This is a genomic window from Ensifer sp. EB106-05-01-XG146 (assembly GCF_058791875.1).
Genome location: NZ_JBYTDX010000001.1, coordinates 1,007,758 through 1,064,564 on the forward strand (window position 1 = coordinate 1,007,758; position 56,807 = coordinate 1,064,564).

General features: G+C 61.9%; 51 protein-coding genes, 3 tRNA genes and 1 riboswitch (2 of these 55 only partly in view). Of the genes, 42 read left to right on the forward strand and 12 right to left on the reverse strand.

What is annotated here, in order from left to right:
* Positions 1-462 carry the final stretch of a COX15/CtaA family protein gene (locus AC3WVQ_RS04835; RefSeq protein WP_110818454.1) on the forward strand. 642 nt of this gene lie to the left of the window's left edge, so 462 of the gene's 1,104 nt are visible here — the last part of the coding sequence; the start codon falls outside the window, past its left edge; the stop codon is at positions 460-462.
* Between the two features lie 76 nt (positions 463-538).
* Here AC3WVQ_RS04835 and argC read toward each other — a convergent pair whose 3' ends face one another.
* From argC to AC3WVQ_RS04850, 3 genes are all read right to left on the reverse strand, one after another.
* Positions 539-1,471, reverse strand: coding sequence for an N-acetyl-gamma-glutamyl-phosphate reductase (argC, locus tag AC3WVQ_RS04840; RefSeq protein ID WP_060522178.1), 933 nt, complete (start codon positions 1,469-1,471; stop codon positions 539-541).
* A 145-nt stretch (positions 1,472-1,616) separates the two neighbouring features.
* Positions 1,617-2,579, reverse strand: coding sequence for an agmatinase (speB, locus tag AC3WVQ_RS04845; RefSeq protein WP_110818453.1), 963 nt, complete (start codon positions 2,577-2,579; stop codon positions 1,617-1,619).
* Between the two features lie 127 nt (positions 2,580-2,706).
* On the reverse strand, positions 2,707-3,498 hold the full coding sequence (locus AC3WVQ_RS04850) for a phenylalanine 4-monooxygenase (RefSeq protein WP_090294540.1): 792 nt from the start codon (positions 3,496-3,498) through the stop codon (positions 2,707-2,709).
* 113 nt (positions 3,499-3,611) lie between these two features.
* On the opposite strand from AC3WVQ_RS04850, the gene AC3WVQ_RS04855 reads away from it, so the two are divergent.
* Complete coding sequence (locus AC3WVQ_RS04855; protein ID WP_060522181.1) at positions 3,612-4,085, forward strand: Lrp/AsnC family transcriptional regulator; 474 nt, start codon at positions 3,612-3,614, stop codon at positions 4,083-4,085.
* Positions 4,086-4,121: 36 nt separating this feature from the next.
* Here AC3WVQ_RS04855 and AC3WVQ_RS04860 read toward each other — a convergent pair whose 3' ends face one another.
* From AC3WVQ_RS04860 to AC3WVQ_RS04875, 4 genes are all read right to left on the reverse strand, one after another.
* Positions 4,122-4,460, reverse strand: a complete 339-nt coding sequence (locus AC3WVQ_RS04860; RefSeq protein WP_060580878.1) for an antibiotic biosynthesis monooxygenase family protein — start codon at positions 4,458-4,460, stop codon at positions 4,122-4,124.
* 102 nt (positions 4,461-4,562) lie between these two features.
* Positions 4,563-5,030, reverse strand: coding sequence for a 30S ribosomal protein S9 (rpsI, locus tag AC3WVQ_RS04865; protein WP_034803667.1), 468 nt, complete (start codon positions 5,028-5,030; stop codon positions 4,563-4,565).
* Positions 5,031-5,032: 2 nt separating this feature from the next.
* The gene (rplM, locus tag AC3WVQ_RS04870) at positions 5,033-5,497 is read right to left on the reverse strand and encodes a 50S ribosomal protein L13 (protein WP_057252379.1); all 465 of its coding nucleotides are present in this window, start codon (positions 5,495-5,497) and stop codon (positions 5,033-5,035) included.
* A gap of 225 nt (positions 5,498-5,722) precedes the next feature.
* Positions 5,723-6,154, reverse strand: a complete 432-nt coding sequence (locus AC3WVQ_RS04875; protein ID WP_034803663.1) for a PaaI family thioesterase — start codon at positions 6,152-6,154, stop codon at positions 5,723-5,725.
* Positions 6,155-6,321: 167 nt separating this feature from the next.
* Here AC3WVQ_RS04875 and AC3WVQ_RS04880 point away from each other — a divergent pair, with 167 nt between their 5' ends.
* Positions 6,322-7,143, forward strand: a complete 822-nt coding sequence (locus AC3WVQ_RS04880; RefSeq protein WP_090294797.1) for an enoyl-CoA hydratase — start codon at positions 6,322-6,324, stop codon at positions 7,141-7,143.
* 3 nt (positions 7,144-7,146) lie between these two features.
* Here AC3WVQ_RS04880 and AC3WVQ_RS04885 read toward each other — a convergent pair whose 3' ends face one another.
* Entirely contained in the window at positions 7,147-7,983 is an 837-nt protein-coding gene (locus tag AC3WVQ_RS04885; RefSeq protein WP_492382918.1) for an EamA family transporter, read from the reverse strand.
* 186 nt (positions 7,984-8,169) lie between these two features.
* Here AC3WVQ_RS04885 and AC3WVQ_RS04890 point away from each other — a divergent pair, with 186 nt between their 5' ends.
* The 3 genes from AC3WVQ_RS04890 to AC3WVQ_RS04900 all read left to right on the forward strand — a co-directional run bounded on the left by AC3WVQ_RS04890 (position 8,170) and on the right by AC3WVQ_RS04900 (position 10,481).
* Positions 8,170-8,598 (forward strand): CoA-binding protein, encoded by a 429-nt coding sequence (locus AC3WVQ_RS04890; RefSeq protein ID WP_090294539.1) that lies wholly within the window; start codon positions 8,170-8,172, stop codon positions 8,596-8,598.
* Between the two features lie 204 nt (positions 8,599-8,802).
* Positions 8,803-10,086: an O-acetylhomoserine aminocarboxypropyltransferase gene (locus AC3WVQ_RS04895; protein WP_060580876.1), complete on the forward strand. Its 1,284-nt coding sequence runs from the start codon at positions 8,803-8,805 to the stop codon at positions 10,084-10,086.
* A 50-nt stretch (positions 10,087-10,136) separates the two neighbouring features.
* The gene (locus AC3WVQ_RS04900; RefSeq protein ID WP_090294538.1) at positions 10,137-10,481 is read left to right on the forward strand and encodes a cupin domain-containing protein; all 345 of its coding nucleotides are present in this window, start codon (positions 10,137-10,139) and stop codon (positions 10,479-10,481) included.
* Between the two features lie 35 nt (positions 10,482-10,516).
* Here the strand turns inward: AC3WVQ_RS04900 and AC3WVQ_RS04905 are convergent, their stop codons facing one another.
* Positions 10,517-11,755 (reverse strand): cytochrome P450, encoded by a 1,239-nt coding sequence (locus tag AC3WVQ_RS04905; RefSeq protein ID WP_110818452.1) that lies wholly within the window; start codon positions 11,753-11,755, stop codon positions 10,517-10,519.
* 205 nt (positions 11,756-11,960) lie between these two features.
* On the opposite strand from AC3WVQ_RS04905, the gene AC3WVQ_RS04910 reads away from it, so the two are divergent.
* From AC3WVQ_RS04910 to AC3WVQ_RS04950, 9 genes are all read left to right on the forward strand, one after another.
* On the forward strand, positions 11,961-12,608 hold the full coding sequence (locus AC3WVQ_RS04910; RefSeq protein WP_090294535.1) for a VOC family protein: 648 nt from the start codon (positions 11,961-11,963) through the stop codon (positions 12,606-12,608).
* A 159-nt stretch (positions 12,609-12,767) separates the two neighbouring features.
* Positions 12,768-13,625, forward strand: a complete 858-nt coding sequence (locus AC3WVQ_RS04915) for an endonuclease/exonuclease/phosphatase family protein (protein ID WP_034803635.1) — start codon at positions 12,768-12,770, stop codon at positions 13,623-13,625.
* A 19-nt stretch (positions 13,626-13,644) separates the two neighbouring features.
* A complete protein-coding gene (locus AC3WVQ_RS04920) occupies positions 13,645-15,204 on the forward strand; it encodes a phospholipase D family protein (RefSeq protein WP_110818451.1) in 1,560 nt (519 codons plus the stop codon).
* Between the two features lie 287 nt (positions 15,205-15,491).
* On the forward strand, positions 15,492-16,124 hold the full coding sequence (locus AC3WVQ_RS04925) for an ATP-dependent Clp protease proteolytic subunit (protein ID WP_034803630.1): 633 nt from the start codon (positions 15,492-15,494) through the stop codon (positions 16,122-16,124).
* 284 nt (positions 16,125-16,408) lie between these two features.
* Positions 16,409-17,686, forward strand: coding sequence for an ATP-dependent Clp protease ATP-binding subunit ClpX (gene clpX / locus AC3WVQ_RS04930; protein ID WP_034803621.1), 1,278 nt, complete (start codon positions 16,409-16,411; stop codon positions 17,684-17,686).
* 384 nt (positions 17,687-18,070) lie between these two features.
* Positions 18,071-20,491 carry an endopeptidase La gene (gene lon, locus AC3WVQ_RS04935; RefSeq protein WP_060522188.1) on the forward strand — a complete coding sequence of 807 codons (2,421 nt, stop codon included), beginning with the start codon at positions 18,071-18,073 and terminating at the stop codon, positions 20,489-20,491.
* 220 nt (positions 20,492-20,711) lie between these two features.
* Positions 20,712-20,987: a DNA-binding protein HupB gene (gene hupB, locus AC3WVQ_RS04940; RefSeq protein ID WP_034803616.1), complete on the forward strand. Its 276-nt coding sequence runs from the start codon at positions 20,712-20,714 to the stop codon at positions 20,985-20,987.
* A 124-nt stretch (positions 20,988-21,111) separates the two neighbouring features.
* Positions 21,112-21,294, forward strand: a riboswitch (FMN riboswitch).
* 87 nt (positions 21,295-21,381) lie between these two features.
* On the forward strand, positions 21,382-22,296 hold the full coding sequence (locus AC3WVQ_RS04945; protein WP_060606660.1) for a DMT family transporter: 915 nt from the start codon (positions 21,382-21,384) through the stop codon (positions 22,294-22,296).
* Positions 22,297-22,363: 67 nt separating this feature from the next.
* Positions 22,364-24,571 (forward strand): esterase-like activity of phytase family protein, encoded by a 2,208-nt coding sequence (locus AC3WVQ_RS04950; protein ID WP_176960268.1) that lies wholly within the window; start codon positions 22,364-22,366, stop codon positions 24,569-24,571.
* A 95-nt stretch (positions 24,572-24,666) separates the two neighbouring features.
* Here AC3WVQ_RS04950 and AC3WVQ_RS04955 read toward each other — a convergent pair whose 3' ends face one another.
* Together AC3WVQ_RS04955 and AC3WVQ_RS04960 are read right to left on the reverse strand one after the other, a co-directional pair.
* Positions 24,667-25,143 carry a MarR family winged helix-turn-helix transcriptional regulator gene (locus AC3WVQ_RS04955; RefSeq protein WP_034803611.1) on the reverse strand — a complete coding sequence of 159 codons (477 nt, stop codon included), beginning with the start codon at positions 25,141-25,143 and terminating at the stop codon, positions 24,667-24,669.
* A gap of 228 nt (positions 25,144-25,371) precedes the next feature.
* A complete protein-coding gene (locus AC3WVQ_RS04960) occupies positions 25,372-27,210 on the reverse strand; it encodes a HAMP domain-containing methyl-accepting chemotaxis protein (protein WP_492382611.1) in 1,839 nt (612 codons plus the stop codon).
* A 379-nt stretch (positions 27,211-27,589) separates the two neighbouring features.
* Between AC3WVQ_RS04960 and AC3WVQ_RS04965 the strand changes: the two genes are divergently transcribed.
* The 3 genes from AC3WVQ_RS04965 to AC3WVQ_RS04975 all read left to right on the forward strand — a co-directional run bounded on the left by AC3WVQ_RS04965 (position 27,590) and on the right by AC3WVQ_RS04975 (position 32,811).
* Positions 27,590-28,870: a metallophosphoesterase family protein gene (locus AC3WVQ_RS04965; RefSeq protein WP_090294527.1), complete on the forward strand. Its 1,281-nt coding sequence runs from the start codon at positions 27,590-27,592 to the stop codon at positions 28,868-28,870.
* A complete protein-coding gene (locus tag AC3WVQ_RS04970) occupies positions 28,870-32,325 on the forward strand; it encodes an ATP-binding protein (RefSeq protein ID WP_090294526.1) in 3,456 nt (1,151 codons plus the stop codon). The genes AC3WVQ_RS04965 and AC3WVQ_RS04970 overlap by 1 nt, the downstream gene beginning before the upstream one ends.
* Positions 32,326-32,412: 87 nt before the next feature.
* Entirely contained in the window at positions 32,413-32,811 is a 399-nt protein-coding gene (locus tag AC3WVQ_RS04975) for a (R)-mandelonitrile lyase (protein ID WP_034803594.1), read from the forward strand.
* A gap of 211 nt (positions 32,812-33,022) precedes the next feature.
* On the opposite strand, the gene AC3WVQ_RS04980 is transcribed toward AC3WVQ_RS04975, so the two are convergent.
* Positions 33,023-33,098: transfer RNA gene (locus AC3WVQ_RS04980), tRNA-Val, on the reverse strand.
* A 458-nt stretch (positions 33,099-33,556) separates the two neighbouring features.
* Between AC3WVQ_RS04980 and AC3WVQ_RS04985 the strand changes: the two genes are divergently transcribed.
* From AC3WVQ_RS04985 to AC3WVQ_RS05100, 24 genes are all read left to right on the forward strand, one after another.
* Positions 33,557-33,633, forward strand: a tRNA-Asp gene (locus AC3WVQ_RS04985).
* 76 nt (positions 33,634-33,709) lie between these two features.
* A tRNA-Asp gene (locus tag AC3WVQ_RS04990) sits at positions 33,710-33,786 on the forward strand.
* A 299-nt stretch (positions 33,787-34,085) separates the two neighbouring features.
* On the forward strand, positions 34,086-34,451 hold the full coding sequence (locus tag AC3WVQ_RS04995) for an NADH-quinone oxidoreductase subunit A (protein ID WP_034803593.1): 366 nt from the start codon (positions 34,086-34,088) through the stop codon (positions 34,449-34,451).
* Positions 34,442-35,020: a NuoB/complex I 20 kDa subunit family protein gene (locus tag AC3WVQ_RS05000; protein WP_034803591.1), complete on the forward strand. Its 579-nt coding sequence runs from the start codon at positions 34,442-34,444 to the stop codon at positions 35,018-35,020. The genes AC3WVQ_RS04995 and AC3WVQ_RS05000 overlap by 10 nt, the downstream gene beginning before the upstream one ends.
* 18 nt (positions 35,021-35,038) lie before the next feature.
* A complete protein-coding gene (locus AC3WVQ_RS05005) occupies positions 35,039-35,644 on the forward strand; it encodes an NADH-quinone oxidoreductase subunit C (RefSeq protein WP_034803588.1) in 606 nt (201 codons plus the stop codon).
* A 57-nt stretch (positions 35,645-35,701) separates the two neighbouring features.
* Positions 35,702-36,892 carry an NADH-quinone oxidoreductase subunit D gene (locus AC3WVQ_RS05010; protein ID WP_060522193.1) on the forward strand — a complete coding sequence of 397 codons (1,191 nt, stop codon included), beginning with the start codon at positions 35,702-35,704 and terminating at the stop codon, positions 36,890-36,892.
* Positions 36,892-37,149, forward strand: a complete 258-nt coding sequence (locus AC3WVQ_RS05015) for a hypothetical protein (protein WP_034803583.1) — start codon at positions 36,892-36,894, stop codon at positions 37,147-37,149. Before AC3WVQ_RS05010 ends, AC3WVQ_RS05015 begins: the two co-directional genes overlap by 1 nt.
* Before the next feature lie 16 nt (positions 37,150-37,165).
* Positions 37,166-38,296, forward strand: a complete 1,131-nt coding sequence (locus AC3WVQ_RS05020) for an NADH-quinone oxidoreductase subunit E (protein WP_090294524.1) — start codon at positions 37,166-37,168, stop codon at positions 38,294-38,296.
* A gap of 11 nt (positions 38,297-38,307) precedes the next feature.
* A complete protein-coding gene (gene nuoF, locus AC3WVQ_RS05025) occupies positions 38,308-39,612 on the forward strand; it encodes an NADH-quinone oxidoreductase subunit NuoF (RefSeq protein ID WP_057252325.1) in 1,305 nt (434 codons plus the stop codon).
* 7 nt (positions 39,613-39,619) lie between these two features.
* A complete protein-coding gene (locus tag AC3WVQ_RS05030; protein WP_110818450.1) occupies positions 39,620-40,270 on the forward strand; it encodes a helix-hairpin-helix domain-containing protein in 651 nt (216 codons plus the stop codon).
* Between the two features lie 109 nt (positions 40,271-40,379).
* Positions 40,380-42,461, forward strand: coding sequence for an NADH-quinone oxidoreductase subunit NuoG (gene nuoG / locus AC3WVQ_RS05035; RefSeq protein ID WP_090294523.1), 2,082 nt, complete (start codon positions 40,380-40,382; stop codon positions 42,459-42,461).
* Between the two features lie 20 nt (positions 42,462-42,481).
* Positions 42,482-43,525: an NADH-quinone oxidoreductase subunit NuoH gene (nuoH, locus tag AC3WVQ_RS05040; protein WP_034803570.1), complete on the forward strand. Its 1,044-nt coding sequence runs from the start codon at positions 42,482-42,484 to the stop codon at positions 43,523-43,525.
* A gap of 64 nt (positions 43,526-43,589) precedes the next feature.
* Positions 43,590-44,081 (forward strand): NADH-quinone oxidoreductase subunit NuoI, encoded by a 492-nt coding sequence (nuoI, locus tag AC3WVQ_RS05045; protein WP_025426590.1) that lies wholly within the window; start codon positions 43,590-43,592, stop codon positions 44,079-44,081.
* Positions 44,082-44,219: 138 nt separating this feature from the next.
* Complete coding sequence (locus AC3WVQ_RS05050) at positions 44,220-44,834, forward strand: NADH-quinone oxidoreductase subunit J (RefSeq protein WP_034804235.1); 615 nt, start codon at positions 44,220-44,222, stop codon at positions 44,832-44,834.
* A gap of 28 nt (positions 44,835-44,862) precedes the next feature.
* Entirely contained in the window at positions 44,863-45,171 is a 309-nt protein-coding gene (nuoK, locus tag AC3WVQ_RS05055) for an NADH-quinone oxidoreductase subunit NuoK (protein WP_034803568.1), read from the forward strand.
* A 7-nt stretch (positions 45,172-45,178) separates the two neighbouring features.
* Positions 45,179-47,173: an NADH-quinone oxidoreductase subunit L gene (gene nuoL, locus AC3WVQ_RS05060; protein WP_034803566.1), complete on the forward strand. Its 1,995-nt coding sequence runs from the start codon at positions 45,179-45,181 to the stop codon at positions 47,171-47,173.
* Complete coding sequence (locus AC3WVQ_RS05065) at positions 47,173-48,684, forward strand: NADH-quinone oxidoreductase subunit M (RefSeq protein WP_034803564.1); 1,512 nt, start codon at positions 47,173-47,175, stop codon at positions 48,682-48,684. The genes nuoL and AC3WVQ_RS05065 overlap by 1 nt, the downstream gene beginning before the upstream one ends.
* Positions 48,685-48,703: 19 nt before the next feature.
* Positions 48,704-50,146, forward strand: coding sequence for an NADH-quinone oxidoreductase subunit NuoN (gene nuoN, locus AC3WVQ_RS05070; RefSeq protein ID WP_034803562.1), 1,443 nt, complete (start codon positions 48,704-48,706; stop codon positions 50,144-50,146).
* The gene (locus tag AC3WVQ_RS05075) at positions 50,146-50,910 is read left to right on the forward strand and encodes a biotin--[acetyl-CoA-carboxylase] ligase (RefSeq protein WP_176960272.1); all 765 of its coding nucleotides are present in this window, start codon (positions 50,146-50,148) and stop codon (positions 50,908-50,910) included. Before nuoN ends, AC3WVQ_RS05075 begins: the two co-directional genes overlap by 1 nt.
* A gap of 25 nt (positions 50,911-50,935) precedes the next feature.
* Positions 50,936-52,603 (forward strand): ribonuclease J, encoded by a 1,668-nt coding sequence (locus AC3WVQ_RS05080; protein WP_060580866.1) that lies wholly within the window; start codon positions 50,936-50,938, stop codon positions 52,601-52,603.
* Between the two features lie 57 nt (positions 52,604-52,660).
* Positions 52,661-53,065: a methylmalonyl-CoA epimerase gene (gene mce, locus AC3WVQ_RS05085; protein WP_090294521.1), complete on the forward strand. Its 405-nt coding sequence runs from the start codon at positions 52,661-52,663 to the stop codon at positions 53,063-53,065.
* Positions 53,066-53,195: 130 nt separating this feature from the next.
* Positions 53,196-53,465: a DUF1467 family protein gene (locus AC3WVQ_RS05090; RefSeq protein WP_034803557.1), complete on the forward strand. Its 270-nt coding sequence runs from the start codon at positions 53,196-53,198 to the stop codon at positions 53,463-53,465.
* Positions 53,466-54,213: 748 nt separating this feature from the next.
* A complete protein-coding gene (gene proS, locus AC3WVQ_RS05095; RefSeq protein ID WP_034803555.1) occupies positions 54,214-55,542 on the forward strand; it encodes a proline--tRNA ligase in 1,329 nt (442 codons plus the stop codon).
* Positions 55,543-55,561: 19 nt separating this feature from the next.
* A protein-coding gene (locus AC3WVQ_RS05100; RefSeq protein ID WP_060580865.1) for a lipoprotein-releasing ABC transporter permease subunit crosses the window boundary here: on the forward strand, positions 55,562-56,807 show its 5' portion. It continues 65 nt past the right edge of the window; only the first 1,246 of its 1,311 coding nucleotides appear in the window; it begins with the start codon at positions 55,562-55,564; the stop codon falls past the right edge of the window.

Below are 56,807 nucleotides of genomic sequence, written 5' to 3' on the forward strand. Positions count from 1 at the left end.
ATCGCCATCTTCAGTCTGTTCCAGATCTATCTCGGCGCGCTCGTCGCCGGTCTCGATGCGGGCTTCAGCTACAACACCTGGCCGCTGATGGATGGCGCGATCATCCCGCAGGACCTGTTCCTGCAGCAGCCCTGGTGGATCAACCTGTTCGAGAACCCGAAGACGGTCCAGTTCGTCCACCGCATTGGCGCCTATGTGCTCTTTGCCTTCGCAGTGATGCACATGATTGCCTCGCTGCGGGCCGCACCCGAAACCACCCATGCGCGCCGCGCCGTGCTCCTGTTCCTGCTCGTCTCGGTGCAGGCGGTGATCGGCATTACCACGCTGGTGCTGCAGGTGCCGGTCGGCTGGGGCGTGGCGCACCAGGGTGGCGCGCTTGTGGTGCTTGGCTTTGCCATCGCCCACTGGCGCGGTTTCTACGGCGAGTACCCGCGGCCGACGGCGATCGAACTACGCGACTGACGCCGGACGAGCTCCGGAAAAAGAAAGACCCCGGCGAGCGGCTCGCCGGGGTCTTTTGTTTTGAGCTCCGTGCTGATCAGGCCGACAGCATCAGGTCCATGTTCTGGACCGCCGCGCCCGAAGCGCCCTTGCCGAGATTGTCGAGCAGGGCGACGAGGTTCACATGGTTGCCGCCAGGGGTGCCGAAGACGAAAAGCTTCATCGTGTCCTTGCCGGCAAGCTCGGTGGCGTCGATGCGGCCGAGCTTTTCACTCTCCTGGAGCGGCACGACCTCGACGATCGACTGGCCGGCATAATGCGCGACGATTGCAGCATGGATCGTCTCCAGCGTCGTGCCGGCGGCGAGGTCTTCGAGATAGAGCGGCACCTGGACGATCATGCCCTGTGCGAACTTGCCGACCGAGGGCGCAAAGACCGGTGCGCGGTCGAGCAGCCCGTGCATCTTCATCTCGGGCACATGCTTGTGCTTGAGCGTCAGGCCGTAGAGGAAGTGCGGTGCGCTGATGTGATCCGCATTGGTCTCGTCTTCCATCTGCGCGATCATCTGCTTGCCGCCGCCCGTGTAGCCGGAGACCGCGTTGACCGTCACCGGATAGCCGTCCGGCAGGATGCCGGCCTGGCGCAGCGGCCGGATCACGCCGATCGCGCCGGTCGGATAGCAACCGGGATTGGCGACGCAACGGGCGCTGCGGATCTTCTCCGGTTGCGCCTTGTCCATTTCGGCAAAGCCATAGGCCCAGTCGGGCGCAATGCGATGCGCGGTCGACGTGTCGATGATGCGGACCTTGTTGTTGCCCGAGACCATCGAAACCGCCTCGCGCGAGGCGTCGTCCGGCAGGCAGAGGATGGCGATGTCTGCTTCGTTCAGAAGATCTTCTCGCATCGCGGCGTTGCGTCGTTCCGCTTCCGGAATGGAAAGCAGTTCGAGATCGCTACGGCCGGCCATGCGCGTGCGGATCTGCAGGCCCGTGGTGCCGTGTTCGCCATCGATGAAGATCTTCGGTTTCATGATTTTCCCGTTCTGCCAGACAGTTAGAAGCCGTTCCGGAATCATTCTGGCATAGAATTGAATCAATTTCTCAACGGGCCGGCGGAACGCCGCCAAACCCACCTGTTCCTATATAAGCAGCGGCCAATCCTCGCAACGGCAGCGCTCAGCGAAGCGGCGCACGCTCGGCAAGCTTCTCCGCATGCAGGCCCAGCATATACATCGCGACCGTCGCACCGGCGATTGCGGTGACGTCGGCATGGTCGTAGGCTGGCGCCACTTCGACGACGTCGCTGCCGACCACCGTCAGCGCCCCGAGCTTGCGCAGCACCGAAAGGATCTTGGCGCTCGACGGGCCGCCGGCGACCGGGGTGCCGGTGCCGGGCGCATAGGCCGGGTCGAGGCAGTCGATATCAAAGGTCAGATAGGCCTTGCGCTCGCCAACCTGCCTTATGATCGTCTCGGCGATCTCGGCAGCGCTCATCTCTTCGACGTCGTAGCCATAGAGAATGCGGATGCCGCAATCCTCAGGCGCGCGCGTGCGGATGCCGATCTGGATCGAGGCATCTGTATCGATCAGGCCCTCGCGCGCCGCACGGCCGACAAAGGAGCCATGGTCGATGCGACCGCGTTCATCCGGCCAGGTATCCTGGTGGGCGTCGAACTGTACGAGGGCGAGGGGGCCGTGCAGAGCCGCCTGCGCCTTCAGGATCGGGTAGGTGACGAAGTGGTCGCCGCCGAGCGTCTGCAGATAGGCGCCACTCCTGATGATCTTAGTCGCTTCGCGTTCGATCGTTGCCGGCGTCTTCGAATGATTGCCATAGTCGAGGAGGCAGTCGCCATAGTCGACCGTCGCCATCTCCGCGAAGAGATCGCGGTCGAACGGGTACTGCGGATCGTTGTCGAAGATTGCCGAGGCGCGGCGGATCGCCTGCGGCCCGAAGCGCGCGCCGGGGCGGTTCGAAGTGGCGGCGTCGAAGGGAATGCCCCAGACGACGGCATCGACACCCTTCAACTGCTTCGAATATTTGCGGCGCATGAAGGAGAGAATGCCGGCATGGGTCGGATCGGACGCCGCCGATGTGAGTGAGCGCGCCGTCAGCGCATGATCGATCGTCCTGTTCGCCATATCCCGCCTCTGCCTCGGAGCCGGAAAGCGCGCATCCTCTGCGCGCATCCCGCTCAAACCTGTGGTGGCGGAAGGTTGGACAATCGTTGCCGGCAAGGCAAGGCCCTGCCGGCCGTTTCTTGGGCGATTACGAGGCCTTGGCTTCGTAGGTCGGGGCGAAATCGCCAAGCGCCTTGGCTTCGGTGATGCGCGCGGCGATATCCTCTTCGATGATCGTTTCCAGCTGGGCGAAACTGTCGATCACGTAATAGATCGGCTGGACGATATCGATGCGATAGGGCGTGCGCAGCACGGTCATCAAGTCGAACGGGCGGAACTCGACGCCTGGGGTCCCCATCGCGTTGCGTGTCTCGTTGGGCGAAGACACGATGCCGGCGCCATAGCAGCGGCGGCCCTTCGACGTGTTGATCAGCCCGAACTCGACGGTGAACCAGAAGATCCGGAACATGTGCCAGGAATAGCCCTTGCCTAGCGAAACCGCCTTTTCGCCGAAGCGACGGACGAAGTTGGCGTAGCTCTGGTTGGTCAGTAGCGGGCAGTGACCGAAGACCTCGTGGAAGATGTCGGGTTCTTCGATGTAATCGATATGCTCGCGGCGGCGAATGAAGGTCGCCAGCGGAAACTTGCCTTGGGACAGCAGTTCGTAGAAGTGGGACGGCGGAATGAGGGCGGGAACACCTTCGACACCGAAGCCGGTGGTTTCGGCAAGGCGGCGGTTCACGTCCTTCAACTGCGGCACGTGGTCAGGGCCGAGATCGAGCGTCTTGGCTCCCTCGAGGTATTCGTCGCACGCCTTGTCGGCCAGAAGCTTCATCTGCCGCTGGTACAGCTCGCCCCAGATCGCATCTTCTTCCGGGGTATAGTGATAGGTGCCGTCCGGTTCCGGCAGTTTGGCCGTGTAGCTGCTTTCCTTCGTCATGACGTCTCCTCATTCGTCAGATGAACTCTCCTGTTGCAATTGTATCGCGGATGGAGCGAGTATTTGTTCCACAGTTGCCAGGTGGACGCCTGATCGCGGGAGGAAAATTCGAAATGCCTGCTGATGTGAAAGAAAGTCTTCAGCCCGTGCGAAAGCTGCTGCGGCTCATTCAGGCCGATAGCGGCCAGTCGCTCTCCGATCTCGCGGAGAAAGCCGGCATGTCGCAAAGCTCGGCCTGGCGGCGGCTGCAGGAACTGGAGACGGATGGCGTCATTCGCAAGCGCGTGGCGCTGCTCGATCCGGCAAAGCTCGACCTGAAACTCTGCATCATCGCCCATGTGACGCTCGAAGATCATCACGACGAGGCGATTGCCGCCTTTTCCGCCGTCGTGCGCGACCGGCCGGAGATCATGGAGTGCTACGCTCTATCTGGCACATTCGACTACATGCTGAAGATCCGCGCCAATGACGTCGAAAGCTACGATACCTTCATGACGCGCTATCTGATGCGCAATCCCCATGTGCGCACCGTGGTGTCGAGCTTCGTCCTGCGCGAACTCAAGTCGACGACGGAGTTGCCGATTTAGCCCGCTTGCCGGCGGCGACCGTGCGCAGCCGCAGAACTAGGGGCGTTCGAAACCGTATTGGCGCTCGATCTTGCCCACACGAACCTGATAATCCTCGTACCAGCGCTCGCGGCCGAGGCGCTGGGCCGTCAGGTGGCGGACATTGTTTTTCCAGGCCGCGATGCTCTCCTCATCCGCCCAGTAGGAATTGGTTAGGCCGAAGCCGTCGGCGCCGCGCACGCTTTCGAGACCGAGAAAACCCGGCTGCTCGCGCGCAAGTCGCTCCATTTCGTCTCCCATGTTGTCGTAGCCGTGGTCGCCTGCCGTGCGCCGCGAGGCGAACGTGACGATGTAATAGGGCGGCTCTGGGGTCTTGGCGACGGGGGAGCTTGTCATGCTGTGCCTCGAGGGGTCGACGTTGCGGGAAACGGTGCGGCGGATGATAACAAAAAAAGGCGGAGCAAAGCCCCGCCTTTCCAAGTGTCGCAGTTGAAGCGATTAACGCTTCGAGAACTGGAACGAACGACGTGCCTTCGCACGGCCGTACTTCTTACGCTCGACCACGCGGCTGTCGCGGGTGAGGAAGCCACCGCGCTTCAGGACCGAGCGCAGGCCCGGTTCGAAGTAGGTGAGTGCCTTGGAGATGCCGTGACGAACGGCACCGGCCTGGCCGGAAAGACCACCGCCAGCAACGGTCGCGTCGATGTCGAACTGGCCGTCACGGGCAGCAGCGACGATCGGCTGCTGCAGGATCATCTGCAGAACCGGACGGGCGAAGTAAGCCGCGTAGGGCTTGCCGTTGATGGTGATCTTGCCGGTGCCCGGCTTGACCCATACGCGGGCGACAGCGTCCTTACGCTTGCCGGTCGCGTAGGAGCGACCCTGGGCGTCGACCTTCTTGACGTGAACCGGAGCAGCCGGTTCCGCGGTCGTGGCGATTTCCTTGAGAGCGGAAAGGTCAGCCATTATCAGGCGCTCCTTGTGTTCTTGCTGTTCAGCTTGGCGACGTCGAGGACGGCCGGCTGCTGTGCTTCATGCGGGTGGTTGGCGCCTGCGTATACGCGCAGGTTCTTCATCTGGCGACGGCCAAGCGGACCGCGCGGAACCATGCGCTCGACGGCCTTCTCGATGACGCGCTCCGGAAAGCGGCCTTCGATGATCTGGCGCGCGGTGCGCTCCTTGATGCCGCCGGGGTAGCCGGTGTGCCAGTAGTACTTCTTGTCGGTGTACTTCTTGCCCGTCAGAACTGCCTTCTCGGCGTTGATGACGATGACGTTGTCGCCGTCGTCAACATGCGGGGTGAAGGTAGCTTTGTGCTTGCCGCGCAGGCGGTTTGCGATGAGGGAAGCGAGGCGACCAACAACGAGGCCTTCGGCGTCGATGATGATCCACTTCTTCTCCACCTCTGCAGGCTTCTGAACGAAGGTTGCCATATCAAAAATCTTTCTTTGGACCCGAGCGGCGAACCGCTGGGCGTTTCTTGTTGCTTGGTTTTGTCCAGTTTCCCGGGCAAAAGAGAAAGCGGCCCTCAGAGGACCGCGATCTGCGGCAGCTTATACGCAAGTGCGAAACAAGCGTCAAGAACGCGAAATCTGCGACATGGAAATAAAGATAAGCAAAAACAATATGTTATATGTATGGTATTTTGATACCACAAATTATCGCGGCGGAATCGAATAGGTCGCTGTGGCATGCGCAACGAGGTCGTCGTCGCCAACCTTGACGATCGACGCGTCGAGAACGGCGAGCCGCTTGCCGAGTTTGAGGATGCGGCAGGTGCATTCGAGCGGTTCCGGCTCGGGCTTGCGCAGGAAGTTGATGTTGAGATTGGTGGTGACGGCAAGCGCAACCGGTCCGATATGGGCGATCAATGCGACATAGGCCGAGACGTCCGCGAGCGCGAAAAGCGTAGGGCCGGAAACCGTGCCGCCTGGCCGGATATGCCGTTCGTTCGGATCGAGCCGCATGGTGGCAAAGCCGGGTCCAACAGCCGTGACATGGAAGACCTTGCCGTCGGTATGGACCTGCGGGAAATCCGTGTCGAGAAATCGGTTGAGGTCGTCGACGGTCATGATCGGCTCGATGGTCATGCATTCTATCCTTCAACATGTCTGTCCGTCACCTGAAACCGGCTGGTGGCCGGACGCAAGGCGGAAAATGGTCGTAGGCGGAATGCGTCACCGGGGTGTGCCTGTCGGCTTGCACGGCACGCGTGGCCGGCGTACCACCAACCAAATTCAAGTTTCAGGAGAAGAAGATGGCCGACGTTGTGTCGTTCAAGAAGGAAGAGCCGAACGGCCTGCTGCTGCGTGAACAGTCTGGATCCGTCTTGCGGTTGACGCTCAACAACCCGCCGGCCAACGTGCTGTCGATCGCCATGATGGAGGCGCTGCACGCCGAGTTCGATGCGGTCGCCACCTCCAAGGACATCAGGGTCGTCGTGCTCGCCGCCACGGGCAAGCTGTTTTCCGCCGGTCACGATCTGAAAGAAATGACTGCGCACCGCGAAGACGACGACCGGGGCAGGGCCTTCTTCGAACGGACGATCCGCCTCTGCGGCGATCTCATGCTGAAAATCACCCGGCTGCCGCAGGCCGTCATCGCCGAGATCGATGGTTTGGCAACGGCAGCTGGCTGCCAGCTCGTCGCAAGCTGTGACCTCGCGATCTGCACCGACAGCTCCACCTTCTGCACGCCCGGTGTCAATATCGGCCTCTTCTGCTCGACGCCGATGGTCGCGCTCACGCGTGCGGCACATCGCAAGCAGGCGATGGAAATGCTGCTCACCGGCGAGACCATCGACGCTTCGACCGCCAAGGATTTCGGTCTCGTCAACCGCATCGTACCGCAGCAGTACCTGCGCCAGGTGGTCGACAAATACGCAGCAGTCATTGCCTCGAAGTCGCCACAGGCGCTGAAGATCGGCAAGGAGGCCTTCTATCGCCAGGCGGAGATGGACCTGCCAGAGGCCTACGATTATGCCGTCGGCGTCATGGTCGAGAACATGCTCGCGCGTGATGCCGAGGACGGTATCGGCGCATTCCTCGGCAAGCGCATGCCGGAATGGAAGGAAGACTGACGCTCAGGCAAGCTTCAGGAGCAGGGCGCCGAGCGCGATGACGCAGGCCGCTGCGATGCGCCAGACGCTGACCGGTTCCTTGAGGAACACGACCGAGATCACCACGGCAAAGAGGATCGAGGTCTCGCGGAGTGCCGCGACGGTTGCAACCGGCGCCTTGGTCATCGCCCAGAGCGCCAGGCCATAGGCGCCGATCGAGCCGGCGCCGCCGATGAGGCCCCGCCACCAGTTCTTGTAGACGTGGCGGGCGACCGGCTTGATGCCGCGCCGGGCAAAGGCCCAGGTGAAAAGCAGAACCGGCGGCAGCAGCGCCATCCACAGCGTGTAGGAGATCGCATTGCCCGAGACGCGCGCGCCGATGCCGTCGACAAAGGTGTAACTTGCGACGACGCAGGCATTGAGCAGCGCAAGCACGATCGCGTTCTTGCCGCCCTTGCGCGACTCGAAGGCGAGCGTCAGTACCCCGGCAGAGATCGTTAGGATACCGATCATCGTTCCGAAGGTGAGCTTTTCGCCGATCAACGCCCCACTGGTCATCGCGACGATCAACGGCGCCGCTCCGCGCATCAGCGGATAGACAAGGCCGATGTCGCCGGCGCGATAGGATGCGGCGACGAGCTGGAAATAGGCGAACTGGAACAGTGCCGAAACCAGGATGTATGGCCACGCTTCCGGTTTGGGCAACGGCATGAACGGCAGGAAGGGGATGGCGACGGCTGCGGCCCCGAGCGCGATCATCGCAGCGTCGAGCGACTTTTCCGTTCCCGCCTTGACCAACGCATTCCAGGTCGCGTGCAACAACGCCCCGAACAGGACGAGCGCAATGACATCAAGCGGCAAGATTGAAACCTCGGAAACGGTGTAGCGGGCGTTGAGACGCTTGTCGCGCCGCACGGGCGCAAAAGCAACCGGAAAGTCTTGCGGAAGCGGCAATCTTTGGCGGGGGACGAGCGGGCCGCACGGTTGACTTGGCCGGCCTCGCCATCATTATACGACCGTTTAACACGAACGGATCCGAAGCTGCAGATGAACCACGACGCTTACCCGGACTATTATCTCGCAGACATCCTGCGCGAGACCAAGACGATCGCCCTTGTCGGCGCTTCGCCCAATCCTGAGCGTCCGAGCCATCGGGTCATGGCGTTTCTGCTGCGCAAGGGCTATCGGGTGGTCCCGATCAATCCCGGGCATGTCGGCAAGAGCATCCAGGGCCAGGCCGTGGTCGGCCGGCTCGCCGATATCAAGGAGCCGATCGATATGGTCGACGTCTTCCGCGCTGCCGACGCCCTGCCGGCGCTCGTCGACGAGATTCTCGCGTTGGAGACGCTGCCGAAGGCGATCTGGGGCCAGCTCTCCGTGCGCCATGACGGCGCTGCGGCGAAAGCGGAAGCCGCCGGCATCAAGGTGGTCATGGACCGCTGTCCGGCGATCGAGTACCCACGCCTGATCGGCTGATCTCGGGCGGCACATCGCCGGCGGACCATACAACCGTCAGTTCTTGAAAAATCCTCTTTGACCGCATGCGAAGGCTCTGGAATAGTGCCGCGGCTTGCGCGTGCAACTGCGCAGGTTCGATAGCGGTTCACGCGTAGATTCAAGGTGATAGAGCGTCTCCGGCGCGCCGGTTGGCGGCCGCGCTCTGGTCACGGGAGGGACGAAATGACGAAAGACAATCCTGGTTTCAACACGCTCGCAATCCATGCGGGGGCGCAACCTGACCCAACCACGGGTGCACGGGCAACGCCGATCTACCAGACGACGAGCTTCGTCTTCAACGACACCGACCATGCGGCGGCACTCTTCGGTCTCCAGCAGTTCGGCAACATCTATACCCGCATCATGAACCCGACGCAGGCAGTGCTCGAAGAGCGTATTGCCGCGCTCGAAGGCGGCACGGCGGCGCTCGCCGTCGCCTCCGGCCACGCCGCACAGCTCCTCGTCTTCCACACGATCATGAGCCCGGGCGACAATTTCATTGCCGCCAACCGTCTTTATGGTGGCTCGGTCAACCAGTTCGGCCACGCCTTCAAGTCCTTCGACTGGCAGGTCCGCTGGGCCGACCCTGCCGATCCGGCTTCCTTTGAGGCGAAGATCGATCGGCGCACCAAGGCGATCTTCATCGAGAGCCTCGCCAATCCCGGCGGCACCTTCGTTGATATTGCCGCCATCGCCGAGGTTGCGCGCAAGCACGACTTGCCGCTGATCGTCGACAACACCATGGCCACACCTTACCTGTTGCGGCCGCTGGAGCATGGCGCCGATATCGTCGTGCATTCGCTGACGAAGTTCATCGGCGGCCACGGCAACTCCATGGGCGGCGTCATCGTCGATGGCGGTACCTTCGACTGGTCGAAGTCCGGCAAGTATCCGATGCTGTCCGAACCGCGTCCGGAGTATGCCGGCGTCGTGCTGCATCAGACCTTCGGTAACATCGCCTTCGCCATCGCCGCGCGCGTCCTCGGCCTGCGCGACTTCGGTCCGGCGATCTCGCCGTTCAATGCCTTCATGCTGGTGACCGGCTCTGAAACGCTGCCGCTGCGCATGCAGCGCCATTGCGACAACGCACTTGCGGTCGCCAAGTGGCTGAAGACGCACGACAAGATTTCCTGGGTCAACTATGCCGGGCTGGAGGACGACCCGAACCACGCCCTGCAGCAGCGCTATTCGCCGAAGGGCGCCGGTGCCGTCTTCACCTTCGGGCTCAAGGGTGGCTACGAGGCGGGCAAGCGTTTCGTCGAGGGGCTGGAAATGTTCTCGCACCTCGCCAATATCGGCGACACGCGCTCGCTCGTCATTCACCCAGCCTCGACCACGCACCGCCAGCTGACGCCCGAGCAGCAGGTGGCGGCCGGTGCCGGCCCTGACGTCGTGCGCCTGTCGGTCGGCATTGAGGATGTCTCGGACATCATCGCCGATCTCGAACAGTCGTTGGCAAAGCTTTGAAACACTAGCCGCGAAGGGCGCGTCAGCGCGCTCTTCGCAAAGGTGCCAAGATGACGAATATGCAGAAGTTTGACTTGTCCACCGTCGAGGCGGAAATCGGTACGCCGGCGGCCGACCGGCTCATCTCAGGCGCGCCGCAGTTCAAGACCTGGAACCTTGAGGAGGCCGAAGGCGGTCTCTATGCCGGGGTCTGGGAATCGACGCCCGGCAAGTGGCGGATCGTCTACGAGGAGTGGGAATACTTCCACATCCTCTCAGGCTATTCGATCGTCACGCAGGATGGCGGCGAAGCGGCGTATCTGCGCGCCGGCGACAGCATGATCCTGCGGCCCGGCTTTGAGGGCACCTGGGAGGTCGTGGAGACGACCCGCAAGGACTATGTCATCCGTCTGTGATCGCCGGGGCACCGGAGATCAGTCTTCGGTGCTCGTCACCAGACGAGGTCGAGGCGTTCCAGGCCGTGAAAATGGAACGCGTCCTTAACCTCGGGCTCGTTCTTCAGCCGCATGTTCGGCAGGCGCTGAAACAGGATAGGCAGCGCCAGATTGAGCTCCAGCCGGGCAAGCGGCGCGCCGATACAGAAATGCAGGCCCGCTCCGAAAGAGACATTGGCGCCTTCGTCGCGCGTCGGCCGGAACGCGTTCGGTCCGGTGAACTTCTTCGGGTCCACATTCGCCGCTCCGAGCAGCAGGCCGATCTTGTCGCCCTTTCGCAGAGTGACGCCTTCATCGAGTTCGATATCCGAGAGCGCATAACGCTGGAAAATATGCAGCGGTGCCGCAAAGCGCAGACACTCCTCCACCGTCAGCGCGGTTGCCGTCTCCGTAGCAAACAGGTCTTTCGCCGAAAGCCCGGATTGCAGGATTGTCTTCACCGCGTTGCCGATCTGGTGCACGGTCGCCTCGTGACCTGCATTGAGGAGGAGGGCGGTGGTCGAGACCAGCTCCGCCTCCGACAGCCGCTCGCCATCCTTTTCCGAGGTAATCATGTGCGTCAGCAGGTCGTCTGCGGGGGTGCGGCGCTTCTCGGCGATGATGCCGCGCAGATAGTAGGCAAAATCTGCGGAGGCTTGGTTAGCGTCGAGTTCGGTCTCGTAGCTCGGGTTGAAGACATACATCCGGACCATGCGATGCGACCAGTCGAGCAGATCGGGCGCCGCTTCGACGGGAATGCCGAGCATGCGGGCGATGATGGTCACGGGAAGCGTTTCGGCAAAGCTTTTCAGCAGTTCGACCTCGCCGTCATCGGCAAAGCCGTCGATGAGGGCATGCGACAGTTGCTCGATGTCCGGCCGCAGCTGTTCGATCTGCCGCGAGACGAAGGCCCGGTTGACGAGCGTGCGCAGCCGCGTGTGCGCCGGTGGTTCGAGTTCCAGCAGCGAATGCTCTTCGAGCGCGTCGAAATTCTTCAGATGCGGCTTCGGCAGCGGCAGGCCGAGTTCGTCGCGTGTCGCCACATGCAGTATCTGCCGGCCGAAGCGTCGGTCGCGCAAAAGCGCGTTCACCAGGTCGTAGCCGGCGAAATACCATTGCTGACGTTCCTCCCAGAAGAAGGCCGGGCACTGCGCATGGATCTCGGCATAGGCTGCGAGCGGATCACGGTAGAAGGCTGGATCGCGCGCGTTGATGGAAACGCGCCTCAGCGTGCGGTCGATGGAAATGGCAGGCATGGCAGCGGCTCTTCGCGGACTTCAATGGTCCCTATGTCTAAGGGAACCGCGGTTCGGCCGGCAAGGGCGGATATCGGCAGCCGCGGCCATCGGGGCGTTGACAGCACGTGCCATGGCGGCCAATCTCTGCTGGCTGCGTAGGGCGCATCGGCAGAGGGCTGAAAGGGCAACGCCCGCCTACGGAACACAGACCGTAGTTGCGCCCATGCCAAACCTTGAAAACCTGAAGAAGCAGGCGAAGCAATACCTCAGATGGCATCGCGACCAATACTATCCGGTCGCAGCCGAGATCAGGGCTGCCTTGCCGCGCTTCCGCGATCTTGACGACGAGACCATTCTCAAGTCGGAGTTCAAGCTCGCCGACGCGCAGGAACTGATCGCGCGTCAATCGGGGTTCGACAGTTGGCAGGCGCTCAAATCAGGAGCCCTGACAATGACCATGCAATCCAAACCCGCCACACCGCAGCCGGTGCTGCAATCGACAGCCGCGCAGTTGTTCGTTGCCGATATCAGCGCCGCGTGCGACTTCTTCACCGAGAAGCTCGGCTTTGCGGTCGATTTCGTCTACGGCGATCCGCCCTTCTACGGGCAGGTGATCCGGGACAATGCTCGGCTCGCTCTGCGTCTCGTCTGCGAACCCGTCTTCGTCGGCGACATCCGGGAGCGCGAGCACCTGCTTTCCGCCTCCATCGCCCTCGATACCGCCAATGACATCAAGCAATTGTTCCTGAGCTACCAGTCGGCCGGGGTCTTTTTTCACCAAACGTTGCGCACGGAACCCTGGGGCGCACGGACGTTTATCGTGCTCGATCCCGACGGAAATCTGATCCTGTTTGCAGGGCCGGCCGATTGAACGAAAGCGCGGGAAGGGGCGCCGGTAGCGCGCGTTTGCTGCCGGCGTCCGTATCTCCAGGCGTGCTATCCGCGGGGAACAAACTTCCGCTTTCCTCCCTTTTTCTGTGGCACCAGGCGACCTATTTGCGCATGATGCGGCCAGCAAGCAGGGAGCGGCATGGGAAAAAACCAGTCCAGTCTATCGGCGGGGATCGTCGCTGCGATCCGCAAGAGACGCCCCACCGTCGTTCATCGCGAAGCCGCGGTCAGCCGTGGCGATATCGTCATCGCCTCCTACAACATCCACAAATGCGTCGGCACCGACGGGCGCTTCGACCCCGGTCGTACCGCCAATGTCATCGGTGAGTTGGGCGCAGATATCGTCGCGCTTCAGGAGGCCGACCAGCGGTTCGGTGAGCGTGCCGGTCTGCTCGATCTCGAGCATTTGCGCCGCGAGGCACACCTTGTTTCGGTGCCGATTTCCGGCTTTTCGACCAAGGGGCATGGCTGGCACGGCAATGTCCTGCTGCTGCGTGAGGGCGCCGTTTCCGACGTGCGGCAGCTCAAGCTGCCCGGCGTGGAACCGCGCGGTGCGCTGGTCGTCGATCTCGATCTGAAAGTGGGGCCGCTGCGCATCATCGCCGCCCATCTAGGACTTCTGCGGCATTCGCGTGCCCAGCAGGCCGAGGCGATCCTCGAGGCAGCGTCCGACGCGAACGGGCGGCCGACGCTGCTCATCGGCGACCTTAATGAATGGCGGATGGGGCGGCGTTCATCGCTGTCCTTCCTCAGCCCGGTATTCGATCCGTCCCACGCGACGGTCGCCAGTTTTCCCTCACGCTTTCCCCTGTTGCCGCTCGACCGTGTGCTCGGAAACCCGCATAGCCTGGTGACGTCGGTCGCCGTGCACGATTCGCCGTTGGCGCGGATCGCCTCGGATCATCTGCCGGTAAAGGCCTCGATCGACCTGAAGGCGGCGCAGCCGGAACAAAGAGACGGCCGACGGGTCGAAGCCGGGCGTACGGGGGCGGCCTAAAGGCACGGGCGAGTTTTCGATGGGATCCTCTATCCTGTTCACCGTTGCCGCCATCCTCGGACTGGTTGTGGCGACGGTTCTCTATGTCTACGGCCGGTTCGGCCGCCGCCCGCACGGGCCGCCGTCAAGCGCACTCCCGCTGGCCGATGCCGGCACGGAGCTCGACCGATATGTGGCGCCGCTCGTTGCGGGGCAGGCGGGTGCCAATGGGGTGGCGCTTGTTTCCGATAATATCGAGGCCCTGGTGGTCAGAGCGCACGCAGCACGGCGCGCCGGACGCAGCCTCGACCTGCAGTACTACTACTGGAAGGGCGACCTGACCGGTCTTCTTCTCGCCCGCGAGATCCTGGCCGCCGCGGACCGTGGCGTGCGCGTCCGGCTGCTGCTCGACGACATCAATGCGGGCATCCATGACCGAATGTGCATCGCGCTCGACGCCCATCCCCATATCGACGTACGGCTCTTCAATCCGAGCCGGGCGCGCACCGACCGCTTTCGCCGCGGCTTCGAAATGGCGATCCGCGCCTTCAGCGCCACGCGCCGCATGCACAACAAGCTCTGGGTAGCCGACGGCCGCGTTGCGATAGCCGGCGGCCGCAACATCGGAGACGCCTATTTCGATGCCGCCGAGCTCTCCAATTTCCGTGACCTCGATGTCTGGATGGTCGGACCCGTGCTGGAGCAGGCGTCTGCCATGTTCGACCGCTACTGGAACAGCACATCCGTGCTCCCGATCGCGGCGCTGCGCACGCCGCGCAAGCAGTATCTGCCGGCACTGCGCGATTCCGTCGAAGGATTGGCGCGCACGCCGGCAGGCCGGTTCTATCTCGAGCGCGTCGACAAGGCGGTTGAAGAGGCGGAGATCTACCAAGGCACACGGCGGCTTCACTGGAGTTCCGAGATCCGTCTGGCATCCGATCCGCCGGAAAAGGCGCTGATGCAGCGGCGCCAGAACTGGCTGTTGCGCGAACTCTTTCCGCTGATCGAGGCAGCCACGCGGGACTTGCGGATAATCTCGCCCTATTTCATTCCCGGCGTTGCCGGCACGCGGGAACTCGCCGCCATTGTTTCGCGCGGCGCTCGCGTGGCGGTCCTGACCAATTCGCTTGCAGCGACCGACGTTGCCGCCGTTCACGGCGGTTATGTCAAATATCGCCGGAAGCTCATCCGGGCCGGCGTCGCGCTCTTCGAGTTGAAGGAGCAGGGCGATGTCGCCGAGGGACACCGCATGACATTGTTCGGACGCCGCAACGCGAGCCTGCACAGCAAGGCGTTCGTGGTCGATGGCCTGAACGGTTTTGTCGGCTCGATGAACTTCGATCCGCGCTCCGCTTCACTCAACACGGAAATGGGCGTCGTCTTTCAGGATGCGGCACTCGCCGGCGAACTGGCTTCCATGTTCGAGGAGGAAACTTCGCCGTCGATCAGCTACCGGGTCGACATCGAAGGATCGCGTCTTGTCTGGCGTGATCGCGCCAATGGCTCCGAGCGGCTGGTGCGCCACGAGCCGGACGCCAGCCTGGCAAGGCGCATGATCGCCGGGGTAATCCGTGTGCTGCCGATCGAGTCGCAGCTGTGAACAGCGCCCAGGTTCGCGGATTTCCCCTTCGTTTACCGATATCACCGAAGCCTGTGTGCAGAGTTTGCGTCCATGGCCTCAACCGAGGATATCGATGGAAAAATGTTCTATCGCCAACCATGTGTGGAGGACGGCCGAACTTCGAAGCAAAGCGGACCTTCGATTAAGCTTATCGAAGCTTCGCGACTTGAAGTGAAGGGTGTTGACACTCTATGTAGGAGCAGAAGGTAAATCCCGTGATTCCCGGTTCGCAAAGGTTTTGCGAACCCGATTGATGAAGGTTCGATATGAGAAATCCCGTTGATACCGCCCTGGCACTGGTGCCGATGGTTGTTGAACAGACCAACCGCGGTGAACGTTCCTACGATATCTTTTCGCGCCTTCTGAAGGAGCGCATCATCTTCGTGACCGGCCCGGTCGAAGACCAGATGGCAACGCTCGTCTGCGCCCAGCTTCTTTTCCTTGAAGCGGAAAACCCGAAGAAGGAAATCGCGCTCTACATCAATTCGCCGGGCGGCGTCGTCACGTCGGGCATGGCGATCTACGACACGATGCAGTTCATCAAGCCGGCCGTTTCGACGCTCTGCGTCGGTCAGGCCGCCTCGATGGGTTCGCTGCTCCTGGCCGCCGGCCACAAGGACATGCGTTTCGCGACGCCGAACGCGCGCATCATGGTTCACCAGCCCTCGGGCGGTTTCCAGGGCCAGGCCTCGGATATCGAGCGCCACGCCAAGGACATCCTGAAGATGAAGCGCCGCCTCAACGAGGTCTACGTCAAGCACTGCGGACGGACCTATGAAGAGGTTGAGCAGACGCTCGATCGCGATCATTTCATGAATGCGGACGAAGCTCTGAGCTGGGGCCTTGTCGACAAGGTTCTGACCTCGCGCGAAGAGATCGAGGGCGGCGAGCAGGCCTGATAACGCGCATTTGTGTCGGGATAGATGTAATTGTGACACAATTGTAATGGCTCAAGGGCTTTATCGACAGGGTAAAGCCGGTAATATGAACCATTAATGCTATGTTGGAATCTGTCAGCGTAGTGTTCGTTCGGAGTTGGGAGAGTCGTTGCGACTGCGTCGGGCGTTTACGCCTGGGGCGGTGAGTACTCCCGGAAGCCCTGTTTGAGGTTGAGGCTCAGGGCAAATTGAGTGGTCCGCGATACTTATCTTGAAAGTGTCCGGCGTGCTGGAAGGAAGTGGAAATGAGCAAGGTCAGCGGAAGCAACGGCGGTGACTCGAAGAATACACTTTATTGTTCGTTCTGCGGCAAGAGCCAGCACGAAGTCCGAAAACTGATTGCCGGACCGACCGTGTTCATCTGCGATGAATGCGTCGAACTGTGCATGGATATCATCCGCGAAGAGAACAAGACCTCGATGGTCAAGTCCCGCGACGGTGTTCCGACCCCTCAGGAAATCATCAAGGTTCTGGACGAATACGTCATCGGCCAGCAGCAGGCGAAGCGCATCCTGTCGGTCGCCGTTCACAACCATTACAAGCGCCTGGCGCACGCCGCCAAGGGAAGCGACGTCGAGCTTGCGAAGTCGAACATCATGCTGGTCGGCCCGACCGGCTGCGGCAAGACCTATCTCGCCCAGACGCTCGCCCGCATCATCGACGTGCCGTTCACCATGGCCGACGCAACGACGCTGACCGAAGCCGGTTATGTCGGTGAAGACGTCGAGAACATTATCCTGAAGCTGCTTCAGGCTGCCGACTACAACGTCGAGCGCGCCCAGCGCGGCATCGTCTACATCGACGAAGTCGACAAGATTTCGCGCAAGTCCGACAACCCGTCGATAACCCGCGACGTATCGGGCGAGGGCGTGCAGCAGGCGCTTCTGAAGATCATGGAAGGCACGGTTGCCTCGGTACCGCCGCAGGGCGGCCGCAAGCATCCGCAGCAGGAATTCCTGCAGGTGGATACGACCAACATCCTGTTCATCTGCGGCGGTGCCTTCGCCGGCCTCGACAAGATCATCTCCGCCCGTGGCGAGAAGACCTCGATCGGTTTCGGCGCAACGGTCCGCTCGCCGGAGGATCGCCGTGTAGGCGAAGTTCTGCGCGAACTGGAGCCGGAAGATCTCGTCAAGTTCGGCCTGATCCCGGAATTCATCGGTCGTCTGCCGGTTCTGGCGACGCTCGAAGATCTCGATGAAGATGCGCTGATCCAGATCCTGTCCGAACCGAAGAACGCTCTGATCAAGCAGTACCAGCGCCTGTTCGAGATGGAAGACGTCGAACTGACCTTCCACGAGGACGCGCTTCGCGAGATCGCGCGTCGGGCGATCGTGCGCAAGACCGGTGCCCGTGGCCTTCGCTCCATCATGGAGAAGATCCTGCTCGACACCATGTTCGAGCTGCCGACGCTCGAAGGCGTGCGCGAAGTGGTCATCTCGGACGAGGTGGTCAAGGGCGCTGCTCGGCCGCTCTACATCTACTCGGAACGGTCGGACGAAAAGACCAACGTTTCGGCCTGAGCGTCCTGAATTATCCTTTGAGAAGCCCGCCTCGTGCGGGCTTTTTCATGTCTGCTTCATGTGTTCACACTTAGCTGTTGAGACACCTGCGCCGGGGCGCAGATTTCACAATTCGATTGTTGCTAAAGTGCCGCAAACAACGCAATGATGTGACGATTCAATGAAGGACCTTAATGGTTGCGGTCCATGAGCTTGTAGTCCGTCGCAAGGTCCGCAACAGCATTGATGCGTAGTCAGAAGGACCCGGCCACTGTTTGTGGATGTCTGCGTCGAGCCTTGAAATGGACGCGGTCGCACTCCACTTTCATGTGGAAAATATGACAGCCGGGAGTGCCTGTAGGGCTCCCGGATACGGGCCCGAAATCGGGACGGAAAGGAAATGACATGACGAACAAAACGTCACCGGCGACTGAAAGCGCGACCTACCCGGTCCTGCCGCTCCGCGACATCGTAGTCTTCCCGCATATGATCGTGCCGCTTTTCGTCGGCCGCGAAAAATCGATCCGTGCGCTTGAGGAAGTCATGGGCACCGACAAGCAGATCATGCTTGCCACCCAGATCAACGCCACCGACGACGATCCGGAACCGTCCGCGATCTACGAAGTCGGCACAATCGCCAACGTTCTGCAACTGCTGAAGCTGCCCGACGGCACCGTCAAGGTACTGGTCGAGGGCCGCGCGCGCGCCAAAATCGACGGCTACACGCCGCGCGAGGAATTCTATGAGGCTGCGGCGCATAGCCTGAGCGAGCCGGAGGAAGATCCGGTCGAGATCGAGGCGCTCAGCCGCTCGGTCGTCTCCGAATTCGAAAGCTACGTAAAGCTCAACAAGAAAATCTCTCCCGAGGTCGTCGGCGTTGCCAGCCAGATCGAGGACTATTCGAAGCTGGCCGACACGGTTGCTTCGCACCTGTCGATCAAGATCGTCGAAAAGCAGGAAATGCTGGAGACCACCAGCGTGAAGATGCGCCTGGAAAAGGCGCTCGGCTTCATGGAAGGCGAGATCTCCGTCCTGCAGGTGGAAAAGCGCATCCGCTCGCGCGTCAAGCGCCAGATGGAGAAGACCCAGCGCGAGTACTACCTCAACGAACAGATGAAGGCGATCCAGAAGGAACTCGGCGACGGCGAAGACGGCCGCGACGAGATGGCCGAGCTCGAAGAGCGTATCGCCAAGACCAAGCTTTCCAAGGAAGCGCGCGAAAAGGCTGATGCAGAGCTGAAGAAGCTGCGCCAGATGAGCCCGATGTCGGCGGAAGCCACCGTCGTTCGCAACTACCTGGATTGGCTGCTCGGCCTGCCCTGGGGCAAGAAGTCGAAGATCAAGACCGACCTGAACCATGCCGAGGAAGTGCTCAACGTCGATCATTTCGGCCTCGACAAGGTCAAGGAGCGCATCGTCGAGTATCTCGCCGTGCAGGCGCGTTCGACCAAGATCAAGGGCCCCATCCTGTGCCTCGTCGGCCCTCCGGGCGTCGGCAAGACCTCGCTCGCCAAGTCGATCGCCAAGGCGACCGGCCGCGAATATGTGCGCATGGCGCTGGGCGGCGTTCGTGACGAAGCCGAGATCCGTGGCCACCGCCGCACCTATATCGGCTCGATGCCGGGCAAGGTCGTTCAGTCGATGAAGAAGGCGAAGCGGTCCAATCCGCTGTTCCTGCTCGACGAAATCGACAAGATGGGCCAGGACTTCCGCGGCGATCCGTCGTCGGCGCTGCTCGAGGTGCTGGATCCGGAACAGAACTCGACCTTCATGGACCACTACCTGGAGGTCGAATACGACCTGTCCAACGTGATGTTCATCACCACCGCCAACACGCTGAATATCCCGGCGCCGTTGATGGACCGCATGGAAGTGATCCGCATCGCCGGCTACACGGAAGAGGAAAAGCTGGAAATCGCCAAGCGGCATCTGCTGCCGAAGGCGATCCGCGACCACGCGCTGCAGCCGAAGGAATTCTCGGTCACAGACGGCGCGCTGATGGCGGTCATCCAGACCTACACCCGCGAAGCCGGTGTGCGTAACTTCGAACGCGAGTTGATGAAGCTCGCCCGCAAGGCCGTGACCGAGATCATCAAGGGCAAGGCCAAGAAGGTCGAAGTGAACGCTGCCAACATCAACGACTATCTGGGCGTTCCGCGCTTCCGCCACGGCGAAGCCGAACGTGACGATCAGATCGGTGTTGTCACCGGTCTCGCATGGACTGAGGTCGGCGGCGAGCTTCTGACGATCGAAGGCGTCATGATGCCCGGCAAGGGCCGCATGACCGTCACCGGCAACCTGCGCGACGTGATGAAGGAATCGATTTCCGCGGCGGCTTCTTATGTCCGCTCGCGCGCAATCGACTTCGGCATCGAACCGCCGCTGTTCGACAAGCGTGACATCCACGTGCACGTACCGGAAGGTGCGACGCCGAAGGATGGCCCTTCGGCCGGCGTCGCCATGGCAACCACGATCGTGTCGATCATGACCGGCATCCCGATCTCCAAGGATGTTGCAATGACAGGCGAGATCACGCTGCGCGGCCGCGTGCTGCCGATCGGCGGTCTGAAAGAGAAGCTCCTGGCAGCGCTGCGGGGCGGCATCAAGAAGGTGCTGATCCCGGAAGAGAACGCCAAGGATCTCGCCGAGATCCCGGACAACGTGAAGAACGCGCTCGAAATCATCCCGGTTTCGCGGGTGGGCGAAGTGCTCGAACACGCTCTGGTGCGCATGCCGGAACCGATCGATTGGGACCCGGCAAACGAGCCGGCAACCGTAGCACCGGTTGATTCGCAGGACGAAGCAGGCTCCTCCGTCGCCCACTGACGGGGGCTTGAAAATGGGTGCAGCCGGCTCGCGCGGCGCTCATTTTGCAGAAAAATTGGGAAGACCGGCCATTGGCCGGTCTTTTTTGTTGTAAAAGCGCCCTGCAAGCCTTGCATTCCAAGGGATTAGGCGCAATTGGGAAAGGCAAGACGCGGGCGAAGCGCAAGCCGCCGCGCCTTAAAACACAGTCGTTTCGAACCAATCTGAAAGGGGTGGAAACATGAACAAAAATGAGCTCGTGTCTGCCGTTGCTGAGAAGGCCGGACTTTCCAAGACCGACGCATCTTCTGCAGTTGATGCAGTTTTCGAGACCATCCAGGCTGAGCTGAAGAACGGCGGCGACATTCGCCTGGTCGGCTTCGGCAACTTCTCGGTTTCGCGCCGCGAAGCCTCGAAGGGCCGTAACCCGTCCACGGGTGCGGAAGTTGACATCCCGGCACGCAACGTGCCGAAGTTCACGGCCGGCAAGGGCCTGAAGGATGCCGTCAACGGCTGATGAGATTTGCTTGGCGGCCGGACACGAGGCCGGCAGTCCAGGTATTCGAGGGTTCGGCGCAAGCCGGACCCTTTCGCATTTTGGGGGCAGCCCTTGCGGGTGTCCGTCATTTGCTCTAGGGCTTGCCCATTCTCAGGGCGGGGTGAAAGTCCCCACCGGCGGTAAGGGCATGACAGCGCGGCGTCTTGGAGACGCGCGAAGGTGGCCCAAGCCCGCGAGCGCCTTTCCTCGATTTTTGGGGAGAGGGTCAGCAGATCCGGTGCAACTCCGGAGCCGACGGTCATAGTCCGGATGAAAGAGAATGGTCGCTGGCACGAAGGGCAGGGATGCCCGGCGTCGTGCCGTGCGCTCATGCGTCCTGATTTGTGTTTGGTCCGCTTTCAGGGTGCATGACATGAATCAGACTTCCCTCGGCTTTTCCTCCTCGCGCGCCATGGCCGGAGCCGGCTTCATGGTGTTGGCCGGGATCGCTTTCGCCGGCCTCAATGTCGTCACCCAATGGCTGACGATGAAGCTCGGTTTTCCAGCCACCGCCATGGCGTTCTGGCAATATGCCTTCGCCTTCCTCTTCTCACTGCCGTTTCTGCGACGCGTCGGGCTGTCGGCCATGCGCACCGACTATCCCTGGCGTCACGTCGCGCGCGTGGTGTTGGCCGCCTTCGGTGTGGGGGCCTGGGTCTCCGGTCTGGCGCACGTGCCGATCTGGCAGGCGATCGCGCTGGTCATGACCTCGCCGTTCTTCATCATCCTCGGCGCCCGCCTGTTTCTCGGCGAACGCGTCGGCGCGGCGCGTTGGGCCGCGACCGCGGTCGGTTTCGCCGGGGCGATGATCATTCTCGAACCGTGGTCGGACAGCTTCAGCTGGGCCGCCCTTTTGCCGATCCTATCGGCGCTGTTGTGGGGCGCTTCGTCGCTCATCACCAAGAGCCTCACAAGTATCGAGCGCCCCGAAACGATCACCGTATGGCTGCTTGTGCTTCTGACGCCGATCAACGGCGCCATCGCGCTTTCGGCCGGCTTCACCATGCCGGATGGGACAGCACTCGGCTTCCTGCTTCTCGCCGGGATACTGACCGTAGTCGCACAATATCTGCTGACGCTCGCCTATACTGTTGCCGACGCTGCCTACGTGCAGCCCTTCGACGATCTGAAGCTGCCGCTTAACGTCTTTGCGGGCTGGCTGGTCTTCGGTTACGCGCCGACAGGATATCTTTGGGTCGGCGCAGTGCTGATCCTTGGCGCCTCGCTGTTCATCATGCGCAACGAGATGCGGCGCGAGCGCGCCGCGCCTGCAACCGGAACGGTGTAAAACCCAAGCGTTGTCATTCGGCTGTCATCGGCATCGCGCAGAACCCCCATGTTTTCAGTGTTCGCACATGGGGGATTTCATGACCATCACTTCGCGCGTGACCGCGCTTGCGGCCGTTCTTCTTGCATCCGCAGCATTTCCTGCGGCGGCCGAGCCCGTCTTCAACCGCATTGCATCCTTTGCTGTTGCCGATAACCTGCCGGAAGGCGATGCGCGCAAGGCGCCGACATCTGCCGAAATCATCACGGCCAGCGAAGACGGCAACACGCTTGTCTATTCCGACAGCCCCGGCAAGCGCGTCGGCCTGATCGACATCACCGATGCCAAGGCGCCGAAGGCAGCCGGCACGGTCTCTTTTGACGGCGAGCCGACCTCGGTCACCATCGCCGGTGCAAAGGCACTCGTCGCGGTCAACACGCGCGAAAGCTACGTCAAGCCTTCGGGGCTTCTTGCGATCGTCGATCTGGCCTCGAAGAAAGTCGATGCGACCTGCGATCTCGGCGGCCAGCCGGATTCGATCGCCGTCAACAAGGACCGCACGCTGGCGGCCATCGCCATCGAGAACGAGCGCGATGAAGAGCTGAACGACGGCAAGATCCCGCAGATGCCGGCCGGCGACCTCGTCATCTTGTCTTTGAAGGATGGTGTTGCCGATTGCGGTTCGCTGAAGCGCGTGACGCTGACCGGTCTTGCCGAAATCGCCGGTGAAGACCCGGAGCCGGAATTCGTTTCCTTCAACGGCAAGGACGAGATCGCGCTGACGCTGCAGGAGAACAACCACATCGTCATCATCGACGGCAAGACAGGAACGGTGAAGACGCATTTCTCTGCCGGCACGGTCGACCTCAAGAACATCGACACCAAGCGCAACGGCGCGATTGCCTTCAAGGACGAGCAGCCGGGCCGCAAGCGCGAGCCCGACGCGGTGAAGTGGCTCGACGACAACCGCATCGTTGTTGCCAACGAAGGCGACTATGAAGGCGGTTCGCGCGGTTTCACGATCTTCGACACCACCGGCAAGGTGCTCTTCGAATCGGGCGCGAGCTTGGAGCATGCGATTGCCGCCATCGGCCACTATCCGGAGAAGCGCTCTTCGGCCAAGGGCGTTGAGCCCGAGGGCCTGGAAGCGGCGAAGTTCGGTGACGACAACCTGTTCTTCGTTCTGTCCGAGCGTGCCTCGATCGTCGGCGTCTACAAGGATACGGGCGCCGAGCCTGAGCTGCTGCAGCTCCTGCCGTCGGGCATCTCGCCGGAAGGCGCCGTCGCGATCCCCGCGCGCAATCTCTTTGCGACCGCAAACGAAGTCGATCTCGTCGAGGACGGCGGCGCGCGCTCGCACGTGATGATCTATGAGCGTGCCGAGGGCGAAGCGGTCTATCCGCAGATCCGCTCCGCCGAGAAGGATGGCCTGCCGATCGGCTTCGGCGCACTCTCCGGTCTCGCTGCCGTCGCCGACAAGCCCGGCTTCCTGCGCGCCGTCAACGATTCGGTCTACTCGTCGCAGCCCACGATCTTCACCATCGACGCCACCCAGAAGCCGGCGCTGATCACCGAAGCGCTCGCCATCACCCGCGATGGCGCACCGGCGCAGAAGCTCGACATCGAAGGCATCGCCAATGACGGGGAAGGGGGCTTCTGGCTTGCGTCGGAAGGCAACTCCGACAAGCTCTACAGCCACGCGATCTTCCACGTGAACAAGAAGGGCGAGATCAAGAAGGAAATCGCCCTGCCGGAAGCGCTGCGTGCCGGCGAAACCCGCTTTGGCTTCGAAGGCATCACCGTTGTAGGCGAAGGCGACGAGCAGACGCTGTGGATGGCGGTTCAGCGCGAATGGAAGGATGACGAGAAGGGCTTCGTCAAGCTCGTCTCCTACAACCTGAAGAGCGAAGAATGGGGCGCCGTGCGCTACCCACTCGAAAAGGCCGGTGACGGCTGGGTTGGTCTGTCGGAAATTTCCGTCCACGGCGACTATGCCTATGTCATCGAGCGCGACAACCTGATCGGTCAGGCTGCCAAGCTGAAGACGATCTATCGCGTTGCGCTCTCGGAACTGAAGCCAGCTGCCCTTGGCGGTGAACTGCCCGTCGTCAAGAAGGAAGAGGTTCGTGACCTCATTCCGGAACTGAAGGCGCTGAATGGCTACGTCGTCGACAAGGTCGAAGGCTTCACCGTCGATGCCGCCGGCAACGGCTATGTCGTCACCGACAATGACGGCGTCGACGACTCCTCTGGCGAAACCCTGTTCTTCTCCATTGGCGCCATCAACGCGATGTAAGCGTTACCGCCCGGAGAAAACGGGAGAGGCCGGGACATGACGTCCCGGCCTCTTTCTGTTTCGGCACTTGTGATTTGCGACGAGCGAGAACGCTCCTAGCGGGCGATCGCGATCTGCGCTGCCTCTTCGGCCTCATCCTTGCGCTTACGGATCTCGTCCGTCCGGTCGACCAGCTTGCCGACGATATCAAAGAGCGCGTCGAGTTCTTCGTCGTCGAGGGCCGAGAAGATCTCCTCGAGCAGCTGCTTGCGCGGATGCTCTGCGGCTTCCAGTACGACGCGGCCCGTTTCGGTGATCGAGACGATCTTGGCGCGCCGGTCTTCAGGATCGGGCTTGCGCATGACCAGGCGGTCACGCTCCAGGCCGTCGATCGCTTCGGTGACGGTGCGCGGCGCGAAGTTCAGCGCACAGGCGATGTCGGTCGAACGACAGGGGCCGAGCTTGCTGAGGAAGAAGAGGAACTTGCTGCGCGCCAGCGACACGCCTTCCTCGGTCATCGATTCGTTCACCAGCCGGTGAACCCGGTGGTAAAGCTCGAACAGTCTATCGGAAACTTCAAATGTCTTCTTCATGATCGTCGCTGGAATTTCATGAGGTGCCATGTGAAATGGCAGTAACATTAGTGATAGTTATAATTGCCGCATTTGTCGACACAAACCTCCGGCGTTTCACGGTAACTCCATCGCCGACAAAGAAACGGCCGCCATTTCTGGCGGCCGTTTCACTTGATGCGGCAAGAAATTCTCGCGACAGGCGACCGTTTGCGCGTCACACGACTTGCGCGTCGCCTCCGATCGCGATCAGGCGGCCCAGCGCGCGCCGTTGGTCGACTGGGCGTAGCCGTGACCGCCAGCCTCGGCGAGCGTGAAGCGCGCGATCAGTTCGCGCAGACGGCCGGCTTCCTGGGCAAGCGTCGCGCTTGCCGCATTGGCTTCCTCGACCATCGCCGCGTTCTGCTGGGTGACCTGGTCCATCTGGTTGACTGCCGTATTGACCTCGGAGAGCCCGGCGGACTGTTCCTGTGCCGAGACGGCGATCGCGTCCATATGCTGGTTGATCGTGACGATGAAGCCTTCGATCGTGCGCAGAGCCTCGCCGGTTTCGCGCACGAGACGGACGCCGCTTTCGACTTCAACGGCGGAGTTGCGGATCAGATCCTTGATCTCCTTGGCCGCGTTGGCCGAGCGCTGGGCAAGCTCGCGCACTTCCTGGGCGACGACGGCGAAACCCTTACCGGCATCACCGGCACGCGCTGCTTCGACGCCGGCGTTGAGCGCCAGCAGGTTGGTCTGGAAAGCGATCTCGTCGATGACGCCGATGATGTTGGAGATCTGGCTCGACGAATGCTCGATGCGGCCCATCGCATCGACTGCGCCCGACACGATCGCGCCAGACTTGCGGGCACTTTCGTTGGCCTGGCCGGCAACGCTGCGGGCCTCGTGGGTGCGCTTTGACGAATTGCCGACATTGACGGTGATCTGGTCGAGTGCTGCCGCCGTTTCTTCCAGCGACGCTGCCTGCTGCTCGGTCCGGCGCGACAGGTCGTCGGCGCTCTGGCTGACTTCACGGGCACCGCTGTCGATGTTGCACGATGCTGACGAGACGGCGGCAAGCGTGTCGGCGAGCTGGGCGACAGCCTGGTTCAGGTCGTGACGCAGTTGCTCGAAATCGGGCGAGAAGGGTTCGTTGAGCTGGAAGGCGAGATCGCCCGAAGCAAGGCGGCGCAGGCCGCTCGCAAGACCGGCGGTGGCTTCCTGAAGGCGGCGCTGGGCTGCTGCTTCCGCTTCTTCCGTCACGCGCAGACGCTCGGCTTCCGCCTTGGCGCGCTGTGTCTGGGCGTCGGCTTCGAGATGCTGATTGGCGATCGCCGCCTGGCGGAAGACCTCGACTGCACGGGCCATCTCGCCGATTTCGTCCTTGCGGGCGCCATAGGGGATGCTGCTGTCGGTGTCACCTTCGGCAAGGCGTGCCATCGAGCGGGTGATGATCTGGATCGGGCGAGCGATGCCGCGCACGGCATAGAGGATGGCGCCGAGCACGATGACGGCGGCAAGGGCGATGACGCCGATCTCGATCATGCGGATCTGGTCATGCGTGGCCGAGCTTGCGGCAACGGCGGCATCCGCGCCGGCGAGGTTCAGCGCCCGCATTTCCTTGATCGCCTCGTCGACCTTGCCTTCGGTCTCGCGCATCTCGACCTTGAAGACGCTCTGCGCCTTCATGTTCTCGAGGTTGTTGGAGAGCTTGACCATGCCTTCGGCGACGGAGAGATAGGCCTGATAGGCAGTCCGGACATTGTCGAGCGCCGCCTTGTCGGCATCGGTGACCATCAGGCTCGAATATTCGTCGGCGAGCTTGTTGAAGCCTGCGACGGTCTCACCGATGACCTTTTCCGCTGCCTTCTTTTCAAACGGCGTCAGGGAAATCAGATGGCGGGCAAACGCCATGCGGGTATCGGAAAGCTGCGTTTCGAGCGCGCGTGAAAGCGAGACGCGCGGTAGCCAGGTGGTGGCGATCTCGTTGTTGCGCTCGTTCATCATCTTGATGCCGCCGAGAGATGAAACGGCAAGCGCCGAGACGATAACGGCGACCACGAGGAAAAGGGCAATAAGCGTGTGGGAAATCTTGAGCCGTGACATGGTACCCCCGGAAGGACGGCCGTCCGTAAAACTGTACTTGAATTAAGTCATTCCGGCTCTTGATCGTCATGACGGAGCGGATAGCCGAAGCAGGAATCATTCCGGTGCCTGGACGCGCTTGAAACGCAGCCGGGGCAAACCTATCGAACAAGATGTTACAAAAGCCCTAATCGATTAAAGTGAGTATAATCTGATATTTGCAGGTAGCGCCGCGATGTCTTGAACAGACGATGTTAACAAGCGCCGCCAACCGCATTTGTATTAGCGCCGCCTTTACTTCAGCAGGCTGAAATATGCTTGCCGGTAGCCTGCGCATTTCGCAAGTGGATGACGTGTGACGGCTGATTGACGGGCGGTGGCGGGACGGCCATGGTCGGCCATGCCCTTCCGTTTCGTCCATACCGCAGACCTGCATCTCGATTCGCCTCTCCGCAGCCTCGCCCTTAGAAATGCCGACCTCGCAGAGATCGTGCGCGGGGCGTCGCGGCAGGCTATGGTCAAGATCGTCGATCTCTGCATCGCCGAAGAGGCCGATGCCCTGCTGATTGCCGGCGATCTATATGACGGCAGCCAGACGTCGATGAACACGGCCCTGTTTCTCGGGCGGGAACTGCGCCGGCTGGATGAACACGGCATCCGCGTCTTCATCATCCGCGGCAACCACGACGCCCAGTCGCAGGTCACCAATGAACTGACCCTGCCGCCATCCGCCCACGTCTTCAAGGGTAGGGCAAAGGCGGTGGTCGCCAAGACGCTGGCAAGCGGTCGCGACGTCTATGTGCACGGCGTAAGCTTCGCCAGCCCGCATGCGCCCGAAAGCCTGCTTCCGGCCTTCCAGCCGCCGGTGCCCGGCGCGGTGAACATCGGCATGCTGCACACGAGCCTCGCAGGTGCCGCGGGTCACGATCTCTATGCCCCCTGCAGCGTCGCCGATCTCGTTGCCCATGGCTTCGATTACTGGGCACTCGGCCACATCCACCAGCGGCAGGTCCACGCGGCGGAGCCCTTCATCGTCATGCCGGGTATGCCGCAGGGTCGCGACATCAATGAAGTCGGCGTGAAGAGCGTGTCGTTCGTCACGGTCGACGACGACGGCCATGTCAGTCTTGCCGAGCGGGCGATCGGCATCGCCAGCTTCGAACGCCTTCGTGTCGATCTGACGGGCATCACGGAATGGCGCGACATGCTCGATGCCGTCAGGCAGGCGCTTTCGCGCACCTGTGGTGAAGCGGCGGCAGAGAACGTCATCCTGCGTCTGACGCTCGCCGGCGCGACGCCCTTGGCCTGGCGCCTTCGCCGTGACGCGGACCTGTTGCGGGCGGAGATCGACAACATTGCCGCCGGCATCGCCGGCTGCTGGATCGAGAAGGTCGAACTCACCTGCGGCAACGCCCGGACCGAAAAACCGGGCGCCATGCTCGATCCCGTCGAAGAGCTGGCGGCGCTCGTCGAAGCGGACGTCTTGCCGGCGCACGGGTTTCGCCAGGACGTGCTGGCGGCCGTGGAAGACGTCCTGCAACAGCTTCCGCCCGAGCTTCGCCAATCGCTGGCGCCGGACGAAGAGGCGGTCGCGCGGCTGGCGTTTGAAGCCGGTGTGTCGGGAACCGCCGAGGTGCTCGCCCATCTTCATGGCGGTGGCGCCGGCGAGGGTGGCCACTGATGCGGATCAGCGCGCTCGATCTCGTCCGCTACGGCAAGTTTACCGATCGTCGCCTTGACTTCGGCGATGGCGTGCCCGGCACTCCCGACCTCCACATCGTCTACGGCCCGAACGAGGCTGGAAAATCGACTCTGTTTTCCGGTTTTCTCGACCTACTCTTCGGCATCGAGCATTCGAGCCCCTACGGCTTCCTGCACCCTTACCAGACGATGCGCGTGGGCGGCACGATCGAAGCGGCCGGCCGCAGCGATCGGGTCTTCCGCATCAAGAGAAAGACGAATTCACTGGTCGGCCTCGACGACCAGCCCTTGCCCGACAACACGTTTTCCGGAGCGCTCGGCGCGATCGATCGCGACACCTACCAGATGATGTTCTCGCTGGACGACGAGAGCATCGAGAAGGGCGGCGAGGCGATCCTGAAAAGCGAGGGCGAACTCGGGTCACTGCTGTTTTCGGCGAGCTCGGGCCTGCCGGACAGCACGGCGATCCTTGCGGCCCTGCGCGGGCAGGCCGACGGCTTCTACCGGCCACAGGCGCGCAAGCATCAGCTTGCGGAACTGAAAGGCGAGCTTGAGGCCCTGAGGGTCGAACGCAATGCGCTCGATATCAATGCACGCGAATATGCGGCGCTGCGCAAGACGCTGACGCAGGCGCGTGAACGCCACGACGAAGCGATCACGCGTCGAGCCGAGTTGCGGCTGGCGCGGGCCCGCCTGAAAGCCGAGGTCGAAGCGTTGCCCCATTTCGGCAGGCTTCGCGCCCTCCGTGCGGAACTGGCGGGCGCTCCGCCGCTGCCGGTACCGCCAGCGGAGTGGGCGAGTGAACTGCCGGCGCTTCGGCGCCAGGAGGCGGAGACCGAGATCAGGCTACGACAGATCGACAGCGAGATGCAGCATCGCCGCGATGCGCTCGAGGAAATGCCGCTCGACAAGGAAGGCCTCTGCCTGATCGAGCGCCTGACCGCGCTTCAGGAAACCGCGCTTGATGCGCGTTATGTCACCGCGGCGCGCGACATGCCGTCTCGATTGGAGGATCTGGCGCGGACCGGGGCAGAAATTCTTGGCTGCCTGTTGCGGCTCGGCGAACCGGCCGACCGCGATCCCGCGTCGCTTTTACTTGCGGCCGGGACCGGCGCGCAGCTTCAGGATTTGGCGCGCCGGCACTCGGCCCTCGTCGAGCGTGTCGCTTCGGCGCGCCTGGAGCTGCAGAGCGCCGTCGAAGCGGATCGGGACGCTGAAGGCGATTTGCTGCGGCTCGAAGAGCAGGGGGCAGCGGACGTCTCCGGGCTTGCCGAAAAGCTGTCGCTGTTGCGGCGCAGTGACTTCGTCCTGCGCAAGCAGGCGGCGCAACAGGCCATCGACCGGCTGGATGCGGAACTCGCCGACAAGCTCGTGCTGCTGAGGCCCTTTGCCGGAACAGCCGATGATCTTCTCGCGCTCGACGTTCCGTCGCCGGCAACGCTGGAGACCTGGCACAGGGCGGCTGCCAGCCAGGAGGAGCGGCATTTGCGAGTCGTCGACCGCATCGCTGCCGAGCAGGAGTTGCTGGCGGGGGACGAGGCGCGGCTGGCCGGGCTGTCCGCCGTTGGCGGCACGATGGACGATTTCTCGGCCTCAGCACTGCGTCAGCGCCGCAATGAAGCGTGGCGCCAGCACAAGGCGGAGCTTGCTCTGGAAACGGCCACTGCCTTCGAGCAGGTGATGAGCGAAGACGACGAGGTTTCCGCGCGACGCCTTGCGGACACGGCGCAGCTTGCCGACATGCGCGGCTTGTCGCTGTCGATCGCCGAGCGGCGTGCCCGCATCGCGACGCTGCGTCGGCAGGAGGAGCAATTTCTGGCCGACGCGACGACGCAAGCGCAGGTGTTGGCAACAGCCGTCTTGGCCTGCGGCTTACCTAGCGTGATGCGTCTGACGCAACTGGAGCCTTGGCTGACCACACGGCTTGCGGCGCTGGACCTGCGCGCGCATTTGCGCGCGGCGCGCCAGGATTTCGATCGCGCCCATTCCGAGGAGGCCGAAGCGATTGCCAGCTTGCGCGAGGAGCTTGCGGCTATAGATATCGGCGGACGCCTGCCGGAGCGGCTCGACAACCTTCTCCTTGCCGCCGAGCAGGCGGTGTCGCAGGCGCGTGCGCTGGAGGGCGCCCGCAACGCAGCCCGTGAGGCGGCAAAGCGGGCGCGAACGCTTCTGGAAAGCCGGCAGTCGGCGCTCGATCTGGCTGAAGACGCGATGGACGCGTGGCAAGAACAATGGTCGGAACTTCTTGCCAAAAGCTGGCTGGCCGCGCGGAGCGAACCGCTGACGCCAGAGCAGACCGGTCCGATGCTGGCGATCCTGCAGGAGCTCGATAAGCTGACGCAGCGCAAGGCCGACCTCGAATATCGCATCGCCGGCATGCGCAAGGACCAGGTTGAATTCGACCGCGCCATTGCCGAGCTTGCCTGCGGGACGGCCGCTGATGACACACTGACGACCTACATGACGTTGAAGACGCGCGCCGCCGAGGCGCAGCGGCTTTCGGATCGCCGCGCAACCTTCCTCGCCGAAATCGCCCGCCTGGAGGAAGAGCGGCGTGTCGCCTGTGCGAAGCGGGAGCTCCATGTGGCGCGCAGGCGGCAGGTGCTTGAATTCTTCGACTGCGAAACGCTCGATGAGGCCGCGCAGCTATTCGAGGCCGGCCGGGAACAGCAGCGCCTGCGTGAACGCATCGCCGAATCGGAGGCGGATCTTGCCTCCCGCCTTGATGTCGCCGAGAGCACGCAGGCGGAGGCTTTGCTCGCGGAACTCGATGACACGGCGGTGCGGCTGGAGCTGGCACGGCTGGATGCCGCACTCGAACAAAGCGACCGCGACGTCAGTGAACTGCATACGGAGATGCGGGAAAGAGAAAAGGCGCTCGCGGCTGTCGAAGGCGGCGACACGGTCGCAGAACTCGAACAGAAGCGGCGGACGTTGCTGCTCGACATCGAAAACAAGGCGCTTGCCTATCTGCGGCTTCGCGCCGGCGTCATCGCCGCCGAGACCGCGCTCCGGCTTTTCCGCGAGCGGCATCGCAGCGCAATGATGCGGCGCGCGTCGGAGACCTTCAGCCGGATCAGCGGCGGAGAATATTCCGGCCTGTCGGCGCAGTCCGACCGGGGACAGGAGTTCCTGATCGCCAATGCGTCGGCCGGCGGGTCGAAGCTTGCCAAGGATCTCTCCAAGGGCACGCGCTTTCAGCTCTATCTGGCGCTCAGAATCGCCGGCTATCACGAAATCGCAGCCGCGCGCGAATCGCTGCCCTTCATCGCCGACGACATCATGGAGACCTTCGACGACGGCCGCGCCGGCCGCGCCTTCGAGCAGATGGCAGAAATGGCCCGCGTCGGCCAGGTGATCTATCTGACGCACCACGAGCATCTTTGCGAGATCGCCCGTGAGGCCTGTCCGACTGTGACAATCCACAGGTTATGATAGGCTCGCGGGCGAGGTTGGGCCTGTCCGCCGTAGCGCACTTTCGCTGACGACGAGCGCCACACACGAAAATCGGAGGAACGAGATATGGACATCATACCCGGTGGATCGAGACCTTCGATGCGCGCCCCGGCGGAATACTTCACTGGCACGGTACGCCAGGACCCGGTGATCGAGGCCGCAGACCCGGCGCGCGTCCGCGCTGTCAGCGTCACCTTCGAACCCGGCGCTCGGACGGCCTGGCATACGCACCCGCTCGGCCAGACCCTGGTTGTCACCGCCGGCCGTGGTCTCGTGCAAAGCTGGGGTGGCCCTGTGCAAGAGATTCGTATGGGCGATGTCGTCTGGTTCCCGCCGGGCGAAAAGCACTGGCACGGTGCAGCACCCGATACGGCCATGGTGCATCTTGCGATTCAGGAAGCGCTCGACGGCAAGGCTGTGGATTGGCTGGAGCATGTCAGCGACGAGCAGTATCGCGGCGGGTAGCGCCGGTGGGCCTATCGATACGTTGGGATTTGGCGGGTTTGCTGCTCCGGCGAGGCTGACGGTGCGGGTATCGCGATCGAGGCCGTCGAATCCCTGATTCCCGACTGTTGACGGCTGAGCTCTAAAGCCAAAGCAATTCGAAGCGGCAGGCCTATCGCAAACGCGAACAGCAATTTGAGCAGATTTGGTGATTATTTTCTGTGGGAGAAAATGGTGGGCGATGAGAGACTCGAACTCCCGACATCCTCGGTGTAAACGAGGCGCTCTACCAACTGAGCTAATCGCCCTTCCGCGTTTGGACCGGATCAGTCCGCCGCGTCGGTGGCCGTGATCTAGGCGTAACCGAAAAAAACCGCAAGAGCATTTGTATCGTTTTTATGATTTTTTTTGTTGGCGCTTGCGCGACACCCTGAAACTGCGGGCTTCGTGCTTGTGGACAAAATGCGCGGACGGCGCCTCGGTAACGGCGAACGGGGGAGGGAGGGGAGGCAATCCGGAATCAGCCTCCGTGTACGCGCATCGACGAGTGCGTGTTGGGATAGGTGACGGCGGGCCGGTGGCGGCAGGCGCTATTGGTCCATTCCGATTTCGATCCTTTTATCGCCCTGTGGATCAATTTTCACTCCGTCACGGATTTGTCTTCAAACACGCTTGACACCCCAATCCGAACCGCTTAGTTAGCCGCTCATCGAACGGCGCTGCTGCTCGATGCGGGGCGGAAACGCCTCAACCAAGTCAAGATGATGCGGGTGTAGCTCAGTCGGTTAGAGTGCCGGCCTGTCACGCCGGAGGTCGCGGGTTCGAGCCCCGTCACTCGCGCCACTCTTGATCTGGATTTGCCTAGGCGTTCTCAACGAGGGCCGATGGTGATACTAATGATCGTTCGCGGTCATCATGCGCGGGTGTAGCTCAGTCGGTTAGAGTGCCGGCCTGTCACGCCGGAGGTCGCGGGTTCGAGCCCCGTCACTCGCGCCATTTCTTCTCTCCGTCCTTCCTGTGAATTGCGCCGGCCCTAGGGCCGGATTGTGCGCTGCGGCAATCTGTCTCGTCTCGCTTTGTTTTACCGTAAAGTTCGCGTCGGCCTGCGAATCCGCGCTTTGTCGGTATCACCCGTCCGATCCTGTGTTGCGAAGCGGTTTAAATGGCCCCTCAAGGCTTGCGCGACGGCGCGGGCTGCGCTAACCACTCCGGCGTTGCAACATATTTTTCGGCCTGCGAGATTTGTTGTTCTGGCGCTCTCCCATGCGCCCTCCCGCAGGCAGGGACGGATAACAATGACTGAACTTCTCGGTTCCTACGTTCCGATCGCGATTTTCATTGGAATCGCATTGGTGATCGGTGTGGCGCTTCTGATTGCTCCCTTCGCCGTCGCCTTCAAGGCTCCTGATTCGGAAAAGCTGTCGGCCTACGAGTGCGGCTTCAATGCGTTCGATGACGCCCGCATGAAGTTCGACATCCGCTTCTATCTCGTGTCGATCCTCTTCATCATCTTCGACCTCGAAGTTGCCTTCCTCTTTCCTTGGGCGGTTTCGTTCCATGAATTGGGCTGGTTCGGCTTCTGGTCAATGATGGTCTTCCTCGGAGTGCTGACGATCGGCTTTATCTATGAATGGAAGAAGGGAGCGCTGGAATGGAACTGACCTCCGGCACCACGCTCGTTGCGCCCAAGCCGAAAGGGATCATCGATCCCTCCACCGGCAAGCCGATTGGCAGCAATGATGCATTCTTCGGCGAGATCAACAATGAGCTCGCCGACAAGGGTTTTCTGGTCACCTCGACCGACGAGCTCATCAATTGGGCCCGTACCGGTTCGCTGATGTGGATGACCTTCGGTCTCGCCTGCTGCGCGGTCGAAATGATGCAGATGTCCATGCCGCGCTACGACGCCGAACGCTTCGGTTTTGCGCCGCGCGCCTCGCCGCGCCAGTCCGACGTCATGATCGTCGCTGGCACGCTGACCAACAAGATGGCGCCTGCGCTCCGCAAGGTCTATGACCAGATGCCGGAGCCGCGTTACGTCATCTCGATGGGTTCGTGCGCCAATGGCGGCGGCTACTACCACTATTCCTATTCGGTTGTTCGCGGTTGCGACCGCGTCGTTCCCGTCGACATCTACGTGCCAGGCTGTCCTCCCACGGCAGAAGCGCTGCTTTATGGCGTGCTCCTGCTGCAGAAGAAGATCCGCCGGACCGGCACGATCGAGCGCTAAGGGCAGGGGGTCTTTGATATGAGTGAAGCCCTGAATGAGCTTGCGTCCTACCTGCGCGAAACGCGCGGTGCGCTGATCTCCGACGCATCGCTGGCCTATGGCGAGCTGACGCTGACGACGACGTCGGCGAACCTGATCGCGCTGCTTACGTTCCTTCGTGACGATGTGCAGTGCGCCTTCGTCAATTTCGTCGATGTCTGCGGCGTCGACTGGCCGCAGCGGCCGGACCGTTTCGACGTTGTCTATCATCTCTTGTCGCCGCGCCAGAACCTGCGCGTGCGCGTCAAGGTCGCAACCGGCGAGAACGAGCCGGTTCCGTCGGCAACGCCGGTCTATCCCGGTGCCGACTGGTTCGAGCGCGAAGCCTACGATATGTACGGCATCCTGTTTACCGGCCATCCTGACCTGCGTCGCATCCTGACGGACTACGGTTTCGAAGGACATCCGCTGCGCAAGGACTTCCCGGTCACCGGTTTTGTCGAGGTGCGTTACGATGACGAAGCAAAGCGCGTCGTCTACGAACCCGTCGAACTGAAGCAGGAATTCCGCAACTTCGACTTCCTCTCTCCCTGGGAAGGCACGGACTACGTGCTGCCCGGCGACGAGAAGGCGAAAGCACGGTGAGACTAAGTGGTCCGCGGTAGCCGGTGAACGGCTGCCGTCCGACCTGGAGCAATCGGTATGACCGAACATAACGTCCGCAACTTCAACATCAACTTTGGTCCGCAGCATCCGGCGGCGCACGGCGTTCTTCGTCTGGTGCTCGAGCTTGATGGCGAAATCGTCGAGCGCGTCGATCCGCATATCGGCCTGCTGCATCGCGGTACCGAAAAGCTGATCGAGACCAAGACCTACCTGCAGGCCGTGCCCTATTTCGACCGCCTCGACTATGTGGCGCCGATGAACCAGGAGCATGCCTACGCGCTGGCGATCGAGAAGCTGACGGCGACCGAAGTTCCGATCCGCGGCCAGCTCATCCGCGTCCTCTATTCGGAAATCGGCCGCATCCTCTCGCATCTTCTGAACGTCACGACGCAGGCCATGGACGTCGGCGCGCTGACGCCGCCGCTCTGGGGCTTTGAAGAGCGCGAAAAGCTGATGGTGTTCTACGAGCGTGCCTGCGGCGCGCGCATGCACTCGGCCTACTTCCGTCCGGGCGGCGTCCACCAGGACCTCCCGCACGAACTCGTCGAAGACATCGGCAAGTGGATCGATCCGTTCCTGAAGACCGTCGACGACATCGACGAACTCTTGACCGGCAACCGCATCTTCAAGCAGCGCAACGTCGACATCGGCGTCGTCAAGCTCGACGATGCCTGGGCCTGGGGCTTCTCGGGCGTGATGGTGCGTGGCTCGGGCGCTGCCTGGGACCTGCGTCGTTCGCAGCCCTATGAGTGCTATTCGGATCTCGAGTTCGATATCCCGATCGGCAAGAACGGCGACTGCTTCGACCGTTATCTGATCCGTATGATCGAAATGCGCCAGTCGGCCCGCATCATGCGCCAGTGCGTCGATCGCCTGCTCGGCGATGCCAAGGTCGGCCCGGTTTCGTCGCTCGACGGCAAGATCGTTCCGCCGAAGCGCGGCGAGATGAAGCGTTCGATGGAAGCGCTCATCCACCACTTCAAGCTCTATACCGAAGGCTACCACGTGCCGGCCGGCGAAGTTTACGCCGCCGTCGAAGCGCCGAAGGGCGAATTCGGCGTCTATCTCGTCTCCGACGGCACCAACAAGCCCTATCGCTGCAAGATCCGTGCCCCAGGTTATGCGCATCTGCAGGCGATGGATTTCCTCTGTCGGGGACACCAGCTTGCCGACGTTTCGGCCGTGCTGGGCTCCCTCGATATCGTGTTCGGTGAGGTGGACCGCTGATGCGTCTCGCGCCCCTGGCCACGCTCGCTCTTCTCGCGCTTGCATCGACCGTTTCTGCACAGGAGCAGGTCGAAAGCGGCGCGACGTCGGGCGGCATGCGCGGGGGCTCGATGGCCGATCTCGTTGCCAAGGGCTACGAGATCAAGGCCGCGGTCGCCAATGGCACGCGCTACATCGTATTTTTGCAGAAAGACCAGTCAGCCTATGCCTGTGAGTTCGTCTCGGTGACGAAATCGCGGTGCGGTTCGATTAACTGATAAGGTGTCCACTAGAATGTCCGTTCGTCGACTAGCCGAAGACACCGTCCAGCCAGCGAGCTTTGCCTTCAGCAAGGAGAACGCCGCCTGGGCGAAGGAAACGATCAATAAGTACCCCAAGGGTCGTGAGCAGTCTGCCGTCATCCCGTTGTTGATGCGCGCTCAGGACCAGGACGGCTGGGTCACGAAGGCCGCCATCGAGTCGATCGCGGACATGCTCGGCATGCCGTACATCCGCGCGCTCGAAGTTGCGACCTTCTACACCCAGTTCCAGTTGAAGCCGGTCGGCACGCGCGCCCACATTCAGGTTTGCGGTACGACGCCCTGCATGCTGCGTGGCGCCGAAGACCTGATCAAGGTTTGCAAGAGCAAGATTGCCCATGATCCCTTCACCCTGAACGAGAGTGGCACGCTTTCCTGGGAAGAAGTCGAATGTCAGGGCGCCTGCGTCAACGCGCCGATGGTCATGATCTTCAAGGACACCTTCGAAGACCTGACGCCCGAGCAGCTCGAGCAGATCATCGACCGTTTCGAAGCAGGCAAGGGTGCTGAAGTCACCCCCGGTCCGCAGATCGATCGCATCTATTCGGCTCCGGAAGGCGGCCCGACGACCCTCATGCTTGGGGATGCTGCTCCGGCCAAGGCTGCGGCCAGCGCCGCCAAGAAGGTGAGCGATGCTCCGGCCGTCTCCGTGCCGCCGTCGAATGCCGGCCGCGCCAAGACCGCGTCGGCCGTGACCGACGCATCGCTGAAGACCCCGGCGACGGCAAAGGCGGAAGCCGCTGCCAACGCCAAGGTCGAAGGCGACACTGTCGACAAGTCGAAGCCGGCCAAGGCTGCTGCCGTTTCCGTCAAGCCGTCGCTGGAGGACAAGAACCGTCCGGCCGGCATCGAGAAGCCGGCAGCGACCGACGACCTCAAGCTGATCTCGGGCGTCGGTCCGAAGATCGAGGGTACGCTCAACGAACTGGGCATCTACACCTACGCGCAAGTTGCTTCGTGGAAGAAGGCGGAGCGCGAGTGGGTCGACGGATACCTGAATTTCAAGGGCCGCATCGAACGCGACGACTGGGTCAAGCAGGCCAAGGCGCTCGCCAAGGGCGGCGAAGCCGAATACATCAAGGTCTTCGGCAAGAAGCCGCGGTAAAGAGGTGAATTATGCTCAGAGATGAAGACCGCATCTTTACCAATATCTACGGCCTCAAGGACAAGTCCCTGAAGGGCGCCATGGCGCGCGGCCACTGGGACGGCACCAAGCAGCTGCTCGAAAAGGGCCGTGACTGGATCGTCAACGAAGTGAAGGCTTCCGGCCTTCGCGGTCGTGGCGGCGCCGGCTTCCCGACGGGCCTCAAGTGGTCCTTCATGCCGAAGGAAAGCGACGGCCGTCCGCATTACCTCGTCGTCAATGCCGACGAGTCCGAGCCCGGCACCTGCAAGGACCGTGACATCATGCGTCACGATCCGCATACGCTGATCGAAGGCTGCGTCATCGCCAGCTTCGCCATGGGTGCCCATGTCGCCTACATCTACGTCCGCGGCGAATTCGTCCGCGAGCGCGAGGCGCTGCAGGCGGCGATCGACGAGTGCTACGCCTATGGCCTGCTCGGCAAGAACAACAAGCTCGGCTACGACATCGACATCTACGTGCACCATGGTGCCGGCGCCTACATCTGTGGCGAAGAGACGGCGCTGCTCGAAAGCCTTGAAGGCAAGAAGGGCCAGCCGCGCCTGAAGCCACCGTTCCCGGCCAACATGGGCCTCTACGGCTGCCCGACGACCGTCAACAACGTCGAGTCGATCGCGGTAACCCCGACGATCCTGCGCCGCGGCGCCGGCTGGTACACGAGTTTCGGTCGCCCGAACAACCACGGCACCAAGCTCTATTCGGTATCCGGTCACGTCAACCGCCCGTGCACGGTCGAAGACGCGATGTCGATCCCGTTCCATGAGCTGATCGAAAAGCACTGTGGCGGCATTCGCGGCGGCTGGGACAACCTGCTCGCCGTCATTCCCGGCGGTTCGTCCGTTCCTTGCGTGCCCGGCGCGCAGATGAAGGACGCGATCATGGATTTCGACGGTCTGCGCGAGGTCGGTTCCAGTCTTGGAACCGCCGCCGTCATCGTGATGGACAGGTCGACCGACATCATCAAGGCGATCTGGCGTCTCTCGGCCTTCTACAAGCACGAGAGCTGCGGTCAGTGCACGCCGTGCCGCGAAGGCACCGGCTGGATGATGCGCGTCATGGAACGCATGGTTCAGGGCCGCGCCCAGAAGCGCGAAATCGACATGCTGTTCGACGTCACCAAGCAGGTGGAAGGCCACACGATCTGCGCGCTCGGCGACGCAGCTGCCTGGCCGATCCAGGGTCTGATCAAGCATTTCCGTCCGGAAATGGAAAAGCGCATCGACGAATATACGCGCAATGCGTCGTCGCATGGCGCGGTTCTGGAAGCGGCGGAGTAACCCGACGATGGCCGGCGCACGCGAAGAGGGACAGATGAAGGGACAGGCCGAAGCAGCCATTCCGTTCGCACGTCCGCTTGGCGGCGATCCGGCCGACCCGTTCGGCATGGGCGAATGGATGAAGGGCCTTTCACAGGTGCCGCTGCATCCGCTGATGGTTCACCCGGCAGCCGCAGTTGCAGCAGCGACCGCGATCGGCTTCGGTCTCACGACCCAGATTGCAGGCGCCATGATCGGCGCGATGCAAGGGGCCGTCGAGGCGGCGCAGAAGCGGGCAGAGCCCGCATCGTCTGACACGACGACTGCCGTTGTCGCAAAGACGGTGCAGGCCGACGCAAAGCCGGAACCGGTCGCCAAGCCGTCCGCACCTGCCAAGCGCGCAGCCGCAAAGCCGGTGGTCGAGAAGGTTGCCGCTCAAAAGGTGGTCAAGGTTCGCGCGACGCGCGCCAAGGCGAAAGCCACCGACGACCTCAAGCGGATCTCCGGCATCGGCCCGAAGCTCGAGCAGGTGCTGAACGCGAAGGGCATCAGCGGCTTTGCCGACATCGCCGGTTGGAGCGAGGCGGATGTCGCCCGCTTCGACGACGAACTCGGTTTCGGCGGGCGGATCAAGCGGGACGATTGGGTTGGACAGGCCAAGGCGCTGAAAGGCGCTTGAGACAACAGGGCGGGGACCGGGGACGGCCATCGCCCGCAAGCAGCAAGGCTGTGTTGGAATTGTGCGTCGCCGATGGGCCGACGGACGGAAGACAGGATTGAGTACGAAGATGGCAAAGCTGAAAGTCGACGGAAAAGAGATCGAGGTACCGGATCATTTCACGCTGCTTCAGGCGTGCGAAGAGGCCGGGGCTGAAGTTCCGCGCTTCTGTTTCCACGAGCGGCTTTCGGTCGCCGGCAACTGCCGCATGTGTCTGATCGAGGTGAAGGGAGGGCCGCCCAAGCCCGCCGCTTCCTGCGCCATGGGCGTGCGCGACCTCCGTCCGGGCCCGAACGGCGAAGCGCCGGAAGTCTTCACGACCACGCCGATGGTCAAGAAGGCGCGCGAAGGCGTGATGGAATTCCTGCTGATCAACCATCCGCTCGACTGCCCGATCTGTGACCAGGGCGGCGAATGCGACCTGCAGGACCAGGCCATGGCCTTCGGTATCGACAGCTCGCGCTACCAGGAAAACAAGCGCGCCGTCGAAGACAAGTATATCGGCCCGCTCGTCAAGACCGTGATGAACCGCTGCATTCACTGCACGCGCTGCGTTCGCTTCACGACCGAAGTTGCCGGCATTGCCGAACTTGGCCTGATCGGCCGCGGCGAAGACGCCGAGATCACCACCTATCTCGAGCAGGCGATGACCTCCGAGCTGCAGGGCAACGTTGTTGACCTCTGCCCGGTCGGTGCGCTGACCTCGAAGCCGTTTGCCTTCACCGCCCGTCCGTGGGAGCTGAACAAGACCGAATCCATCGACGTGATGGACGCGCTCGGTTCGGCGATCCGCGTCGATACCCGTGGCCGCGAAGTCATGCGCATCATGCCGCGCGTCAACGAGGACATCAACGAAGAGTGGATCTCCGACAAGAGCCGCTTCATCTGGGACGGCCTGAAGACGCAGCGCCTCGATCGTCCATACGTCAAGAAGGACGGCCGTCTGCAGCCGGCAACGTGGGGCGAAGCATTCCAGGCGGTCAAGGCTGCCGTCGCCCAGACTTCCGGCGACAAGATCGGCGCCATTGCCGGCGACCTCGCTTCGGTCGAAGAAATGTACGCGCTGAAGCAGCTGATCGCAGCGCTCGGCTCCGAGAGTGTCGACTGCCGCCAGGATGGCGCCGCACTCGACCCGTCGCTCGGTCGCGCCAGCTACCTCTTCAACCCCACGATCGCTGGCATCGAAAGCGCTGACGCGCTGCTGATCATCGGCTCCAATCCGCGCTTTGAGGCTTCGGTTCTCAACGCTCGCATCCGCAAGCGCTACCGCATGGGCAACTTCCCGATCGCCGTGATCGGCGAGCCGGGCGAACTGCGTTACGAATACGAGTATCTCGGCGCCGGCACCGAAACGCTCGCCGAGCTCGTCTCGGGCAAGGGCAAGTTTGCAGCGACCTTGAAGAAGGCGCAGCGCCCGATGATCCTCATCGGCCAGGGTGCTGTTGCAGGGGAGGGCGGCGCTGCCGTTCTTTCTGCCGCCGCCAAGCTCGCAGGCGCCGTCGGTGCGGTTACCGCCGAGTGGAACGGTTTTGCCGTTCTTCACACGGCCGCTTCCCGCGTCGGTGGTCTCGACCTCGGCTTCGTTCCGGGCGCGAACGGCAAGACGGCGGCCGATATGGTCACCGCCTCCGACGTTCTCTTCCTGCTCGGCGCTGACGAGATCGACCTTGCGGAACGCAAGTCCGGCTTCACGGTTTATATCGGCTCGCACGGCGACAACGGCGCACATGCCGCCGACGTCATCCTGCCGGGCGCGACCTACACCGAAAAGTCCGGCACCTGGGTCAACACCGAAGGCCGCGTTCAGGTCGGCAACCGCGCCGGCTTCGCACCGGGCGACGCACGCGAGGACTGGGCGATCATCCGCGCGCTCTCCGACGTGCTCGGCAAGAAGCTGCCCTTTGATTCGCTTGGCGAATTGCGCTCGAAGCTCTATGCGGCCCACCCGCATTTCGCCGATATCGACGCGATCGCGAACGGCAACGGCGACGAAATTGCCGCACTTGGTCAAAAAGCCGGTGAGATGGGCAAATCCGTGTTTGCGTCTCCGGTCAAAGACTTCTATTTGACGAACCCGATAGCGCGCGCATCCGCCGTCATGGCCGAATGCTCGGCTTTGGCACGCAACAATTTCAAAGCTGCGGCGGAATGAGCGCGAGGGAATAGAGTATCATGGACGCTTTCGTTTCGACCTATGTCTGGCCCGCGATCATCATGGTCGCCCAGTCGCTGCTGCTCCTGGTCGCGCTGCTGCTTTTCATCGCCTACATCCTGCTCGCAGACCGTAAGATCTGGGCTGCAGTTCAGCTCCGCCGTGGTCCGAATGTGGTGGGCCCCTGGGGACTTTTCCAGTCCTTCGCCGACCTTTTGAAGTTCGTCTTCAAGGAGCCGGTTATCCCGGCCGGCGCCAACAAGGCGATCTTTCTGCTAGCCCCGCTCGTCTCCGTGACGCTGGCGCTCGCCGCTTGGGCCGTGATCCCGCTCAACGCCGGCTGGGTGATCGCGAACATCAACGTCGGCATCCTCTTCGTGTTCGCCATATCTTCTCTCGAAGTTTATGGCATCATCATGGGCGGCTGGGCGTCGAACTCCAAATATCCCTTCCTCGGCGCGCTTCGCTCCGCAGCTCAGATGGTCTCCTACGAAGTCTCGATCGGCTTCGTTATCGTCACCGTCCTGCTCTGCGTCGGCTCGCTGAACCTGACGGACATCGTCAACGCGCAGTCGAGCGGCATCGGCACCAACCTCGGCCTGCCGGCGTCGTTCCTCGACTGGCATTGGCTGGCGCTGTTCCCGATGTTCATCGTGTTCTTCATTTCGGCGCTGGCCGAAACGAACCGCCCGCCTTTCGACCTTCCCGAAGCGGAATCCGAACTCGTCGCCGGCTTCATGGTCGAGTACGGCTCCACGCCTTACATGATGTTCATGCTCGGCGAATATGCCGCCATCTGCCTGATGTGCGCGCTGACGACGATCCTGTTCCTCGGTGGCTGGCTGCCTCCGGTGGACGTCTGGTTCCTCAACTGGGTACCCGGCATCATCTGGTTCGTGCTGAAGGCATCCTTCGTGTTCTTCATGTTCGCGATGGTGAAGGCCTTCGTGCCGCGTTACCGCTACGACCAGCTGATGCGTCTTGGCTGGAAGGTTTTCCTGCCGATCTCTCTCGCAATGGTCGTGATCACTGCGTTCGTTCTCAAGCTGACGGGAGCCGCATGACGATGGCTCACGTTTGGCAGCATACCGCCGGTCGCTCCCAGGCCGGCAACTCTGGAGGTAAATGATGGCCGGTCTTTCGCAAGCCGTCAGCTCGCTGTTCCTGAAGGAATTCGTCGGCGCGTTCTTTCTGTCGATGCGCTATTTCTTCAAGCCGAAGGCGACGTTGAACTACCCCTTCGAAAAGGGACCGGTCAGCCCGCGCTTCCGCGGCGAGCATGCGCTGCGCCGTTATCCGAACGGTGAAGAGCGTTGCATCGCCTGCAAGCTGTGCGAGGCGATCTGTCCTGCACAGGCCATCACCATCGAAGCCGGCCCGCGCCGCAACGACGGCACACGCCGTACGGTTCGCTACGACATAGACATGGTGAAGTGCATCTATTGCGGTTTCTGCCAGGAAGCCTGTCCGGTCGATGCCATCGTCGAGGGCCCGAACTTCGAGTTCGCCACCGAGACGCGCGAAGAGCTTTACTACGACAAGGACAAGCTCCTCGCCAACGGCGACCGTTGGGAACGGGAAATCGCACGCAACATCGCAATGGACTCGCCCTATCGCTGAGGCCAGAGCGTAGCGCCGCCCCGGGGAGGGCGGTGCATGTGACATAGGTTTGGGCAACGGCCGGACGCGTGTCCGGCTTTGCCTGTGGAGTGGGGCCAGAAGCGCCTCACGCCGTGCAAGACGAAGAAGGCACCGATCATGGGTCTGCAGGTTCTTTTTTTCTATCTCTTTGCCTTCATCGCGGTGGCGTCGGCATTCATGGTCATTGCGGCCAGGAACCCGGTTTATTCGGTTCTGTTCCTGATCCTGACCTTTTTTAACGCGGCAGGTCTGTTCCTGCTGACTGGCGCCGAATTCCTCGCGATGATCCTGCTGGTCGTTTATGTCGGCGCGGTCGCGGTGCTGTTCCTGTTCGTGGTCATGATGCTCGACATCGACTTCGCGGAACTGCGGGCCGGCGTGCTTGAATATGCGCCGGTGGGCGCGCTGATCGGTCTGATCCTTGCAGCCGAGCTCATCATCGTGGTTGGCGGTGCGACGTTCTCGCCTGAGATCGCCAAGTCGATTTCGATGCCGATCCCGGCGGTCGCCGACCGCACGAACACGGCAGCGCTCGGCGACGTGCTCTACACGCACTACGTCTACTTCTTCCAGATCGCCGGCCTGGTCCTGCTCGTCGCCATGATCGGCGCGATCGTGCTGACCCTGCGCCACCGCGAAAACATCAAGCGCCAGAACATCCCGCAGCAGGTTGCCCGCACGCCCGAGACCGCCGTCGAAGTGGTCACGGTCAAGCCCGGCCAGGGCATTTAAGTCGGACGCGAGATCGAGGAACAAAAAAATGGAAATCGGAATTTCCCACTATCTCACCGTCAGCGCCATCCTGTTCACGCTGGGCGTCTTCGGCATCTTCCTGAACCGGAAGAACGTCATCGTCATCCTGATGTCGGTCGAACTCATTCTTCTTGCGGTCAATATCAACATGGTCGCCTTCTCGGCGTTCCTGAATGACATCACTGGCCAGGTCTTTGCCCTGTTCATCCTGACCGTCGCGGCTGCGGAAGCGGCCATCGGACTTGCAATTCTCGTCGTCTTCTACCGCAACCGCGGCTCGATCGCTGTTGAAGACGTCAACATGATGAAGGGCTGATTGGGCTATGGATACCATCATCAAGGCTATCGTCTTCCTGCCTTTGATCGGCTTTCTGATCGCCGGCCTCTTCGGTAGTTCGATCGGCGCCAAGGCATCGGAATATGTCACCAGCGGTCTGATGATCATTGCCGCTGCGCTCTCCTGGTACGTCTTCTTCGACGTCGCCATGGGCCACCAGGAAATGATCAAGGTGTCGGTGCTGCGCTGGATCCAGTCCGGCACCTTCGATGTCGAATGGGCGTTCCGCGTCGATACGCTGACCTCGGTCATGTTCGTGGTCGTCAACACGGTGTCGACCCTCGTGCATGTCTATTCGATCGGCTACATGCACCACGATCCGCATCGTCCGCGCTTCTTTGCCTATCTGTCGCTCTTCACCTTCGCGATGTTGATGCTCATCACGTCGGACAACCTGGTGCAGATGTTCTTCGGCTGGGAAGGCGTGGGTCTTGCGTCCTACCTGCTCATCGGCTTCTGGTACAAGAAGCCGTCGGCCAACGCTGCTGCGATGAAGGCCTTCATCGTCAACCGCGTCGGTGACTTCGGGTTCGCGCTCGGTATCTTCCTGGTCTTCGTGCTGTTCGGCTCGGTCAACCTGGAAACGATCTTCGCTGCCGCCAAGACCTATCTGCCGGCCGAAGGTGCGGGAGCAGGGGAGGCCGTCGTCACCCTGTTCGGCATGCACCTCGACAAGGCTGACGCCATCACCGCCGCATCCCTGCTGCTCTTCATGGGCGCGATGGGCAAGTCGGCGCAGTTCCTGCTGCACACCTGGCTTCCGGACGCCATGGAAGGCCCGACCCCGGTTTCGGCTCTTATCCATGCCGCAACCATGGTTACCGCCGGCGTCTTCCTCGTCGCCCGCATGTCGCCGGTGTTCGAGCTGTCGCCGGATGCGCTGACCGTCGTCACCATCATCGGCGCGATCACCGCCTTCTTCGCGGCGACCGTCGGCCTCGTCCAGAACGACATCAAGCGCGTCATCGCCTATTCGACCTGCTCGCAGCTCGGCTACATGTTCGTGGCCCTCGGCGTCGGTGCCTATGGCGCGGCGATCTTCCACCTGTTCACGCACGCCTTCTTCAAGGCTCTGCTGTTCTTGGGTGCCGGTTCGGTCATCCACGCCGTCGATGGCGAGCAGGACATGCGTTACATGGGCGGTCTCCGGAAGCACATTCCGGTTACCTACTGGATGATGTTCATCGGCACGATCGCACTGACCGGCGTCGGCATCCCTGGCACGATCATCGGTACCGCAGGCTTCTTCTCGAAGGACGCGATCATCGAGTCCGCCTATGCCGCCCACAGCTCGGTTTCCGGTTTCGCCTATGCGCTGCTCGTTGTCGCGGCACTCTTCACCAGCTTCTATTCGTGGCGCCTGACCTTCATGACCTTCCATGGCAAGCCGCGCGCTTCCTCGGATGTCATGCATCACGTGCATGAATCGCCGCAGGTCATGCTGGTGCCGCTCTATATCCTTGGCGTCGGTGCGCTGGTCGCCGGCTTCATCTTCCACGATCACTTCTTCGGCGAAGGCTATGCCGAATTCTGGAAGGGTGCGCTGTTCACCTCGGCGGAAAACGAAATCCTGCATGAGTACCACCACGTGCCGAAGTGGGTTAAGTGGAGCCCGTTTGTCGCCATGGCGCTTGGCCTCTTCACGGCCTGGTACATGTATATCCGCCGGCCGGAACTGCCGAAGTATCTGGCAGAGCAGCACCGTGGCCTCTACCAGTTCCTGCTCAATAAGTGGTACTTCGACGAGCTCTATGACTTCCTGTTCGTACGCTCGGCCAAGTGGCTCGGCACCTTCCTGTGGAAGGAAGGCGACGGTCGCGTGATCGACGGCTACGGCCCGAACGGCATTGCCGCACGTGTGCTCAACGTCACTGACCGCGTTGTCCGCCTGCAGACTGGTTACCTCTATCACTACGCGTTTGCGATGCTGATCGGCATCGCCGCGCTTGTTACTTGGATGATGTTCAGGAGTTCCTTCTGATGACCGATTGGCCCGTACTTTCCGCGGTCACCTTCATGCCGCTCGTCGGCGTCCTGCTTCTCTTGCTCACAAGGGAAGACAGCGCCTACGGCCGCCGGAATATCCTGAACGTTTCGCTGCTGACGACGATCTTCACCTTCGCCGTGTCGGTCTACATCTGGTACCAGTTCGATTCCTCGAACCCGGGCTTCCAGATGATCGAGAAGCACGAGTGGCTCGGCACCGGCATTTCCTACCATCTCGGTGTCGATGGTATCTCGATGCTGTTCGTGGTGCTCTCGGCCTTCCTCATGCCGTTCTGCGTACTGGCGAGCTGGCTGTCGATCGAGAAGCGGCTGAAGGCCTACATGATCGCGTTCCTGGTCCTGGAAACGTTCATGATCGGCGTCTTCGTGTCGCTCGATATCGTGCTCTTCTACGTGTTCTTCGAAGCCGGTCTCATCCCGATGTTCCTCATCATCGGTGTCTGGGGCGGCAAGGACCGCGTTTACGCCAGCTACAAGTTCTTCCTCTATACGCTGCTCGGCTCAGTGCTGATGCTGCTCGCGATCATGGCGATGTACTGGCAGGCCGGTACGACCGACATCACGCAGCTACTGGCCTATAACTTCCCGCGCCAGATGCAGACTTGGCTGTGGCTCGCCTTCTTCGCCTCCTTTGCGGTGAAGATGCCGATGTGGCCGGTCCACACCTGGCTTCCCGACGCACACGTTCAGGCGCCGACGGCGGGCTCGGTCATTCTGGCCGGCGTCTTGCTAAAGCTCGGCGGTTACGGCTTCCTGCGCTTCTCGCTGCCGATGTTCCCGCTGGCCTCAGATTACTTCGCGCCGTTCGTCTTCACGCTTTCGGTCGTCGCCATCATCTACACCTCGCTGGTGGCGCTGATGCAGACCGATATCAAGAAGCTGATCGCCTATTCGTCCGTTGCGCACATGGGCTACGTGACGATGGGTATCTTTGCCGCCAACGTTCAGGGCGTGCAGGGTGCGATCTTCCAGATGCTGTCGCACGGCATTGTCTCCGGCGCGCTCTTCCTTTGCGTCGGCGTTGTCTACGACCGCCTGCACACCCGCGAAATCGCCGCCTATGGCGGCCTCGTAAACAACATGCCGAAGTACGCCGTCGCCTTCATGGTGTTCACCATGGCGAACGTCGGCCTGCCGGGCACGTCCAGCTTCGTCGGCGAAGTCCTGACCCTCGTCGGTGCCTTCCGTGCCAACACCTGGGTTGCGCTCTTTGCGACCTCGGGCGTGATCCTCTCGGCAGCGTACGCCCTCTGGCTTTATCGCCGGGTCGTCTTCGGTGCCCTGGAGAAGGAAAGCCTGAAGTCGTTGCTCGATCTTTCCGGTCGCGAAAAGGCCATCCTTTATCCGCTGGTGATCCTGACGATCTTCTTCGGCGTCTACCCGGCACCGATCTTCGATGCGACCGCGGCCTCCGTGGATCTGCTCGTCAACAACTACTCCGCAGCCCTGCAGGCAGCGCAAAACGTTGCGCTTTCGGTGCAATGACCACAGGACGTGATTGGACATGACTGCTGAAACCCTCCTTGCAAGCCTGCAACTCTCGATCCCCGAGCTGATCCTCGCGGTCGGCGCGATGGCGTTGCTGATGATTGGCGTGTTTTCCGGCGAGAAGTCGGCGTCGACGGTCACCGGTCTTGCGGTTGCCCTCCTGATCATCGCTGGCCTCTGGCTCGTGCTTAAGACCGGTGAAGGCGAAGCCTATGGCGGCGCCTTCCTGTCGGACCCCTTCGCCAAGTTCATGAAGGTTCTGGCCCTGATCGGCTCCATCACCGCCCTGGTGATGACGGTCGGCCATGCGCGCTCCGCCCAGATTGACCGTTTTGAGTTCCCGGTGCTTCTGGTGCTGGCAACGCTCGGCATGCTCTTGATGATCTCGGCCAACGACCTGATCTCGCTCTACCTGTCGCTGGAACTGCAGTCGCTGGCCCTTTATGTCGTCGCTGCCATCAACCGAGACAGCATCCGCTCGACGGAAGCCGGCCTGAAGTACTTCGTCCTCGGTGCGCTTTCTTCGGGCATGCTGCTTTACGGCATGTCGCTGATCTACGGCTTCACCGGCCACACCGGCTTTACCCAGATCGCGGCTGCGCTGACGGCTGAAGGCCGCTCGCTCGGCCTGATCTTCGGGCTGGTTTTCGTACTCGCCGGCCTAGCCTTCAAGATCTCGGCCGTGCCGTTCCACATGTGGACGCCTGACGTTTATGAAGGCGCGCCGACGCCGGTCACCGCCTTCTTCGCGGCGGCACCGAAGGTCGCCGCCATGGCGATCCTCGTTCGCATCGTCATCAACGCCTTCGAGCCTGTCGTTGCAGACTGGCAGCAGATCATCGTCTTCATCTCGATCGCATCGATGCTGCTCGGTGCCTTCGCGGCGATCGGCCAGAAGAACATCAAGCGCCTGATGGCCTATTCCTCGATCGGCCACATGGGCTACGCGCTGGTCGGCCTTGCTGCCGGCTCCATGGCTGGTGTTCGCGGCGTGCTGCTCTACATGCTCATCTACATGGTCATGACGCTTGGCACCTTCGCCTGCATCCTGGCGATGCGCCGCAAGGAAGGCGAAAACGTCGAGAACGTCGACGATCTCGCCGGTCTCTCGCAGACCAACCCCTTCATGGCGACGGTGCTGACCGTCCTGATGTTCTCGCTCGCCGGCATCCCGCCGATGGCAGGCTTCTTCGGGAAGTACTTCGTCTTCATGGCGGCCATTGAAGCCCAGCTCTATGCGCTCGCCATCATCGGCGTTCTCGCATCCGTCGTCGGCGCCTACTACTACCTGCGCGTCATCAAGGTGATGTGGTTCGACGATGCCAAGGGCGAGTTCGCCCGCACCGCCGGCGAACTGCGGCTGGTGTTCGGTCTCTCGGGCCTGTTCGTTCTCGGATACGTGCTCATCGGCGGCCCGCTCGGAAACGCCGCTGAAGTCGCGGCGCGGACCTTCTTTTGATCGCCTTTGAAAGTGGCGGCTGGATCTCGCTCGACGATTTCCGGCACGTCGCTCTCGATGCGGTCGGGTCGACCAACAGTGAATGCCTGGCGCGTGCGCGCCAGGGTGACCCGGGCAATCTCTGGGTCACGGCCATCAGGCAGACCGGCGGGCGCGGACGTCGCGGCCGGGCATGGTTCTCCGAACCGGGCAATCTCTACGCTTCGCTTCTCCTCATCGAGCCGGCACCGGTCGAGTACCTGCACTCTTTGCCGCTCGCTGTCGCCGTCGCCGTTCACAGGGCGATCCGCCAGGTGATGCCGCCGGGTTCGGCGCCGGTGGAGATCAAGTGGCCGAACGACATCCTGATCGACGGCAAGAAGACCTGCGGTATCCTGCTTGAAGGCGAAAGCCTCCCGGACGGGCGCCGGGCGCTGGTCATCGGTTGCGGCATCAACATCGCGGTCCAGCCGGATGAAGGGCTCTATCCCGTGACGTCGCTGGCCAACGAAGGTGCGTCGGTTTCGCCCGACGAACTGTTTGCTCGCCTGTTCCTGACGATGGCGGAGACCCTGCAGGTTTGGGATCGGGGCGCCGGTATCGCTACGACGATCGAACAATGGCGGGCGGCAGCCCGCGGCATCGGTGAAACGATAACCGTGAACCTGCCGGACCGGTCGCTTTCAGGGCGCTTTGCCGGTATTGATGAGGCCGGACGGCTGGTGCTCGACACCGGCAACGGCATGACGCAGGCGATTGCCGCCGGCGACGTATTTTTCGGATAAATTTGGAACAGGGGCGCAACACGACATGGCGCAAGAAGAAGAATTGGTGTTCTTGCCGCTCGGCGGCGTCGGCGAAATCGGCATGAATCTTGGCCTGTACGGCTACGGACGGCCGGGCAGCCGCCAGTGGATCATGGTCGATTGCGGTGTGACTTTCCCGGGGCCAGAGCTCCCGGGGGTCGACCTCGTGCTCCCCGATATCGGCTTTCTCGCCGAAGAGCGCCGCAATCTCAAGGCGATCATCATCACCCATGCGCACGAGGACCACTATGGCGGTCTGAACGACCTGTGGCCCGGTCTCAATGTGCCGGTCTATGCCTCGCCGTTCACGGCAGGCATGCTCGAAGCCAAGCGGGACTTCGAGAAGAGCCGGGGCGAGATCCCCATCACGATCTTCAAGCAGGGCGACCGTATCAATGTCGGCCCCTTCGAGATTGAGGCCGTCGGCGTCAACCACTCGATCCCCGAGCCAATGTCGCTGATCATTCGCACGCCGGTCGGCACCGTGGTTCATACCGGCGACTGGAAGATCGACCTTCACCCGTCGCTCGGACCGTTGACCGACGAGACACGCTTCCGCCAGATCGGCGATGAAGGTGTGCTTGCGCTCGTCTGCGATTCCACCAATGCGATGCGCGACGGCGTTTCGCCGTCGGAGCAGGAGGTTTCCGAAAGCCTGACGAAGATCATCGCCAACGCTGAGGGTCGGGTGGCGATCACGACGTTCTCCTCGAATGTCGGGCGCATCCGCTCGATCGCCGAAGCGGCGGAAGAGGCCGGCAGGGATGTGCTTCTGCTCGGCAGTTCGATGAAGCGGGTCGTCGCCGTCGCTACGGATCTTGGGCTGATGGAAGGCATCAAACCTTTCCTCGCCGAAGACGAGTTCGGCTACGTGCCGCGCGACAAGGTCGTGGTCATCCTGACTGGCAGCCAGGGCGAGCCGCGGGCAGCCCTTGCCAAGATCGCCCGTGACGAGATGCGAAATGTCGCCTTCTCGGCTGGCGACACGGTCGTGTTTTCCTCACGCACGATCCCGGGCAACGAAAAGGCGATCAACGACATCAAGAACGGCCTGGTGGAACAGGGCATCCACATCATCACCGACAGCGAGGCGCTGGTGCACGTATCCGGCCACCCGCGTCGCACCGAGCTGCAGCAGATGTACCAGTGGCTACGGCCGCAGATCCTCGTACCTGTTCATGGCGAGGCGGCGCATCTGACGGCGCATGGCGAACTGGGCCGGCAGTCCGGCATCGCCAGCGTTCCGCGTCTCAGGAACGGCGAAATGCTGCGTCTTGCGCCAGGTCCCGCCGAAGTGATCGACGAAGCGCCCCATGGCCGCATCTACAAGGACGGCAGCCTCATCGGCGATTTCGAGGAGATGGGCATCGGCGAACGCCGCAAGCTCTCCTTCGCCGGCCATGTCGCCGTCAACGTCGTTCTCGACAGCCGCTACGATTTCCTGGGCGACCCGGATATCGTCGCGATCGGCTTGCCGGAGTTCGACGACGAGGGCGAGGACATGGAGGACACGCTCTATGACGCCATTCTTGGCGCCGTCGAGAGCATTCCGCGGGCAAAGCGCAAGGATCTGGCAATGCTGCAGGAGGCGGTCCGCCGCGCCGTGCGCAGCACCGCCAACCAGATCTGGGGCAAGAAGCCGATCGTCACGGTGTTTGTCACCAAAGTCTGATTGGCCGGTCGCCCGTGACCATGTAAGCGGAACCGGACGTCAAAGCGGGAGATCGCAATGCTTGGAAGAGTGAACCACATCGCCATCGCAGTGCCGGATCTTCACTCCGCCGCCGAAAGCTATCGCTCGACGCTCGCCGCCTCCGTCACCGAGCCACAGGCTTTGCCCGAACACGGCGTCACCGTCGTGTTCGTCACGCTTGCAAACACCAAGGTCGAGCTGCTGGAGCCGCTCGGCGAGGGCTCACCGATTGCCGCTTTCCTGGCGAAGAACCCTTCGGGCGGGATGCATCACATCTGCTACGAGGTAGAGAACATCCTGTCGGCGCGCGACGCGTTGCGCGCCGCCGGAGCGCGAGTGTTGGGCGATGGCGAGCCGAAGATCGGCGCCCATGGCAAGCCGGTGCTCTTCCTGCATCCCAAGGATTTTCAGGGTACGCTGATCGAACTCGAAGAGGTGTGACAGTAGATCGCGCGATGCCGGTTTGTGCGATCGGGCGGTCAGCGCTATAAGGCGGACGGAATGTCGCGGAAGTCGCGGCGAAACGCGGGTTGCTCGCTGTCTTGCCGATCGCCTTCACCGGGAGCTTGAAATGCCGCTTTTTTCGACCTTTGCCATCTACTTCATCATCTGGTGGATCACGCTCTTTGCCGTGCTGCCCCTCGGCGTGCGCACTCAGGCTGAAGAAAACAGCGTCGTTCCGGGGAGTGTCGAGAGCGCCCCGGCGAAGTTCAACGCCAAGCGTGTCGTGCTTTTGACGACGGTGATTGCGGCCGTCATTCAACTTGCCTGGTATATCCTGTCCGTCAGGCTCGGCTACGGCATAGATTCCATTCCGCGTTTCTACCCAAAATTTGATTGATAAGTTCATCGCGGCCGCCGCGTGAGCCGGTCGCTCTCAATGCGACATGTTCTGTGCAATTTGATGGGCACATCTGTGCCTTGACGGAGCCTGCGCGCATGCCCGTGGGCAGAACCCGGGCAATTGCAGGATTGACCGCCGTGAAATTGACATAGTTCAATTTTGTAAGGTGCTTCGCGCGTCTGTCTCTTGCTGAAAAGCAAAAAAAAACAAGGCTAAAAGCCTTGTTTTTCAAGTTTCGCGTGATCTTTAATCCGTTTCCGGCGGCAGCGACGAAGCGCGCCTAAGATCTTATCCTCCCAAGACTTGACCGCGAAAGTCGGCAAGAATTTAGTCTTCATGCCTGTTTTGTGAGCCGAAACTAGCCCAAACATTGGGCTCTGTCATCCTGTTTTTTTGCATTTTTGCTACAGTCGGGTAAAATATTCCCGTTGACAATTACTGTCGTAATCTTGTTACTAGCGTGCTCTTTTGACGCAGGAACGGCGTCGAGTTCCCCCTGAAAATCCGTGGATGCTTTCTCTGCCCGTGACAACGGAGAGCAGGGTTTTCTTCCGCCGGCGAAGCAGCTATGAACGCAAGGCTCCTAAAGGTTCCTGCCGGCTTTGCCGGTGATGGAAAATGGAGAGCCCGACCCGAGAAGCAGCGGTCGCCTTTACCAATCAAAAGGTGAAGCCGGCATCTCGCTCAACGTCATTTCGCCCGAATCCGCCGATAGTGCGACGTTCATCAAGTTCTGGAACCCGTCATGCGCCTGTCCCGCTTTTTTATGCCCATCCTGAAGGAAAATCCCAAGGAAGCGGAAATCGTTTCCCACCGCCTCATGCTGCGCACGGGCATGGTCCGGCAGCAGTCTTCGGGCATCTATACCTGGCTGCCACTGGGCAAGCGGGTTCTCGACAAGGTCAACGCGGTCATCCGCGAGGAGCAGAACCGCTCCGGCGCGATCGAGCTTCTGATGCCGACCCTCCAGTCTGCCGAGCTGTGGCAGGAAAGCGGTCGCTACGACGCCTACGGCAAGGAAATGCTGCGTATCAAGGACCGGCAGGACCGGCCGATGCTCTACGGTCCGACGAACGAGGAAATGATCACGGACGTCTTCCGTTCCTACGTGAAGTCCTACCGCGACCTGCCGCTCAATCTCTACCACATCCAGCTGAAGTTCCGTGACGAGATCCGTCCGCGCTTCGGCACCATGCGCTCGCGCGAATTCCTGATGAAGGACGCCTATTCCTTCGATCTCGATCGGGAAGGGGCCGAACACGCCTATAACCGGATGTTTGCCGCTTACTTGCGCACCTTCGCGCGCATGGGCCTTCGCGCCATTCCGATGCGCGCCGATACCGGCCCGATCGGCGGCAATCTCAGCCACGAATTCATCATTCTTGCCGATACTGGCGAGTCCGAAGTCTTCTGCCATAAGGATTTCCTCGGCTTCGATATTCCGGGCGAAGACACGAATTTCGATGACGTTGCCGGCCTGAAGACGATCTTCGACAAGTGGACCTCGCGTTATGCGGCGACGTCGGAAATGCACGACGAGGCAGCCTTCAACGCGGTTGCCGAGGGCGACCGACTGTCGGCCCGCGGCATCGAAGTCGGCCACATCTTCTATTTCGGCACCAAGTACTCCGAAGCCATGGGCGCCAAGGTTCTCGGCCCCGACGGCAAGGAGCATGCAGTGCACATGGGCTCCTATGGCATCGGCCCGACCCGTCTGGTGCCGGCGATCATCGAAGCCTCGCATGACGACAACGGCATCATCTGGCCGAAGTCGATCGCGCCGTTCGATGGCGTCATCATCAACATGAAAGCGGGCGATGCCGCTTGCGACGGCGCCTGCGAGACGCTCTATTCTGAACTCGGCAAGGCTGGATTCGAGGCGCTGCTCGACGACAGGGACGACCGCGCTGGTGCGAAGTTCGCGACGGCTGATCTGATCGGCGTTCCGGTCCAGATCATCGTCGGACCGCGTTCGATCGCCAATGGCGAAGTCGAGGTCAAGGACCGCAAGACCGGCGAGCGCGAGACGATGACCGTCGAAGCGGCGATCAACAAGCTGATCGCAACGAAGTGACGAGGCGAGGGAAGGCAGGATGACCGCCGTGACTGAAAATCAGGTGCAGGCCGCAGAGCGGCCTGAAAAGTCCTCCAGCCGACCCTTTTCCGCCTTCGAGCGTATGGTGGCGTGGCGCTACCTGCGCTCCAGACGCAAGGAAGCCTTCATCTCTGTCATCGCCGGCTTCTCCTTCATCGGCATCATGCTCGGCGTGGCGACGCTGATCATCGTCATGGCGGTGATGAACGGCTTTCGCACCGAGCTCATCTCCCGCATTCTCGGCATCAACGGCCACATGATCGTCCAGCCGATCGACGGTCCGCTTAACAACTATCCGGAACTGGCGACTAAATTCTCGGGCGTCAAAGGCGTCACCATGGCGATCCCGATGGTCGAAGGCCAGGTTCTGGCGCAAGGGGTCGGTGACAGCTCGACCGGCGCGCTGGTGCGCGGCATCCGCGCCGACGACTTGAGCAAGATGAAGTCGGTTTCCGGCCACATCCAGTCCGGTGATCTCGTCGGCTTTGCCTCCGGCTCTGGCGTGGCGATCGGCTCGCGCATGGCCGAACAGCTTGGCATAACGGTCGGCGGTACCATCACGCTGACCTCGCCCAACGGCGACGTGACGCCGCTCGGCATGAACCCGCGTGTGAAGGCCTATACCGTCTCGGCGATCTACGAGATCGGCATGTCGGAATATGATTCAACAATCATCTTCATGCCGCTTGAAGAGGCACAGCTGTTCTTCAACGCCGAGGGACTGGTTCAGTCGATCGAGATCTTCGTCGAACATCCAGATGTCGTCGAGGAGTTGCGCCAGCCGATCGAGGACGCGGCCGGACGGCAGATCTTCATCACCGACTGGCGCGACCGCAACAAGACCTTCTTCTCCGCGCTCCAGGTGGAGCGCAACGTGATGTTCATGATCCTGACGCTGATCGTGCTGGTCGCGGCGCTCAACATCATCTCCGGCCTGATCATGCTGGTGAAGGACAAGGGCAGCGACATCGCGATCTTAAGGACCATGGGCGCGACCTCGGGCTCTGTCATGCGCATCTTCTTCATGACCGGGGCTGCCATCGGCGTCGCCGGAACGGTCGCGGGCGTGGCGCTCGGCGTCGTCGTCTGCCTCAACATCGAATCCATCCGACAGTTCTTCTCCTGGATCTCCGGAACGACGCTGTTTAGCCCAGAGCTTTATTTCCTCAGCCAGCTTCCGGCCGACATGAACGCAGACGAGACTGCACTCGTCATCGTCATGGCGCTGACCCTTTCCTTCCTCG

Bases quoted from the DNA above. Each gene is read 5' to 3' on its own strand.
- clpX (WP_034803621.1), top strand. From the start codon at position 16,409: ATGAGCAAGGTCAGCGGAAGCAACGGCGGTGACTCGAAGAATACACTT.
- AC3WVQ_RS05050 (WP_034804235.1), top strand. From the start codon at position 44,220: ATGGGTCTGCAGGTTCTTTTTTTCTATCTCTTTGCCTTCATCGCGGTG.
- AC3WVQ_RS05000 (WP_034803591.1), top strand. From the start codon at position 34,442: ATGGAACTGACCTCCGGCACCACGCTCGTTGCGCCCAAGCCGAAAGGG.
- AC3WVQ_RS04925 (WP_034803630.1), top strand. From the start codon at position 15,492: ATGAGAAATCCCGTTGATACCGCCCTGGCACTGGTGCCGATGGTTGTT.
- AC3WVQ_RS05080 (WP_060580866.1), top strand. From the start codon at position 50,936: ATGGCGCAAGAAGAAGAATTGGTGTTCTTGCCGCTCGGCGGCGTCGGC.
- AC3WVQ_RS05020 (WP_090294524.1), top strand. From the start codon at position 37,166: ATGTCCGTTCGTCGACTAGCCGAAGACACCGTCCAGCCAGCGAGCTTT.
- AC3WVQ_RS04965 (WP_090294527.1), top strand. From the start codon at position 27,590: ATGCCCTTCCGTTTCGTCCATACCGCAGACCTGCATCTCGATTCGCCT.
- AC3WVQ_RS05065 (WP_034803564.1), top strand. From the start codon at position 47,173: ATGACCGATTGGCCCGTACTTTCCGCGGTCACCTTCATGCCGCTCGTC.
- AC3WVQ_RS04995 (WP_034803593.1), top strand. From the start codon at position 34,086: ATGACTGAACTTCTCGGTTCCTACGTTCCGATCGCGATTTTCATTGGA.
- AC3WVQ_RS04875 (WP_034803663.1), bottom strand. From the start codon at position 6,154: ATGACCATCGAGCCGATCATGACCGTCGACGACCTCAACCGATTTCTC.
- AC3WVQ_RS04975 (WP_034803594.1), top strand. From the start codon at position 32,413: ATGGACATCATACCCGGTGGATCGAGACCTTCGATGCGCGCCCCGGCG.
- proS (WP_034803555.1), top strand. From the start codon at position 54,214: ATGCGCCTGTCCCGCTTTTTTATGCCCATCCTGAAGGAAAATCCCAAG.
- rpsI (WP_034803667.1), bottom strand. From the start codon at position 5,030: ATGGCTGACCTTTCCGCTCTCAAGGAAATCGCCACGACCGCGGAACCG.
- nuoF (WP_057252325.1), top strand. From the start codon at position 38,308: ATGCTCAGAGATGAAGACCGCATCTTTACCAATATCTACGGCCTCAAG.
- AC3WVQ_RS04910 (WP_090294535.1), top strand. From the start codon at position 11,961: ATGCCAAACCTTGAAAACCTGAAGAAGCAGGCGAAGCAATACCTCAGA.
- rplM (WP_057252379.1), bottom strand. From the start codon at position 5,497: ATGGCAACCTTCGTTCAGAAGCCTGCAGAGGTGGAGAAGAAGTGGATC.
- argC (WP_060522178.1), bottom strand. From the start codon at position 1,471: ATGAAACCGAAGATCTTCATCGATGGCGAACACGGCACCACGGGCCTG.
- AC3WVQ_RS04860 (WP_060580878.1), bottom strand. From the start codon at position 4,460: ATGACAAGCTCCCCCGTCGCCAAGACCCCAGAGCCGCCCTATTACATC.
- AC3WVQ_RS04945 (WP_060606660.1), top strand. From the start codon at position 21,382: ATGAATCAGACTTCCCTCGGCTTTTCCTCCTCGCGCGCCATGGCCGGA.
- mce (WP_090294521.1), top strand. From the start codon at position 52,661: ATGCTTGGAAGAGTGAACCACATCGCCATCGCAGTGCCGGATCTTCAC.
- AC3WVQ_RS05015 (WP_034803583.1), top strand. From the start codon at position 36,892: ATGCGTCTCGCGCCCCTGGCCACGCTCGCTCTTCTCGCGCTTGCATCG.
- nuoG (WP_090294523.1), top strand. From the start codon at position 40,380: ATGGCAAAGCTGAAAGTCGACGGAAAAGAGATCGAGGTACCGGATCAT.
- hupB (WP_034803616.1), top strand. From the start codon at position 20,712: ATGAACAAAAATGAGCTCGTGTCTGCCGTTGCTGAGAAGGCCGGACTT.
- AC3WVQ_RS04880 (WP_090294797.1), top strand. From the start codon at position 6,322: ATGGCCGACGTTGTGTCGTTCAAGAAGGAAGAGCCGAACGGCCTGCTG.
- AC3WVQ_RS04900 (WP_090294538.1), top strand. From the start codon at position 10,137: ATGACGAATATGCAGAAGTTTGACTTGTCCACCGTCGAGGCGGAAATC.
- AC3WVQ_RS04955 (WP_034803611.1), bottom strand. From the start codon at position 25,143: ATGAAGAAGACATTTGAAGTTTCCGATAGACTGTTCGAGCTTTACCAC.
- AC3WVQ_RS04850 (WP_090294540.1), bottom strand. From the start codon at position 3,498: ATGACGAAGGAAAGCAGCTACACGGCCAAACTGCCGGAACCGGACGGC.
- speB (WP_110818453.1), bottom strand. From the start codon at position 2,579: ATGGCGAACAGGACGATCGATCATGCGCTGACGGCGCGCTCACTCACA.
- nuoN (WP_034803562.1), top strand. From the start codon at position 48,704: ATGACTGCTGAAACCCTCCTTGCAAGCCTGCAACTCTCGATCCCCGAG.
- AC3WVQ_RS04960 (WP_492382611.1), bottom strand. From the start codon at position 27,210: ATGTCACGGCTCAAGATTTCCCACACGCTTATTGCCCTTTTCCTCGTG.
- AC3WVQ_RS05010 (WP_060522193.1), top strand. From the start codon at position 35,702: ATGACCGAACATAACGTCCGCAACTTCAACATCAACTTTGGTCCGCAG.
- AC3WVQ_RS04890 (WP_090294539.1), top strand. From the start codon at position 8,170: ATGAACCACGACGCTTACCCGGACTATTATCTCGCAGACATCCTGCGC.
- nuoK (WP_034803568.1), top strand. From the start codon at position 44,863: ATGGAAATCGGAATTTCCCACTATCTCACCGTCAGCGCCATCCTGTTC.
- AC3WVQ_RS04895 (WP_060580876.1), top strand. From the start codon at position 8,803: ATGACGAAAGACAATCCTGGTTTCAACACGCTCGCAATCCATGCGGGG.
- AC3WVQ_RS05090 (WP_034803557.1), top strand. From the start codon at position 53,196: ATGCCGCTTTTTTCGACCTTTGCCATCTACTTCATCATCTGGTGGATC.
- nuoI (WP_025426590.1), top strand. From the start codon at position 43,590: ATGGCCGGTCTTTCGCAAGCCGTCAGCTCGCTGTTCCTGAAGGAATTC.
- AC3WVQ_RS04950 (WP_176960268.1), top strand. From the start codon at position 22,364: ATGGGGGATTTCATGACCATCACTTCGCGCGTGACCGCGCTTGCGGCC.
- AC3WVQ_RS04915 (WP_034803635.1), top strand. From the start codon at position 12,768: ATGGGAAAAAACCAGTCCAGTCTATCGGCGGGGATCGTCGCTGCGATC.
- nuoL (WP_034803566.1), top strand. From the start codon at position 45,179: ATGGATACCATCATCAAGGCTATCGTCTTCCTGCCTTTGATCGGCTTT.
- AC3WVQ_RS04920 (WP_110818451.1), top strand. From the start codon at position 13,645: ATGGGATCCTCTATCCTGTTCACCGTTGCCGCCATCCTCGGACTGGTT.
- AC3WVQ_RS05005 (WP_034803588.1), top strand. From the start codon at position 35,039: ATGAGTGAAGCCCTGAATGAGCTTGCGTCCTACCTGCGCGAAACGCGC.
- AC3WVQ_RS04855 (WP_060522181.1), top strand. From the start codon at position 3,612: ATGCCTGCTGATGTGAAAGAAAGTCTTCAGCCCGTGCGAAAGCTGCTG.
- AC3WVQ_RS05030 (WP_110818450.1), top strand. From the start codon at position 39,620: ATGGCCGGCGCACGCGAAGAGGGACAGATGAAGGGACAGGCCGAAGCA.
- AC3WVQ_RS04905 (WP_110818452.1), bottom strand. From the start codon at position 11,755: ATGCCTGCCATTTCCATCGACCGCACGCTGAGGCGCGTTTCCATCAAC.
- lon (WP_060522188.1), top strand. From the start codon at position 18,071: ATGACGAACAAAACGTCACCGGCGACTGAAAGCGCGACCTACCCGGTC.
- nuoH (WP_034803570.1), top strand. From the start codon at position 42,482: ATGGACGCTTTCGTTTCGACCTATGTCTGGCCCGCGATCATCATGGTC.
- AC3WVQ_RS04970 (WP_090294526.1), top strand. From the start codon at position 28,870: ATGCGGATCAGCGCGCTCGATCTCGTCCGCTACGGCAAGTTTACCGAT.